Consider the following 57,671-nt stretch of genomic DNA (forward strand, 5'->3'; position numbering starts at 1 on the left):
ATGAAAGATATTAATAATATCTGGGAAGAGGCACTATCATATTTGTCCTTGGAGATAAGTAGACCTGGCTTTGAAACTTGGATTAAAACCTTAAAACCTCTTTATATAGAGGGAGAAAAAGTCATACTCCAAACACCCAACAAATTTTCAAAAGAATGGTTAGAAGAATACTACTTACCTCTTATCGAAGAGGTAATTAGGAAAGTAACCCAGAAAGATCTAAAAGTTGAAATATTAGCTGATGAAAAGGAAGAAACCATCCCAGAAGAAAAGAGAAACGAATATTTTTCTACATCATATAATAACTTAAATCCTAAGTATACTTTTGACACCTTTGTAGTAGGTGATAGCAATCGCTTTGCCCATGCAGCTGCGTTAGCTGTAAGTCAAAATCCAGGTAAAGCTTATAATCCCCTTCTTATCTATGGAGGCGTAGGTTTAGGAAAAACTCACTTAATCCATGCTATTGGTCACTTTATCCAAGAGAAGTTCCCTAAAACTCGAGTAGTTTATGCCTCTATGGAAAAATTTACAGTAGAGTTAATTGATGCCATCAAAGAAGACGGAATGACAAAATTTAGAAGTAGATATAGAAATATAGATGTCTTACTCATTGATGATATCCAATTCTTGGCTGGTAAGGAAAGAACTCAAGAAGAGTTCTTCTATACTTTTAACGCATTATATGAGGCTGGAAAACAAATTGTACTAACCAGCGATAGAGTCCCCAAAGAGATTCCTACTTTAGAGGATAGATTAAGATCAAGATTTGAATGGGGACTTATAGCAGATATTCAACCTCCTGATTTAGAAACCCGTATTGCTATATTGAAAAAGAAAGCAGAAGCCGAAAAAGCTAAGGTACCTGACGAGGTTATAGAATTTATTGCCTCTCAAATACAATCTAACATACGTGAATTGGAAGGAGCTTTAATAAGAACTATAGCCTTTGCCTCTCTAAATAATATGCCTATAAATTTAGAGTTAGCTAAAACTGTACTAAGAGACATTATTCAACCCCAAATAAAGAATATTACTATAGATAATATATTACAAACCGTAGCTGAATATTTTCACATAAGTATAGAACAATTAAAAGGAAAGGGAAGATCTCAAGAGATCGCTATACCAAGACAAATTGCTATGTATTTAGCAAGAACATTAACAGATCTCTCCCTGCCCAAAATTGGAGAAGAACTGGGAGGAAGAGACCATACCACAGTACTACATGCCTATGAAAAAATCCAAGAGCTCTATCAATCAGACCTCTCTATAAAAAAGGCTATACAAGATATTCAAAATAAACTTAGAAATTCCAATTCATAAATCATTTACTTCTTAAATATTTAAAAATCTCAGAATCTGGCGTGATAATAAGTACATTACCGGGAAGAGTCTTTTTATATATCTCAAGACTCTTTAAAAATTGATAAAATTCAGGATTAGAAGATAATGCTGATTGTAAAATTCTACTTGCCTCCGATTCTCCACTACCTTTTAACTCTTGAGCCTTTCTATAAGCTTCAGAAAGTATAACTACTTTTTTCTTTTCAGCCTCCGATTTTATTCTTTGTGCCTCTCTTTGACCTTCTGCTCTATAAAGAGCGGCCTGTCTTTCCCTTTCAGCAATCATGGAATCATATATCTTTCTTAAATTCTCCTCTGGAACAGACACCCTTTTCATTCTAACAGTACTTATCTCTATCCCCAACTCCTTTGCCTTTTCTTGAGATGACTTTGTTACTTCCTCAAATACCTCTTCTCTCTTTATAGAAACAATATCATCAAAATCGTATTGTCCTACTATTCTTCTCATTTCACTGTAGATAATATCATCAAGTCTAGCTTGAGCTCCAATCTCATTTCTTACAGTTTTTAAGAACAATACAGGATCAGCTATCCTAAATAAAGCAAAAGAATCAAGAATCATAGACTTCTTGTCTTTAGTTACCACTAAGGTAGGCTCTGAATCATATTCAAGAATTCTTTTCTCAAAAAATACTATTTGTTGGATAAATGGTTTTCTGAAATATAAACCAGGTTCCCTTATAACTCTTACTGGTTTACCAAATTCTAATATTACAGCTTGCTTAGTTATATCTACAGTAAAAGCAGAAAATAAAAAAATAACAAAAAATATTATCATTATTATAAAAAAAGTAATTCCCCACTTCATTTATTATCACCTTCCTGTCTAATAGTCATGGTTTGGGTGAATAAATCTCCAGGAAGATTAAATATCTTCATTCCACCCTTAGGATCATCTATGACTATAATCTTAACTTGAGGGAGTATCATCTCCATTGCTTCCATAAAAAGTTTTGTCTTTATAAGAGAAGGCGTTTTATTATATCTTTCAAGTAAAGCTTTAAATCTCTGAGCATCTCCTTTAGCTTTTTCTATTTGTTCTGTTCTATAAGCCTCTGCTTCTGCAATAATCTTTGCTGCTTGTCCTTCAGCCTCTGGAACAAGCTTATTATAATAAGCTTGAGCCTCTAATATTAACTTATCCTTTTCAGATTTAGCATTTATTACATCTTGAAAAGCAGGTTGTACTGGATCTGGAGGGATCACATCTTGTAATTGTACATTGAGAATCTTAATTCCAAAATTATTACTGTTAAGGATATTTTGTAATAAAATCTTTACATCATTTTGAATTTCTTCTTTTGAAACAGTCAAAATTTCATCAAAAAGATAACCCCCCACTACTTGTCTCATAGATGCTTGTGCCAAATCCCTCAAAAGTTTTTCTCCTTCTTTCACATAACTAATATATTTAACAGGCTCAGATATTTGATATTGAACTACGAAATCTAAATCCACAATTTTTCCATCTTTAGTTAGCAAAAGAGATTCTTCCTGAACATTTCTATATTGAGGAGGATTTAAAGTTATAGTTCTAAATCCTATCTCTAACCTTCTAATGGCCATTACATCCACTTTTATTGCCTGATCTATAAAGGGTAATTTCCAATGTAAACCAGGATCATGTACCGCTACAATCTTTCCAAATCTTTTGACTATTCCCACCTCTGCGGGTCCCACAAAGTAAAAACTTAATGATAAAGATACCAATATCAAAACAAATAAAATAATCCATACTATACTTTTTAAAGGCACTTTTTTCTTAAAAAAAGGAGGATAATCTTTAAAATTTTCCATATTTTAGACCCCCTTTATTTTCTTATAAAAAATGAAAGGATTCTCAAAATTAAAATCACTATTGAAATAAACTTAGATATTTCCATCTCCATATTTTCAATTTTATTGTTTTCAACATTCTTTGATAATATTTCCTCTATTTTTAAATCTAAATCCTTTGGTAAACTCGTTTCTTTTTGCTTCTTTCTTGTTTCTATACGCTCTTTTTGATATTCTTTATATCTCCTTAAAGATTGTATAGGTACCCACATTCCAAAACAGTTAACACAATAATAAATTAAAACATCCTTAGGAATTATAGGATCTCTCAAAAGTTTTAAAGATGTACCATCATTAGGACATTTAAGAGAATTACAATTTATATTATCCTTAAAATCTATATCTAAAGAATAAACATCATCAGGCTTCATAGATACCAATTCATATTTATCAAACCATATCCCCCCACAATGTTCACATTGATCTATCTCTAAATAAACACCATAGTGGGATGAAACTTTTTTAGGAATAAGAACATTTGAACAACATGGACAATTTTTCATTGAATTTTATTTATGTAGGGAGGACTAATGTCCTCCCCATAATTTTATCTCACCTCTACCACAATTTCTTTTATCCTAACATTAATCCCTGAATTTTCCAATAGCTGAATTGATATTAAATTCTCCTGATTTACATTAAACAAGTCTTTTATATTATACTTTAAGAGAATAAAATCTTTATCCTCAATAGATAATGGTAATGTTACCGTCTTTCCATTAACATAAATCACTAAGAATGGATCAATTTCTTCTTTTTTACTATTCTTTTCATCAAACATGAAATTTATTTTTAAAATCACATCTCTAAAAATAGATAATAGGGGTACTTTAACCTCAAATTTTCCTGTAGGACGAATAGCCAAAACATAATCTTTACCTTCCTTATCCATAAACACATTTTCCGCTTTTACCACAATAAGATTTCCATCATATCCACCTTTAGTAAAATTAATGTAATATCTTTTTACAGTCACTATTGGTGTAAGAGTGAAGAGATAACTGCTTTTTTCACCCCTTCTTACTAATATATCAGTATTCAAGTCCACATAGCCATCAAGGGATAATGTAAGTTTATATCTACCTTCTATAAGGGTTAAATTTAGAGGAGTTGTTCCCTTATATACACCATCAATAAATATCTTTGCCCCTTTAGGATTTGAATCCATATACACTTCTCCTAAATTCATGGGTTTTAATGTAACATTTATCCGTTTAAGATCTCCTGGAGCAAGATAGACTGTCTCATTATATTCTTCATATCCACTTAAAGAAATCTTCACATTATAGGTACCCGAAGAAAGATCAGTGAGGGATAAGGGTGTCTTTCCTTTATATACACCATTAATATAAACATCTGCTGAGGAAGGATTAGAGAATATATTTAATGTGGCGGGTAAAGGAACAAGAGTAAAGTTGTAAGTAGATACCTGACCTGCATATACGTCAACAAAACTCACATAGTCCTTATAACCACTTAGTCTCAGTTGTACCTGATATCTTCCAGGTGATACATTATTGATAACAATTGGCGTCTTTCCTCTATAAACTCCATTAAGATAAAGATCTGCCCCCTGTGGATAGGAATTGATATTTAGTGATCCATAATGAGGTACAAGACTATAAAATACATAGTTTGTTTGATTAGGTAATACTTTGACATTCTCTACTTTTTCTTGATAACCAGGATAGATTACCTTTAATTGATAAGTCTTATTGGCAGGTAAATTATATAATGTCAATGGAGTATACCCTTTAAAGGAACCATCTAAGTAGACACTTGCCCCTTTAGGCTCAGTGTCCACCCTCAAATTTCCATACACAGGTTTAAGATTAAAAGTATAATCTCTATCTCTACCCTCTTGAACTACTATATTTGTTGAATAATCTTCATAACCTTCCTTTTTTAGAGTTATCCTATAGTTCCCAGGATATAGCATTAAGGTAACAGGAGTATTTCCTTGTAATTGACCATCGAGATATACACGAGCTCCCGAAGGATTAGAATAGATATTTATCTTAGATTTAGATTGTACCTCTTGTTGTACATAAAAATATGTGACCTTTTGAGCCCATGTTTTTCCTTCTTCCTTCTTTAGAGACTTTTGAAGAGTTTCTAATGCTTTCTCTATACTTTTTTCTATAACACTTCCAGGAGCCATAGTTTCAAACTTCTTACCAGGAAAAAACTCAATAGGTTTTTTAGTTATAACTCCTACAATATATTCCTTACCAAACGGAGGAGTTACCTTAAATCTATAAGTCGGCTTATCAGGAAAAGTATATGTTCTATCTTTTTTTATAAAATTATCTTTTGAATAAGAATTAGGAAATATCAAAGTAAATTGACCATCTGGTGTTATATCAAAAATATAAAGATAAGCATCATCATTAGCCTTTGCATATATTATTAAATTTTCCCCAACCTTATATATGCTTCCTTCTGGTTTATTTAACCACAAATCAAGACTTAAAGATGTTTCAGGATTTGGTACTATTATAATTTTTTCCCATTCTTTTTCAGGTTGGATTTGTATTTTTTCCTGAGAATAAGAAATACCTATAGAAAGGATTAACAATAAAAGAAAAACAAACACACCTTTCCTCATACACTCTAACCTCCCTTTGAAGTTCTTTTTAGATGAGTATACAATAAGTTAGAAGTCTCTTTAAGTGATATAGCTCACTTTTATCAACCGTTAGTTAATGCTTTTTTCTTCTTTTTATTTTCATACATTAAAATATCCGCTTTATTAAGAAGCTCTTCAATAGATTTTTGTTCATCTGGGCTAAAGATGATACTTCCATAGCTCAAAGAAAGTCTATACATTCTATTTTCCATACTATTCTTCTCCTCAATCTTCTTGTTTAATCTTGTAATTAGTTCATCCTTATCCTCATCCTTTTCTATAATTCCTAGTACTACAAACTCATCTCCACCAACTCTTGCCAAAATATCATTTTCTCTAAATGTGCTTCTTAGAATTTCAGCAGTTTCTTTAAGAACCATATCTCCCACATTATGCCCCAAATTATCATTTATTACCTTCAAATTATCAAGATCAATAAATATGAGTACAAGCTTTTTCTTCAATCTCTTTGTCAAACTTATGGTATGTTCAGCCAATGTAATAAATCCCCTACGATTATATAGGGATGTTAGGGGATCGGTATTAGAGATCTGTTTTAACTCTTCTTCTAAGGCTTTTCTATAAGTAATATCCAAAAATGTATATAATACAGCCGGTTTACCCTTATATGTGGTATTTACAGCACAGACCTCAATGTGAACAGGCTTTCTATCTATGCTTCTTATGCACTTGAATTCATCAATAATATAACCAAGCTTTCTTTCAGTCAATTCCTTATACCTTAATAAGAATCTCTGCCTATTCTCAGAAACCACCGACTTTGCCAAATCATTAATATTGTTAAATTCTAAAGGATAACCCAAAATTTCTATAAGTTGAGGATTGACGTATACAATCTTCTCATCTTGAACAATACAGACCCCAATTAGGGATTGCTCCGAAAGAAGTCTAAACCTATCTTCTAACTCTTTATGAGTTTCCCATAGAAGATTTTCAAAAATCACATCTGCAAGTAAATTTGACCATATCAATAGATAGGATGTAAGTTTATCATCCAATGGATCTATCTTTTTAAACTCTAAAATGAGTATTCCCAAAATAGAATTATTCTTCCTTAAAGGAATTCCAATAGTGGATAACGATTTTAGTGTCATTGTCTTTATTTGGCTTTTTCTCACATCTGGAAAATACATTACTTTATCTTTATTTATTACATGATAATATGCATATCTATCAACATCTTTTTTAAATTCTCCTTCTAAGGATTCAGTAAAATGCCTAAATTTTAAATCTCCATTGTCCAAAAGTATTACACAACCAAATTTTGCTTCAAACATATGGATAATCTTATCAAATATGATTTTCTCATTATCCAAGTTGTTTTTTCTTCCTAATCCCTGAAAAACCTCTACCAAATTATTAAAATTTATTTCATCAATCTTATCCTCTATGGTTGTAACCGTTCCCATTATTTTCCCATCATTAGCCAATGGATAAATAGAAAACTCTTTATAACTCTCATATAAGTCAATTTTCTCACCATTCATAGCTCTCATGTAGTAAAGGGATTTATCCTTAAATTGAGGGACTACATCAAAAAGGTTTTTCCCTATAACCTTCTCATTACTTTTTAGAAAAGTTTGTTCAAAAGCCTTATTATAGAAGATTAATTTTAAATTTTCATCTGTAAAAAATACAGGATAATTTATATGGTTATATATGAATGTAGGTAAGAGATCTTTTAATTTCAGCCATTGCATTATAACCATATTTTTATACCTTCCCCCTCTTTAATCATTCGAATAATTTCTTTTAATTTATCACAAATTTTAAAAAAAATGCAATACCATTCAAATAATCTTCATGATAAAATTTTACTATGTTAAATCAAATCTCTAGAAAGGAGGAGAAAAATGAAAAAAATACTCTACATAGTTTTAGATGGACTGGGAGGCACTCCTGATCCAAAACTAAATGGAAAGACCGAATTAGAAGTAGCCAAAACTCCCAATATGGATGCATTAGCCAAAAAGGCAAAACTTGGGCTTATGGATCCTATTGGGCCTGGCATAGCTCCTGAATCAGATGCAGCAGTACTTAGTATCTTAAGTTATGATGTAGATAAATACTATACTGGAAGAGGTCCATTAGAGGCTCATGGTGCTGATATTGAAGTAAGAGATGGAGATTTGGCATGGAGAGCCAATTTTGCAACAGTAAATGAAGAAACTCTTGAAATATTAGACAGAAGAGCTGGAAGAAATTTATCAACTGAAGAAGCAAAAGCCTTAGCAGAAGAAGTAAATCAAAAGGTTAAATTAGATGGTGCTGATTTTATTTTTAAAGCGACAGTAGGGCACAGAGGAGTTCTGGTTATAAGAAAGAAGGATGGCAAACTTTCAGCTAATGTAGAAAATATAGATCCAGGGTATAAGAGACATGGACCTTATAGCATTGCTATTGCAAATCCATCTAAGGAAGTTCAAAAATGTGTGCCTCTTGATGATTCAGAAGAAGCAAAAGAATCTGCAAGACTTACTAATGAGTTTGTAATGAAAGCTTTTGAGGTATTAAAAAATTCTGAGATAAATAAAAAGAGAAAGGAAGAAGGTAAAAAACCAGCAAATATAATTCTCTTGAGAGATGCTGGTGATTCTCTACCGAAGGTTCCTACACTACAAAGTTTATATGGACTTAACTTTGGAAGTATTGTAGAAATGCCTGTAGAAAGAGGAATAGCTCTTCTTACAGGTATGAAAGAAGTACCCATAGAAGATTCCACTGATTATAAACTTTGGGCAGACAAAGTGTTATATGCATTAGAACATTATGATGGAGTTTATGCTCACCTAAAAGGACCAGATGTACCAGGACACGATGGACTATATGATAAAAAAATCGAAAGTATAGAGAAGATAGATTCTGTTTTCTTTGAAAATTTAATACCTAAATTGGATCTATCTAATGTAGTAATTGCTGTAACTGCTGACCATGCAACTCCTTGCTCCTTAAAATCCCATTCTGAAGATCCTGTACCATTAATGGTCATAACTTCGGGAATTACACCTGATGGCTTAGATTATTTTGGGGAGAGTGCTTGTGCAAAAGGAAGCATTGGAAGAATTAAAGGAACTGAATTAATGCCTCTACTTGTAAAAATTGCAAAGGAATAGGAAGTTGCTTTTAAAAAGAAATAAACTTATAATAAATATAAAAATATTTTAAGAGGGGAGTGAACAACATGGCATCAAAAGAACTGTTAGATCTTTTAAATGACGCTATAGCAAGAGAGCTTCAAGTATCCATTCAATATATTTGGCAGCATGTACAATGGAGAGGTCCTGAACATTTTGCTGTAAAAGATGAACTAAGAAAAATAGCAATTCAAGAAATGAAACATGCAGAAATTATAGCAGAAAGATTATTTTATCTTGGAGGAATTCCTACCACTAAACCATCTCCTATCTTCGTAGGAGAAAATTTGAAAGAGATGTTAGAACAAGATGTTAAAGATGAAGAAAATGCTATAAATCTTTATAAAAAGATTATTGAGAAGGCAAGATCGGAAGGAGATATCACTACAGCAAAGATCTTTGAAGAAATATTAAAAGATGAGGAAGAGCATCACGATACCTTTAGTTCTTTATTAGAGAAATAGCCTCTTGGGGAGGGGGATTTTATATCCCCCCTCCTTCTTTAGTATCCTTTCCATAATCCTATAATGAGCCCAAAACTCTTCTTTATCATTCAATTTAGGAAGATCAATTTCCATATTATACTTTCTTTCTAATGCTCTTTTTATAATATAATCGGCAAGATGAGGATTTTTTGAAAGAAGAGGTCCATGGAGATAAGTACCTATAAGATTTTTATAGATAATACCTTCAGTAAAATCCTTTCCATTATTCCCATATCCTTTAATAACTTTACCTAAGGACTTATAATTGTGATATGTTCTTCCACCATGGTTTTCAAATCCAACAAGAGTCTTTGGATATATAGGAAGATCTACTTCTATAAGTATATTTCCTATAAGTCTTCCTTTTTCAGCCTTTGTATAAAAATTTAATATAGACAATCCATCAATCTTATTCCCATAAGCATTCAAGTAATATTCGCCAAGAAGCTGATATCCTCCACATATAGCAAGAAATACTATGTTCTCCTCAATCAAATCCTTTAGTATATCCCTGAACTTAATTATATGAGAAAATAGAAGCTCTTGTTCCCTATCAGAGCCTCCACCTAAAAAAATAATATCTGCCTTCTCTATATCTTCTTCTCTATCTCTTGTAAAATTTAAAACCTCTACTTTTATCCCTCTCCATCTTGCCCTTCTCTCAAGGACTATAATATTTCCTCTATCCCCATAAAGATTTAAAAGATCAGGATACATGTGAAGAATCTTAAGTTCCATTCCTCAACCTCTTCATTATCAATTTTCTACTTTTAAAGAGAGCAGTATAGGTAGGAAGAATATATGTTTTAGCCTTAAAAGTTAATATTTTAAGAATAGCAGTATTAAGATTATTCTCTAAAATAATCTTATTAAGGGGTATTTCTGCATATTTTAATCTAACCAAAAGATCTTCAGCCCTTGTTCCCGAGCATATTACGGTAGAAATGTTATCATCTTTTATCTTCTCAAAATCTACATCCCATATCCAGGATACATCTCTACCATCTGCTATATTATCGTTTAGTATTAAAAGAAGTACTTTTTCATTAGGATCATCTTTAATAGTATCTAATACTTGATTATAACCAGCAGGATTTTTTACAAGTACAAGAATCCTCTCATATCCCTCTAAGTTAAATTTTTCCAATCTTCCTAATCTGAAAGAAAAGTTAGAAATTATATTTTTTAAAATTTCTTTATCAATACCTAAAACCCTACCAACAGAGTAAGCAGAGATTACATTATACAAATTATAGACACCAGGATATCTAAAGTTTAAAAAAACATCTTCATCCCCATCTTTTATATGAATAAGCCAATAATTTTCTTTATATTCTGCTGATAATATATAGTAATCATAATCGGGATTTTTAAAACCACATTCACAAAAGTATCTACCAAGTTGAGCATAATTAAAAAATTCATACTTAAGTATTTTTCCACACTTAGGACAATATATACTCTCTTTTATTTCTTCTGTATCCTTCTTCCTTACCTTATTTCCTATGCCATAATAAATTTTTCTATTAGGAAGGTCAGAAAACCTGGAAACAAAAGGATCATCAGCATTAAGTATTAATATATGTTCCTTACTATCTTTTATAGCCCCTTTAATTTTTTCAACAGTAGTATCTATCTCCCCATATCTATCCAATTGATCTCTAAAAAAATTAGTAATAACAACATAATGGGGTTTAAGATCTTTATAAACAAAAGGGAATATCCCTTCATCCACTTCAAAAACCCCAAAATCATAATAGGATGGATTTCTAATAAAAGCAGTAGCAATACCAGTTCTTAAATTTGCACCCTCCAGATTTCCTAAAGCCTTATAACCTGATTTTGTAATTATCTGAAAAATAAGATTATTAGTAGTAGTCTTACCATTCGTACCTGTAACAAGAATAATCTTCTTAAACCTATTTTTTATCTTTATTAAAAATTGGGGGTCTATCTTCAAAACTACTTTACCAGGAAAGGTTGTTGCATCCAACCCTAAGATTTTCATAAACAAATATACAAGTCTTCCTACAAATAATGCTAAAGAAAATTTAATTTTTTCTAAGTTCATTTCTTAAACTTTCTAATATCTTCTGATAATCTACCTCACCATTTTCTACTTTATCCATTAAACCTTCTAACTCACGTGTAAAATCTTCCTTGACAAACCTAAAACGATCTTCATTAGAAATAAGATAGTTATAAACCTTCTCACCCAGTGGTGTAGGAATCAAATATCCATTCTTCTCTATGACATATCCTCTCTCAAGAAGCCTACTTACAATGGTAGCATAAGTAGATGGTCTACCAAGACCTCTCTTTTTCATTTCTTCCACTAAGGATCCTTGAGTAAAAAGAGGTACCTTAGGTATGGTATAGAAGAATTTGTTATTTATCACGTCTACCTTACCTTCTGGAACTCTCACAACTTTTATAGGAACAACCTTATTAAAACCATCTTGTATTATCTCTTCAAATAATTCCATACTTTGTACCTTATCAAGAGCCTTTATTGTGATATCATAGCCTTTAAGTACAATATTTCTCATCTGAGATGCAATAAACCTCTTAAAGATAAGATCATAAATAGCTAAATGATCCTTAGTAAAACCTTCCAGTTCTCCCGAATATATCATAGATTTAATATCTTCCACATCAAGGACTCTTGTAGGCCTTATACATTCATGAGCTCCTCCCTCTCCCCATGTTCTACCTCTAAAATATTCTTCTCCAAATTGTTCAATTATATATTCTTTAGCTATATTTATTCCTGTATCGGATACCCTGGTAGAATCAGTTCTATGATAGGTGATAAATCCCCTTTCAAAAAGATCCTGTAAAACTTCCATAGTTCGAGAAACTGATAATTTATATCTATCAGAAGCATCTTTCAAGATTACATCCGTTGTATATGGAGGTAAAGGGGCCTTTTCTTCAATCTTTTCTTTCTCCTTTAATACCTCTACCTTAGTTAAAGAATTAAAGAACTTTTGGGCTTCTTCCTTATTTTCAAATTCAAATCTCAATTCCAACCCTTCTTTTCTAATAATTACCAAATATATCTTTTTGTTATGTTCCTTAGCCCTTTCTATTACCCAACCAAGAACTGGAGTCTGTACTCTTCCAGCAGATAAATAATTTCGAGAAAATACCTTTTGAATAAGCTGAGAAAGCTCAAATCCTACCCATCTGTCCGATATTCTCCTCACTACTTGAGCCTTAACCAAATTTTCATTTACATCTCTAAACTCTTTTAAAGAATTTAATATGGCTCTCTTTGTAACTTCATGAAATTCCATTCTCTTAATATCCTTAGCAAAAATAGCACAAAGATTTTTAAGATCCCACGATATTTTTTCTCCTTCGGTATCAGGATCGGTAGCTACAAGAATCTGATCAAATTCCTTACTGGCTTCCCTTAAGGCATTTACAATATTTTCCTTTCCCTCTATTGTTTCATAGACTGGAATAAATTTTCCATTTTCTAACACCCCAAAATATCCCACTTCCTTATTTAAATCGAAAATATGCCCAAAGGATGATGTAATAACCAAGTATTTATCTTCCGTAATAACCTCATAGAGCTCCTGACCATCTATATTTCTAGAAATAGGTTTCCCAAAAAAATTTGCTATAGTCCTTGCTTTATGAGGAGATTCCACAATTACCATTACAGGTTTTAGGAAGTCGTCTCTTCTTCCCTCTCTTCTTCTAACTCTTACTCTATCCTCATCTATCTCTTGTAGTATCTTATCTATGTCTACTGTATTTGCATTCTTAAAAACTATATCTGAACTAAACCACCAGCGTGCTTTTCTTATCAGGTTATTAAATACCTTTCTATCGTCCACGAGTATATAACTCAAACCTTTAGATATTCCCCCCACATATAATCTTGAAGTTCTACCTGATGCCTGCAAATATCCCGTAATATCAGCTACCACAAGAGACCACTTTCCATTTTCTTCTCTAATTGATATATCATCAGATGTATTTATCTTATGATATATCTCTCTCGATAGAATAAATCTTTTTATATTGTCTCTTAATTCATCAACTTTATCCTTTGGCGGATTTATCACATTGGAGAACCTATTTAAAGTTTTTAACCACCTATCAACTGTAGCTATGTATTTTTCAAGGTTTTTGTCTCTTGCTATAAGTGGTCTTAAAGAGGATAAAGCTAAAAGTAAATGCCTTACATTGCCTTCCAGATCAAGATTTACTGAAATTTTAGGTACACCATAAAAAATCGCATATCTAATAACTTCAGGAAGATCAAGTCCTCTTGCTAAAGGATTTCTATAAGAGGATATACCAATAAGAACTTGTATCTTCCCTTGTCTGTAATCCTCTAAGACCTCTTCCGTAAGATTATCATAAGATTCACAAGAAATACTATTTTGATTTAAAAGATTCTTTATTCTATCAATATGCTCCCTTCCATAATCCGATGATAAGAATACTAATCCACCCTTTCCAAATCTCTTTACTCTCTCAATAAGAATTTTATCTAAATCCTCCACCTCTTCATAAACATCTTCCACATTTCTCAAGTAAAATACAGGCCTACCCACATCAAAAGATAAAAGCTCTTTAAATAATCTAATTCTTTCAGATCTTGGATTACTAGTAGCAGAAGATACTACCATTACACCTTTTGCTTTTTTGCTTATCTTTCGTATCTCTTCATGAAGAGTTTTTATATCTTCTTGATTTTCTTCACTATAATTTCTTCTTAGTTTAATATACTTTAAAGTTTTCTCTATATCCTCCTCGGTAAAACCTAAAAGATATAAAGCCTTATCAATATTTTTTGCAGTTTTTAGAAAAGAGTCCACATCATCTACGAATATAAAAGAAAAATCTCGAGGAATTATATCCACATTTTTATAAAGAAACATGGAGGTTGTAATAAGAATTTTAAAATCCCCATTGATAAGCCTTTCCCTTTTTTCTTCCTTTTCCTTCTTAGTTTCATCAAGACCAAAAACCAAAAGGTCCTTTTCTCTCACTTTATCCTTCAATTTTTCATAACTTTGAAGTATTAAAAGTCTTGTAGGAAGAATAATATAAGACTTTTTGTTCTTCTTAGCAAAGTATATAGAAGATGCAAGCCCTAAGGATGTTTTACCTATACCTGTTGGAGCAAGAAGAGCAAAAGACCTACCAAGAAGGAGTTTTCTTGCCCAGAATTTCTGCAATTCCCATGGATAAAAACCGACAAAATTTCTAAATATTTCTTCCCACTTTTCATACTCATCCTTTAGCTTACAATAATCCCTAAGACCTTTAAGAGATATCAAACTACAAAGGGCTTCCCCGACCTTTTTATCAGGCATACAGTTTTCACAGGGAAGCCCTTCAAGAAGCCTTTCTGAAGATATATCTCCCCCACAGTTCGGGCAAAGATTTCTAAATATCGCTTCCATCATTCCTCCTCTAAGGTTAGGCCTATATTATGAGCTCCAAGAAGTGGTGATAAAGTAGCAATAATAACTTGTCCTGAAAGATTAGAAATAAATCTTTCCAATAAATGTGCATCTAAAACATTTACAGGCTCATCAAAAAGGAATACTGGCTCGTAATGCTTTGTCTTTTCTATTAAACTCTTAAAAGCAAGGACAATAGATAGATAGAATAATCTTTTTTGCCCTTCTGAAGCATAATGTTTAGCTTGGTTTCCTTTGTAATACAGAATATAATCATCCTGAGTGTGAGGACCCACAGTAGTAACACCTCTTGCTATATCTTCCTCAATATAATCTGCTATATTTTTACCTTTGAACTCACTCTTATATTCTATCCTAAATATGGGATCAAGATATTGAGATAATTCCTCTATCATCTTTTCCCTCTTCTCCACAATCTTTTCTGCCAATGGTTGCATCTCTTTTGCTAAGTATAACACATAATTTCTATCTATTTCATCCATTTTAAGATTTTCATTTCTCTCTTCTAAAAGTTTTTCATAATTTCTTAGTGTCTCATAATAATCTAAATCAATCAGAGAGAATATATCATCAAAGAAATCTCTCCTTTGAGTTGCATATCCATCAATCATAGAATAGTTTCTGAAGCTAAAAGGTATGGCGATAAAAATCTCTTGAATATCTCTGAACCTTTTAACTTTAAATCCATCAAGATAAGCTATCTTTTCTTTTTTACTTTCATCTTGCCAGTAGGTTATCTTTATTACATGTCTCTCATCTCCACTTAATACTTTACCTTCTACCTCAAAATAATTCTCTCCAATTTTTAAAATTTGAAAATCTCTCGCTCCTCTAAAAGATCTGGGATTCGAAAGATAGGAAATAGCCTCCAATATGGAGGTTTTTCCAGAACCGTTTGGACCATAAATTACGTTTACTCCATCTTTAAAATTTACAGAAAAATCAGAAAAATTTCTAAAATTTTTTAATTTTAATTCTTCAATAACCATTCTCTTCTTCTCCATAATATCCCCCCCTTCATATATATTAATTTTTACTATATATATTTTAGCTATTTATATAATTGAAATCAATAGGCTTTATATTCTCTTGACATTATTAATATAAATTATAAACTTATATATGGTTTAGCAGTCACCGTTAAAGAGTGCTAAAATTTAAAATAGAGGTGAAAGACATGGAGGAAAAAGAAATAGAAGTTAAAAAAGATGAGGTAGTCTCAGAGGCCCCCCAAGAGGTAGATTGGGAAATTAAATATGTAAGACTTCAAGCAGAATTTGAAAATTTCCGTCAAAGACTTAGGAGAGAAAAGGAAGAATGGCAAGAAATTGCCAATGCAAGACTTTTAAAAGAAATCGTAGATATAATGGATAATTTTCATTTGGCTTTAGAAAGTATGAAGCATACAAGAAAAAAAGATGCTATTATAGAGGGAGTTCAAATGATATATAAACAATTTGAAAATCTCCTTCAAAAAGAAGGAGTTACAAGGATTGATACTTTAGGAAAACCTTTTGACCCATCTCTTCATGAAGCAGTTGGTATAGAAGAGATTGAGGATGGAGAGGATAATTTAATAGTTAAAGAGATAGCACCTGGATATTTATTTAAAAATAAATTACTGAGACCTGCAAAAGTTATAGTATCAAAAAAAATAGAAAAAGGAGGTAGAGAATAATGGCTAAAATTGTAGGAATTGATTTAGGAACTACAAACTCTCTTATCGCCTATTTAGAAGGTGGTAGACCAGTTATTATTCCAAACGCAGAAGGGAGCAGACTTACCCCATCTGTTGTTGCTTTTACCAAAGATGGACAACTTTTAGTAGGAGAACCTGCAAAGAGACAGGCCATAGTAAATGCAGAAAGAACTATAAAATCAATCAAGAGACACATGGGAACCAATTATAAAGTAAAGATAGATGACAAAGAATATACTCCTCAAGAAATTTCTGCCATGATATTAAGAAAACTCAAAAAAGACGCAGAAGCCTACTTAGGTGAGCCTATAGAAAAGGCAGTAATAACATGTCCCGCTTATTTCTCTGACGCCCAAAGACAAGCCACAAAAGATGCAGGTGCCATTGCAGGATTAGAAGTAGTAAGAATTATAAATGAACCTACAGCAGCAGCTCTTGCCTATGGACTTGACAAAGAAGGACACCAAAAGATTCTTGTTTTCGATCTTGGCGGTGGTACTTTTGATGTATCCATTTTAGAGATTGGTGATGGAGTATTTGAAGTAATCGCAACAGCTGGGAACAATAGATTAGGAGGAGACGATTTTGACGAAAGAATTGTAAATTGGCTTATAGATAACTTCATGGAAGAACATGGAATTAATTTAAGAGAAGATAGAACCGCCCTTCAAAGATTATACGAAGCTGCAGAAAAAGCAAAAATAGAACTTTCTTCAAAATTATCTACAGAGATCAACCTTCCATTCATAGCCATGAAAGGAAATACTCCACTTCATCTTTCCTATACCCTTACAAGGGCAAAATTTGAAGAATTGACATATGATTTAGTAGAAAAAACCCAAGAACCTACAGAAAGGGCATTAAAAGACGCAGGACTCTCACCATCCCAGATTGATAAAATAATCCTTGTAGGTGGTTCTACAAGAATGCCAAGTATCCAAGAATGGATTAAGAAACATTTTGGTAAGGAACCTCAAAGAAATGTAAACCCAGACGAGGCTGTAGCTCTTGGAGCAGCAATACAAGCTGGTGTAATAGGAGGAGAGATAAGAGACATTGTTCTTGTAGATGTAACTCCTCTTTCCCTTGGAATTGAGACTCTTGGTGGAGTATTTACAAAAATTATTGAGAGAAACACTCCTATTCCTGTATCAAAAAGTCAAATCTTTACAACAGCTGCTGATTATCAGACAAGTGTAGAGATTCATGTTCTACAAGGAGAAAGAGCCCTTGCTAAGGATAATATCTCCCTTGGAAGATTTATATTGGATGGAATTCCACCTGCCCCTCGTGGTGTACCTCAAATAGAGGTAACCTTTGATATTGATGTAAATGGAATTGTCCATGTATCTGCAAGGGACAAGGCTACAGGAAAAGAACAAAGAATAACCATATCAAATGCTATTAGACTCTCAGAAGCAGAAATTAAAAGAATGACCGAAGAGGCAAAGAAATTTGAAGAAGAAGATAGAAAAAGAAGAGAAGAAATTGAAACCAAAAACCAAGCAGAACACCTTATTTATACTGCAAGAAAGACTATAAAAGATTATGGAGATAAAGTAAGTAAAGACTTGGTCCAAAAAGTAGAAGATAGAATTAGAAATCTAGAAGAATTAATAAAACCAGACAGAATAAATGTGGAACAAGTAAGAAAAGGAATAGAAGAATTAACTCAAGCTCTTGGTGAAATAGGTCAATTCATGTATCAGTCTACAGGAGCAACTGGAAATTTTCAAGGTCAAAATCCCAATGACAATCCAGGAGGAAAAACTATAGATGGAGAATACAAGGTGAACTAATATGCCCACCAAAAAAGATTATTATGAAATCCTGGGTGTGCCACGAAATGCCACCCAGGATGAAATAAAACAAGCTTACAGAAGGCTTGTTAGACAATACCATCCTGATCTAAATAAGGATCCTTCAGCTCAAGAAAAATTTAAAGAAATAAATGAAGCTTATCAAGTGCTCTCTGATCCACAAAAAAGGGCCCAGTATGATCAATTTGGAAGTGTAGGAGATTTTGCAGGATATGGAGATTTCCAACAAGGGTGGAACCCAGGTGATTTTGATTTTGGAAACTTTGGTAGAACTTTTGAAGACATATTCGAAAACTTCTTTGGAGACAGTATATTTGGGGATCTCTTTGGAAGAAGAGAAAGACAAAGAACTTCAAGAAAAGGAGCAGATTTAAGATATGATATTAACATTACATTAGAAGAGGCAGCATTTGGAGGAAAAAAGGAATTTTTTGTAACAAGATTGGAAACTTGCCCTACATGTAAAGGGTCAAGAGCAGAACCAGGCTCACAACCTATAACCTGTGATATGTGTAATGGTACAGGGCAGGTAAGAACTACAAGACGAACACCTTTTGGACAATTTGTTCAAATAACCACATGCCCAAAATGCCATGGGGAAGGAAAAATAATCACAAATCCATGTCATGAATGCCACGGTACAGGAAAAGTAAGAAAAAAGAGAAAGATTGAATTTAAAATACCAGCAGGTGTAGATGAAGGCTACGTAATAAGATTAGCAGGAGAAGGCGAACCAGGAGATAACGGTGGGCCAAATGGAGATCTTTATATCTATATACATATAGAACCTCATAAAATATTCAAGAGAGATGGAGAAGACATATGGATGGATCTTCCCGTAGATTTTATTACAGCCATTTTAGGAGGAGAAATAGAGATTCCTACCTTAGAAGGAAAGGAAAAGATAAAAATAAAACCAGGAACTCAAAGTAATGAGATAATAACTTTAAAAGGCAAAGGAATACCCAATTTAAATAACCCTGGAAAAAGAGGAGATCAAAAAATAAGAGTTTATATCACAGTACCTACCAATCTATCCCAGGAAGAAAAAGAACTCCTTCTTGAGCTTGCAAAAATAAGAGGAATAAAGATAGAAGAAAATAAAAACATCTTTGAACAAATTAGGGATGCATTTAAGAAGTAAATAAAAAAGCCCCCGAGAGAACTCGGGGGCTTTATGTTTTGAGTGGTTAGAATCCTATCATTAACTTGCTTTCTGCGTAAAGTTTGCCTTTTACATTGAAGCCCCAGAGATCATCTGCTCCTGTTAAATTACCTCTATTGAAACCATTACTGCTATAATCATCCCAATCAAATCCATAACCTACTAAGAGGTCATAAGATACACCACCACCGAGGGATACTGACCATTTACCAAATCCACCAAAGAGTGTATCTGGACCATTCGCTAAGGCTGCCCCAAGGGATAAGGATCCTACTGGTACTGGTAAGGAAGCAGAAACATAACCAAATAGTGTATATGTTTGTGCAGTATCGTATTCAACATATACCTTAGATACATTGGGAACTAAATTATCTCCGCTTACAGAGACTTTTACTTTTTGAGCTTGAACCTTGTAGTTTGCATCAACAGTTACTTTCTCACCAAGAGCTTTAACTGTTGCACCTACAAGTTGCTCTGGAGTATTTGCAGCCTCTCCATAAACAGTTAGGCTTACAGGTGTTGTAACAGGAGTCACAGAACCACCAACTGCCCAATCTGTTACGGTCATTGTTCCAGTTGCTTTATTTATTAACCCATATACTGAAAGTGCTATTGGTGCACTAACAGATACATCTGCCCTTGCTGTTACTGCAGCATTTAATGTGAAGTCGTCTAACATTCCACCAGTAGAAGGTACCCACCAATCATCATCTGGTGATACACCAACTGTAACTTTCACTGGAGCTACATCTGCTACAACACTTATACCATCACTACCTACTACACTACCTACAAGATTTGTTCCAGAAACACCTAATGTTCCCTTATGGAAGGACACAGATAATGGTGTATTAAACACTTTAGAGAATGTAATTGTTCCAGATACCCAATTATCAGTGAGTGATCCACCTGCTATATCGATTTTCACATTAGCATTTACACTGCCAAGATTTGAGCTTCCAGATAGTGAGTAGTTGATATTTCCAGAAGCCCAAGTTCCCCAAATTACATAGTATTGATTATTATATGGAACTAATCTAGTATGGAAACCTACACCAATCCAATTAGAAGTACTTAAATTAGCTGCAAATGCAGGAACTATAAGAAGAGCTAAAACCATCAACCAAACTAATTTCTTCATCTTTCATTGACCCCCTTAGGATTTAAATTTTTATATTTTTTATGACTACCTGGTAAGTATCGTTAACTTACCTTACCAGTTTGCTTCTCAAGAGTGGCAACCTAAAGGTCCCTTCTTCACCTCCTTTCTTGCCACTCAGAAAAGCTTTAACTGATTGTTATTTTACTAAAAATCTTTTTTATGTCAAGTACCTTGAAAAAAACTTATTTTATACAAAAAAGTTATGTTATAATATCATAAATTATGAGAGTTTACAAAACATATTTAAGCAAAAAACAAAAAGAAGTTTTAGAATTTGTAATAAGTTATTGGAAAAAAGAGAAAAGAATGCCTACTGTAAGAGAAGTAGCAAGAGCTCTTGGTTTAAAATCCTCAGGATCTTCCTATTTTCATTTAAAAGCTCTTGTAGATAAAGGCTATCTCGTACAAGATAAAAATGGAAGATTTCATTTAAGAAGTAATGATGGAGAAGAATATTGTATCTTACCCCTTGTAGGTACTATAAGAGCAGGAGTTCCTGTTGATTCTCCCGAAAATACTGAAGAGTATATACCAGTACCAAGGAGATTGGTTAAAAATCCTGATTTAAGCTTCCTATTAAGAGTAAAAGGAGATAGTATGATTGAAGCCCACATAATAGAAGGAGATCTTATTATTGTACAAAGACAACCTATAGCAGAAAAGGGAGACATCGTAGTAGCATTAAAAGATGGAGAATCCACCGTAAAATATCTATCTGAAGAATATGGAATACCGTGCTTAAGGCCTGCAAATAAAAGATATTCTGTAATCTATCCTCCCTTTACCATTATAGGGAAGGTTATTGGGCTTCTCAGGGTATTTTAAATAATTAATCTTTTATGCTATAATTATAAAAAATTAAATATAAAAAAAGGGCGAGGAGATAAGGAGAACCGCCCCACTTTGTAAGAAGTGTGGGCGGTTTTTGTTTTTATAAAAGGAGGGAAAAATGGAAGATGTAATTATAATTGGGGGAGGAATAATAGGAAGCTTAATTGCAAGAGAACTATCCTTTTATGAGATTTCTGTCCTTCTCTTAGATAAAGAGGAGGATATACCTATGGGATCAACAAAGGCAAATAGTGCTATTGTTCATGCTGGATATGATCCGCTACCTGGTACTTTAAAGGCTAAAACTAATGTGGAAGGAAACAGATTATACAAAGATCTATGTAATGAATTAAAAGTACCCTTTAAAAGAATAGGAGCCTATGTGCTCGCCTTTAATGATGAGGAACTAAAAATTCTTCTTGAGCTAAAAGAAAGAGGAAAAATTAATGGAGTATCAGAGATACAACTTTTAAAAAGAGAAGAGATTTTAAAAAGAGAACCTAACATAAATAGAGAAGTAAAATATGCCTTATTTTTTCCTACTTCTGGTATAACTAATCCTTTTCTTCTTACCATTCACGCCTTAGAAAATGCTATTGAAAATGGGGTACAAGTAAAACTTGGAGAAGAAGTAATAGGAATAGAGAAAAAGGACATGGTATATAAAGTAACAACAAATAAATCAAAGTATTATTGTAAATACATAATAAACTGTGCAGGAATATACGCTGATAAAATAATCCATTTATTAGATCCTGATTATCCTTTTGCAATTACCCCAAGAAAGGGAGAATATCTTGTTCTTGATAAAAAGGCTCAAAACTTTGTAAAAAGTACCATCTTCCATGTACCCACTCAAAAAGGAAAAGGAGTCCTTGTAACTCCAACAGTAGACGGTAACATCTTATTAGGCCCTACTGCAGAAAATATAGCGAACAAAGAAGATAAAAGCACTTCCATGGAAGGACTTTCTGAAATAAAGGAGAAAGTAAAAAAATTAACCCCTAATGTGCCCTTTACCCTTGTAATAAATATTTTTTCAGGAATAAGAGCATCAAGTACATACAAAGATTTCTTTGTACAAGAGATTCCAGAATTTAAAAATATTTTACATTTTGCAGGCATAGATTCACCAGGGCTTACCTCTGCTCCATCTCTTGCCAAAATGGCGGTAGAATGGCTCATGGAAAAAGAAAATATAAAAAGAAAGAGAAATATAAAAAATTTTGAAAAAATAGTAGCCTTTAAAGAATTAACTGAGGAAGAAAAGGAAAATCTTATAAAGGAAGATCCAAGATGGGGACATATAATTTGTAGGTGTGAATATGTTAGTGAGATGGAAGTAAGAAATGCAATTAATTCACCTCTTCCCGCTCGTAACTTAGAAGCTATTAAAAAAAGAACAAGGGCAGGTATGGGAAGATGCCAAGGTGCCTTCTGTAGTTATCACATTATGAAAATCCTCTCCGATGAATTAGAGATACCCATGAACATGATTACCTTAAGGGGTGGAAAATCTTTCTTACTTAATGGAGAAAATAAAGTGAGGTGGAAATATGCAAAAAGAAGTTGATATAGCAATAATAGGGGGAGGACCAGCAGGACTTTCAGCCAGTATTTCTTCAGCAGAAAGGGGAAAAAGCATATTAATCTTAGAAAGGAATGAAGAACTGGGAGGGGTTTTAAATCAATGCATACATCCCGGATTTGGCCTCATATATTTCAAAGAAGAACTCACAGGTCCAGAATATGCATATCGCTTTATAAAAGAAATTAAAAAATACCCTAATATAGAAGTGTGGCTCGAAACAATGGTGGTAGATATAACTGAAGAGAAAAAAATTACAGCTATAAATAGAGATGGCATCTGGGAAATTAAAACAAAAGCCATAATTTTTTCCACAGGATGTAGGGAAAGAACGAGAGGAAATTTGCAAATTCCTGGCGCAAGACCAGCAGGTATATATACAGCTGGTACTGCTCAAAGATTAGTAAATATAGAAGGATACCTTCCAGGAGAAAAAATACTTATTTTAGGATCTGGAGACATAGGACTTATTATGGCAAGAAGGTTAAAATGGGAAGGAGCAGAAGTTATAGGTGTGGTTGAAAAACTCCCTTATCCTGGAGGACTCACAAGGAATTTAGTACAGTGCTTAGAAGATTATAATATACCTCTTTATCTAAAACACACAGTAGTCGAGATTTTAGGAAAAGATAGAGTGGAAGGTGTATATATAGCTCCTGTAGATGATAATGGAAATCCTATTATAGAGGATAAAAAATTTATAGAATGTGATACCCTGCTCCTTTCTGCAGGTTTAATTCCAGAAAATGATTTATTAGAAAACATTAATATACCCTTAGATCCAAGGACCCAAGGACCTTATGTAGACCAATATCTCTCTACTTTAAAAGAAGGTATTTTCTCATGTGGAAACTCTTTGCTTGTGAATGACTTAGTAGACTATGTAACTTTACAAGGAATTTTAGCAGGAAAATCTGCAGCAAAATACATAAATAATGAAACAAATATAGAAAAAAGAGTACATATTGAGATTGACGGAAACTTAAGACTTGTAGCACCTCAATATTTAAGTTTTCCTATTTTAGAAGATATCACCTTTTACTTCAGAGTAAAAGAGCCTCAAAAATCAGCCATTTTAACACTAAAAGATAAAGATAAAAGAATAAAAGAATGGAGATTTCCAGTAGTAAAACCAGCAGAAATGATAGTTATAAAAGTAAAACCTGAATTTTTAAGAGATATTGAAAGTCCTAAATTCTACATGGAGGGATAACATGAAAAAAGAAATAACTTGTATAGTATGCCCCTTAGGTTGCAGTTTAGAGTTAGAAATAGGAGAAGATATTATGGTTAAAGGAAATAAATGTGAAAAAGGAAAAAATTACGCTATAGAGGAGTTTAAAAATCCTAAAAGAACTTTAACTACTACAGTAAAAATAAAAAATGGCAAATATAAAGTTGTACCAGTAAAAACCACATTTCCTATTCCTAAAGAATACATTTTCCCTCTACTTGAAAAATTATCGGAAATAGAGATTACTGCACCAGTTCCTATGGGCTATAAAGTATTAGAAAATATATTTCAGTTATCGGTAGATGTAATAACCACTCGCCCTATGGAAACAAAGGAAAATACAAGAAAGATAAAGGAGACAAAAAAGAGTACATAAAAACCCAAATATTTTATTATAGCCCCATTAAAAAGATGCATTAAAGAAGAAAAAGCCATCACTATAGTATTATTTACCGCCAAATATACAGGAAGATCTTCCTTAGGAGATACCCCTGTTATTATAAACCCAGAGGTAAGAATATTAGAGACAAAAGTTAAATTAACAAGAATACTACCCAAAATTGTACCAATTAAATTTCTAAATACAAAAACTACAATAAATCCAACTAAACCAAGAGCCATACCTAAGGATAATACTTTTTTGTATCCTAAATTTTTTGTTAACTCACCCAAAATAAAACTTCCCAAAACGCTGGAAAGAATATACCCAAAATTAAAGACTGTAACTATATTATTTAAAGCCCCAAAATTTTTATCAGCATAAACAATAAAATAGGGCAAAGAGGTAAGAGAAAGTCCTAAAAATAGAAGAGATACTACAACTTTCCTAAAGACAGGGTTAATTTTTAAAATAGAAAAAGCCCTCTTCATAAATTGGGAAAAGGATAAACTATCTTCAAAAATATCTCCCTCTTTTTCCTCCATAAAATAAAAAAACAGGGCATCTAAAAGGAGAATAAAGGTACCGGTAAGAAATATAAGAAAGAAATTATAAGGAAAAGAAATTCTACTTATATAAAAATTTAAAAGAAGGGTCATAAAAATAGCAATCAAATTTCCTAACGCACTACCTCTACCTACTACACGTCCCCTCTCTTCAAAGGGCAGTATTTTATCCAAAATGCTAAAATAAAAGGGTCCATAAGTTCCCACAAATAAGTTAAAGGCTCCGTAAAAAAGTAAGAATAAATAAATAGTAGCTGTTTTTCCAAAATATTTAAGAATAAAAGGAAATAAAAAGACAAAAATTAAGAAGCTAAATCTTTGAATAAGAAGAATTTTAGCAAAAACTTTGTTTTTTATCCTTAACCTCTGAACGTATCTTGCTATAAAAATAGAAGGCAAAAAACTACCAAGAACAGCCAAAAAATTGGCCAAGCTTATATGAAAAGTAGTACCCGAAAGAGCAATAATAAAATAAGGAATCACCGTATTAACATTCAAAAAGATCATCCCATTTATAAAAAAGACTGGATCCCAAAATGCCAAAATATAATTTCTCTTATTTCTCAAAAGTAAACCTCCTAAACTTTTTTAGATAATTATACCAAAGGCTGAAAAAAATACTAAATAAGTATGATATAATTACTCTAAGTTAGATAAAAGCTAATATGGAGGGAAAAAATGAAAATAGCAAATAATATATTAGAACTCATAGGAAACACTCCTTTAGTTAAATTAAATAAAATCACACAAGGATGCTTTGCGAATGTATTTGCAAAATTAGAATCTTTTAATCCAGGGGGAAGCATAAAAGATAGAATAGCTTTATCCATGATTGAAAAGGCAGAAAAGGAAAGCTTAATATCCAAGGAAAAAGTAATTATTGAACCCACTTCAGGAAATACAGGAATAGGTCTTGCCATGGTTTGCGCTATAAAGGGTTACAAATTAATACTTGTTATGCCAGAGAGTATGAGTCTTGAAAGAAGAGCTTTATTAAGAGCTTTTGGTGCAGAACTTATTCTTACTCCCAAAGAGAAGGGTATGAAAGGTGCCATTGAAAAAGTAGAAGAAATAGTAAGAGAAAAACCTGAAAAGTACTTTATACCTATGCAATTTGAAAATCCTGCAAATCCAGAGATTCACAGAAAAACCACTGCAGAAGAGATTTGGAGAGATACTGACGGAATGGTAGATATAATAGTTGGTGGAGTAGGTACAGGAGGAACTATAACAGGCATAGGAGAGGCTCTTAAAAGTAGAAAAAATAGTATAAAAATCATTGCAGTGGAGCCATCAAAATCTCCAGTACTATCTGGAGGCAATCCTTCTCCTCATAAAATTCAAGGTATAGGTGCTGGTTTCATACCAAAGGTGCTTAATTTAAATATCATAGATGAAATAATACAAGTTTCAGACGAAGATGCTATAGAAACAGCAAAAAAATTAATTAGAGAAGAAGGAATATTATGTGGTATTTCATCAGGAGCTGCCACTTATGCTGCACTAATAGTTGCAAAAAGAGAAGAGAATAAGGACAAAAATATAGTAGTAATACTACCTGATACTGGAGAAAGATATATTTCTACAGATCTCTTTGAAGAATATAGATTTTAGTATGTAAAAGAACTCCCTCCTATAAACTCTCTCAAAATAGAAGTCATAGGAACCTCTGTAGGAGACAAGGGCAGAAAATGAGAGAGAATATCAAGAAGCCTTTTTGCCTCAGGATATTCTGGATAATATGGAGGAATAGCTTTAAGCATTGGCTCAGCAAAAGTTTTTAGAATTGGAAACTCATAAACCAATGCAGAATTAAACATCACATCAGCCCTTTCCTGGGTTGGAAAAATATATAAATCTTCTGCCTTTCTTACAGAAGGCCATTGTCTTATAGAATCAATCACACCATATCCCCTAAAAATACTATCCCTTACAATTCTTCTTATCAAGCGAGAATCAGTTGTAGGTACCCTATTTTGATTATCTATATTAAGATGGGTCAAAGCACTTACAAAAATATGATACTTCATATGGCCAGGGATAAGATTTGTCATTTCTGGGTTTAAAGCATGAATTCCTTCCATCACTATAATACTTCTCTTATCTAATTTTACTATTTTTCCTGATTTTTCCCTTCTCTTCTTCTGGAAATTATACTTGGGAAGTTCCACTTCTCCCCCATTCATAATTATATTTAAATGCTCATTAAGAAGTTCTATATCTACAGCCTTAGGATTATCAAAATCATAATTTCCATATTCATCCCTTGATATATACTGGGGTGGTAAGAAATAGTCATCCATCTCTATGACGATAGGTCTTATACCATTCACCTTTAACTGAATTTGCAATCTCTTGCTAAAAGTAGTCTTACCTGCGGAAGAAGGTCCTGCTATCAACACCAGTCTTAAATCTGGAAGTTTTGAACAGATTTCATCAGCTATCTGAGCAATCTTTTTTTCATGTAAAGCCTCTGCCACTTTTATTACTTCCGAAACCTCTCCTCTTTCAATTGAATCATTTAAAGAAGAAGCATCTACAAGTCCCAATATCTCAAGCCAATTTTTATATTCATAAAAAGCTTGGAATAACTTAACTATCTCCTTAAATTCACTGAGCTTTTCCATATCCTTATCATCTGGAAGAATCAATATAAAACCAGGTTGATAAAGCTTTAAATCAAAAGTTTTTAAATAAGAAGTAGAAGGTACTAAAGGTAAAAAAGAATATTCATAATGGTCATCTACATGATATATGGGAATCTTTGAAAAAGGTATGTATTTTATAAGTCTAATTTTATCTTCCTCATTTTTCTCTTTAAACAATAAAAGGGCTTCTTCCTTTTCCACATACTTTTTTTGGATATCTATATCTTTCTCCGAAAGCTCCCTCATTTTTTCTTTTATTTTTTCTATATCCTCCCACTTAGGTGTATAATTCTTAAATCTACCATAAAGACTCTTATGGTATGAATGCTCTACTAAAACCTTTTGATCAGGAAAAACCTTGGACACTGCTAAGTTTAAAAGAAATATAAAACTTCTTTCTAATATTCTCCTACCCAAATTAGATCTACTACCAATAACATCCAGCCTAACATCATCAGTAACCATAAAATTAAGATCTTCTATTTCTCCATTTACCCTCACTCCAATAGGAATCTCCCCTTCGTTTAAAAGCTTAGAAGCTATCTCTTTATTGTTATTCAAAATTTCTATAACTCTTTGAGGATTTTCTATCTCTAATCTTATTGCCCCTCTAAATTCCACATTTATCATGATAAGAACCTCCCAGATATTTAAGTTCTTATTTAAAAAATTTTTAATTTAGTTTATAATATTTCCAAGAAGATTTAAAGGAAGGAGTTGAAATTTTTCTTATGAAGAAGCTTATTATTTCCCTCCTAATCTCCATTTTTTTTGTTTTTAGTTTATCCTATGCACAAGAAAATCCCAATAGTATAAAACTAATAGGTGTAGCAATAGCTTCAAGTATAGAAGAAGACGAATATGGTCTTACTTTAATTGACGGAATATTTAGTATAATTAATTTTGATAGTCTCCCTCAAACAGATACTTTTTCACTATATTCTCGGTGGATGGGGAATGGAAAATACGACATAGAAATAAATCTATTAAACCCAAGTAAAGAGAAAATATTAGGCACTATCGATGATAGTTTTGAATTGACAAGAGAAAATGAAGTATTTTATTTTTGGGGAAACTTTGAAGATATAGCCTTTGATGAACCAGGAGTTTATTGGATACAAGTGAAAGCAGACGGGAAACTTCTCAAGGAAATACCATTATTCGTTTTAGAAAATGATGAAGATATAGATATTCCAGAAAATTTAACACAAAAACCTATTTTAGCCTTTACTCTTCCTGCTCTTGAGATTTACGAAAATGATTATGGTCTTACATCCTTAAAAGGAATTTACGAATATTACGCCACTGATGAACTACCATTCACAGATTCATTTATTATTGCAAATGGTTGGATGTCTGGTGAAAGTGAATACAACCAACATATAGAAATTTTCTCACCTGACAAAAAATTATTATATAAATCAGAACCTCAAAGCTTTGAAACAAATGCTGGATCTATTATTACTTTATTTGATGAGATATCCAATTTTTCATTTGAGAAAGAGGGAGATTACTTAGTTAAAGTTTTCCTTGACGATGAAGAAGTTAATTCCTTTGTACTAAAAGTGATCAAAGAATAAGGAATAAGGGGAGGGGCAGAAATGCCCCTTATTCTTCTATTTTTGCAAGAATATCTCCTTTACTCAATATAAGATAATCTTCATCATCAACCTTTATTTCTGTTCCGGAGTATTTTGCAAAGATAATTTTATCTCCTTTTTTCACCTTTATAGTTTCGTCATCTCCTACCTCAATCACTTCAGCAATTTGAGGCTTCTCTTTTGCTACATCAGGAAGAATTATACCTGTAGGCGTCTTTTCTTCTTCCTTTATAACCTTAACAAGTACCCTATCCTCTAATGGGATTACTCTTTTCACGTCTTTCACCTCCTTATATTTTTCACTTAAGACCTAATAACCTATCTATTTTAGCTCTATCAAATCCTACAATAATATGTCCATTTATATCTATAACAGGAACCCCCATTTGCCCTGATTTTCTTACCATCTCCTCTGCTGCTTTTTTATCTTTAGAGACATCTACATCATAGAATCTAATACCCCTCTCCCGTAAATATCTTTTAGCTGCATTACACCAAGGACAAGAGGAAGTTGAGTATACTATTACTCTTGGCATATTCATTATTACTTCACCTCCTAATATATACTATATGGGGTATATTATAAAAACATATACCTATTAAGTCAATTTAAAATTTTTTTAAAGTTTTCTTATAAAAGATCATGCTATACTACTTAAAATTCCTAAAATTTTAAGGAGGTATAAAAATGCCTTTAGTAAACCCTAAAGAATTATTCCAAAAATGCTATGGTAAATATGCAATAGGAGCCTTTAACGTAAATAATATGGAAATTTTGCAAGGAGTAATTGAAGCAGCAAAAGAAGAAAGATCACCATTAATTCTTCAAATATCAAAAGGTGCAAGAAATTATGCAAAACTTGTATACCTGATGAAGTTAATTGAAGCAGCAGTACAAGATGCTCCTGATATACCAATAGCAGTGCATTTAGATCATGGTGATAGTGTAGAACTCTGTAAAGAAGTTATTGATGCTGGTTTCACATCTGTAATGATTGATGGATCTCATCTTCCCTTTGAGGAGAATGTGAGAATCACAAAAGAAGTTGTTGATTATGCACACCCAAGAGGAGTAGCAGTAGAAGGAGAACTTGGAAGATTGGTTGGTGTTGAAGAACATGTAGTAGTTTCTGAAAGAGAAGCATCCTATACTGATCCGGATAAAGCAGTAGAATTTGTTGAGAGAACTGGAGTAGATTCCCTTGCTATAGCTATTGGTACAAGCCATGGTGCCTATAAGTTTAAAGGTGAACCTAAATTAGACTTTGACAGATTAAGAGAAATTGCTAAAAGACTTCCAGGATTTCCATTAGTCTTACATGGAGCATCTTCCGTACTCCCTGAATATGTAGAAAAGGCAAATAAATATGGAGCCAAATTAGGGGGAGCAAAAGGTGTACCAGAAGAAATGATAAGAGAAGCTACTAAAATGGGAATTTGTAAGGTAAATATAGATACTGATTTAAGACTTGCTGTTACTGCTACTATTAGAGAAATTTTTTCATTACATCCAGAGGAATTTGACCCAAGAAAATATCTTGGGCCAGCAAGAGACGAAGTCAAAAAATTAGTAAAACATAAATTAAGAAACGTACTTGGCTCAAGCGGACAGATATAATATAAAATAAAAAGGGAGAGAGATTATCTCTCTCCCTTTAAATATTGTATACTTCTTTTTAAATTCTCATGTTTTTCCTTTAAAGAGTTAATTTCTAAAATAATAGACCCCTTAAAATTTCTGATAAAATCTAAATATTCTTCAAACTGAATTTTCCCTTTTCCTAAGGAAAGATGCTCATCTTTTGTTCCATCATTATCATGTATATGAATATGGGTAATATATGGCCTTAATATTTCAAAAGATTTATTAACTCCTTGAGATGAAATATTTGCATGCCCAAAATCAAAGCAAACCTTTAATCTTTCTCTAAATGTATCAATAAATTTTTTAAACTCTTCTACATTTTCAAACAAATCATTATCATCAAAGTATGTATTTTCAAAGGTAATCTCTATACCATATTTATCCGCTTTATCCATTATTATTTCTAAAGATTTTTTCAGCCTTTTCTTTGCGAGATATTTTAGAAGGAAAATTCTTAAAGGGACTTGCCCAGGATGTATCACTGCCCTTTTAACACCTATCTTATATGCATAATCCAAAGCTTTCAAGACACTGTCTATACTACTCTTCCATATAAGGTCATTAAAGGAGCCTAAATTAATATCTATATAAGGAAGATGCATAGTAAGAAAGAAATTTTTATTTTCTGCATATTCTCTTATTCTTTCTGGTTTCTCTAACAGTCTTCCATTAAAAAATAAGACAAGATCTCCAAAAAGCTCTAAAGTATTACCTCCTAAATTTTGAGTAATGTCAATAGCTCTTCTTACTGAATAAGTTTTTAAAGATAAAAAAGAAAATCCTATTTTCATATTAGAAATATTATACTATAATTTATTAGGAGATATAACATTATGAAGAAAATACTTTTACTATTTATAGCTTTATATCTTTCTATATTTAGTTCCTCTTTTGCACAAGAGGATCTTACACTTTTTGATGCTAAATCAGCAGGTTTAGGATTTACTTTTGTAACCCTTAATAGTGAGGGAGAGACATACTTTTTTAGTCCCGCCACTTTATCTCTAAAAAAATTCTCCTATCTTTCCTTTTCTATAGATTCTACAAATAACCAAACTATAAAAATATCATACTTTTATCCATCTACTACTTTTTACGCCTTAAGTGTTGACTTATCCTTTGATCCCAATACCCAACAATATACTTTTAAAAATATAAGAGGAGCTATATCCTTTCCTCTCACCAATTACCTTTATTTTGGAACATCAGCAAATTATGTGGAAGAACAAAAATTGATAAAAGGTAATTTAGGTATACTTTTAAAAGTTGGGAACATAAAAACAGGTGTAGTAGGAGAAGGAATTACCATAGAAAAATTATCTGAAAATGAATATAAAGTAACTACATTCTTAAAATATAGCTTAGGTTTAAATCTTTCTCTATTTAATGATACAACTAACCTTTATTTAGATGTGGTAGATGTGGAAAAATTTTCAAATACAAAAGATTTGAATCTTTTAAGATTTGGTCTTGAACAAAATCTAGGAAATATATTGGTAATAAGATTGGGAAGCTCTGGAAATATTACAAATATACAAAACTATACCTTAGGCATAGGTTTAAATCTCAATATATTAAATCTTAATTTTAGCACTTTTCTTGATAAGGAAGACTCATCAAATTCAAAATTAAAATACAAGCTCACAGGAACATTAAGATTTTAATAATCAATACCCCATCTTGCTTTAATTCCTTTTTGGTATGGATGTTTTATCTCTTTCATTTCTGTAACTAAATCCGCTTTTTCTTTTATACTTTCAGGCATATACCTTCCAGTTAATATTACTTCAAGATATCCGGGTTTTTTATTTAGAAAATCTATTACTTCCTCTTCCTTTATTAACCCATAATATATGGCAAGACTGATTTCATCTAACACCAATAGATCATACTTGTTGAAATTATTTAACACCTTTTGCCATCCCCCTCTCACCACTTCTAAATCCTTATCTGTAGGCCCATCCTTTCCTATAAAGCATTCCCCACAACCATAACATTCAATAATATTCTCTCTTATGCCCGAAGAATAAATACAATCTCTTCCAAACTGCCAAAAATCTAAATTTTCTACTTTCTGTGCAAAAAGGAACTCTCCAGTAAAACTATTACCCTTTACAAACTGCACAAAAAGTACCTTTAATCCATGTCCTAAAGCCCTTACAGCTTGCCCTAAAGCAGCAGTCGTTTTTCCTTTCCCATCACCCGTATATACCTGTATTAATCCATGTATCCTATTAGATGCAGACATAATATACGTCAATGATATTTTCTAATCTTTTTATTTTATTTAATACTTCTTCGCTTACAGGATTATCAATTACAAGTACCATTACTGCATCTTTACCTATCTCTTTTCTTCCTACTTGCATTGCAGCAATATTGATTTGATTTTCACCTAAAATAGTACCTACTTGACCAATAATACCTGGTTTGTCAATATGAAATGCGATTAAAAGATAAGGGGCAAGAGCAAGATCTAAATAATAGTCTTGTATCTTCAAAAGTCTCTCTTGACCTCTACTTACAGTTCCAGAAAGTTCTATAAACCCCTTCTCCGTTTTCAATCTCAATTTTAATGAAGTTCTGTATGTATCTGTTTCTTCTGTCCTTACTTCCTTAATCTTTAATTTTCTATCTTTTGCCATAGGAAGAGCATTTATTAGATTTACCTCTTCACCTAATATAGGTTCCAAAAATCCCTTAACTACTGCAGACGCAAGAGAAGTCTCTATTTTATTAGCCAATTCTCCACATATTTGTATCTCTAATTCTTCTGGATTGGCATTAACAACTTGAGCCAATAATTTTCCAAGTTTTTCTCCAAGCCTTATAAAGGGTAAAATCTCTGGAGAAACTTGAATTGGTAAGTTAACAGCATGGGTAACAACTTCTCCTTTAAAGAATCTTATTATATCTTCAGCCACAATAAGAGCAACCTTTTCTTGAGCCTCCTGAGTAGAAGCACCTAAATGGGGCGTAAGCACTACATTATCTAAGGTTAGGAGAGGATTATCAGGCTCTATAGGTTCACTCTTGAATACATCTAAGGCTGCACCAGCTATTTTTTTATCCTTCAATACCTCATAAAGAGCTGATTCATCTACAAGTCCACCTCTTGCACAATTAATAAGATAAGCAGTAGGTTTCATGCTTTCCAATTCTTTTTTTCCAATAAGGTTTTTCGTCTCTTGAGTCAATGGTAAATGTAATGAGACATAATCCGCTTCTCTTAGAAGATAATAAAGATCATCGGTAAGCTCAACTTCAAGTTCTTTTGCCTTCTCTAAGGAAATAAAAGGATCATAAGCAATAATTCTCATTCTAAAGGATTTTGCTCTCTTTGCTACCTCAGATCCAATTCTTCCAAGTCCAACCAAACCTAATGTTTTCCCATAAAGTTCATTACCTATAAAACTTTTTCTTTCCCATTTTCCTTGTTTTAAAAGCCAAAATGCGTGAGGAATTTTACGAGAAATAGCTAACATTAATCCAATAGTATGTTCACAAGCAGCTATAGTATTACCTTCAGGTGCATTTATTACAAGAATTCCCTTTCTTGTTGCTTCTTCTACATCAATATTATCAACTCCTACCCCTGCTCTACCAATAACTTTTAAGTTTTTAGCTCTTTCTATAACCTCTTTTGTAACTTTTGTCTCGGATCTAACCACTAAAGCAACATAATCCCCAATTATATTGAGAAGCTCCTCTTTAGGAAGCCCCGGCTTATAATCTACATCAAAATATTCTCTTAATTTATTTAAGCCAGCTTCAGCTAATGGATCAGAAACTAATACTTTATACCTTTCCATTCTTCCCCCTCCTAATTAAAATTTTGGGCAAAAATTTCTTCCGCTACTTGTACTCCTTTACCTTTTATTCCCTTATATCCTACATTTTCTAAGGATATTTCTATTGCAGATAATGCTACTAATATATCTGTAGGTTCCACATAGCCTACATGTCCTATTCTAAATATCTTACCCTTTAAATTGCCTTGTCCTCCTGCCAAAACAATCCCAAACTTACTTCTTATATATTTTCTCAAATCATCGGGATTTACACCATCAGGGGGAATTACAGGTGTAACTGCATCAGAAGCCCATCTTTCATCTGCAAGAAGTTTAGTTACACCAATAGCTTTTATAGCTTCTCTTACAGCCTTACCTAATAAACTATGTCTCTTAAAGTTATTTTCAAGACCTCTATTTAAAATATTTTCAAGTGACTTTTTTAAGGCAAAGAAAATAGAAACAGCTGGAGTAAAAGGAGTAGCCCCTTCTTCTAAAAATTTCTTTGCTTGTCTTAAATCAAAATAAAATCTTGGTAAATTTGCCTTCTCGTTAAACTTCCAAGCCAATTCACTTACCGATACCATAGCAAGACCAGGAGGGGTCTCTAAAGCTTTTTGAGAAGCAGTAACCACCACATCTATCTTGAGCTCATCTGTGGGTAAATCTATAGCTCCTAAAGAACTCACTGCATCTACAATTAAAAGTCTTTCAGGATTTTCTTTTACAATAGGTGCGAGCTCTTTTAAATTATTTGTAACTCCAGTGGAAGTTTCATTATGGGTCAAAAATACAGCTTTAACATTAGGATTTTCCTTTAAAGCTTTTTCAAGTACATCTGGTTCTATCCCTTTTCCAGGTTCGGTAACTATAGTTTTAACATTTAATCCATAAGCCTTACATATCTTTGCAAATCTCTCACCAAAAACTCCACAAATTCCTACTAAAACCTCATCTCCCTGAGAAAAGAAATTGGCAACTGCAGCCTCCATACCACCAGTACCAGAAGCTGTTAATATCAGTACATCATTCTCTGTTTTAAATACTTTCTTTAAAAGATCTGTGTTAGTTTTTAAAATGTTGGCAAACTCTGAGCCACGATGATTAATCATTTCTCTTGCCATCTCTAAGAGTACATCTTGTGGTACCGGAGTTGGACCTGGAATCAGTAGAAAGTTTTTAGGCATGAATCCTCACCTCCAATATTTTTTACTTAAATCATAATATAACTCCGCATTCTTCCTAATACTTTTAACTTCCTCCTCTGTGACACTACGTACAACTTTACCAGGTACTCCCAAAACAACAGAATAAGGAGGAATTTCTTTGCCTTGAGGTACTAATGATCCTGCGCCTATAATGGAATTTTCACCTATAATAGCTCCATCAAGAATAATTGCTCCCATACCAACAAGAGTATTATCACCAATTTTACATCCATGTAAAACTGCAGAGTGCCCTACAGTAACATATTTACCTATATATACAGGTTTTTCTTCATCCACATGAATAATAACATTCTCCTGTATATTTGAAAACTCATCAATAAAAATAGAATCAAGATCACCCCTAATTACAGCAAAATCCCAGATATTAACCCCCTTCTTAAGTGTGACTTTACCAATAACGACAGCCCTATCAGAAATAAAAACCTCATCCCCTATTACGGGATAAAAACCATCAAAAGACTTTAACATAACTTAATACTCCTCAACAAAAAAGGGGAACCTCCTACGAGAATTCCCCTTTTCATCATTGAAAAGTTCTTGGTTTATATTCTAATATAAACTAATTTAAGGTGACAATAGAGTAAAGATTAAAATTTAATTAAGATGATAAATTTATATCAAAAAACTCAGATATTTTATCCTCTTCCAAAATTTCAGTTTTACCAAGCAACACTCCACCCTCTTCTACCGATATTTTCCCTCCCAGTTTCAAGTCCCCCTTAAATTTTCCTGTAGAAAGAATTTCTAAAGAACCTCTACAGATTATATTGCCAACCACTTCACCTATAATTATCACCTTATTAGCCTTTATATTACCATCAACAAATCCTGTCTTTCCTACAATGACTGCTTCCTTAGCCTCTATATCTCCTTTAAATCTACCATCAATTCTTAAAGAAGCTTTAGAAACAAGTTTACCTTCAAACTCTGACTGTCCCCCTATAACTGTATCCATAACTTCAGGCTTTTCTTTTCTCCCTAACATTATCTTCCTCCTTCCCTAAACTAATATAATTTACCAATTTTAATAATATCCACCGAAAGGTATGCGGATGGATTTACCGGATTACCCCCTCTTCTTACCTCATAATGCAAATGAGGTCCTATACTAGTTCCAGTACTTCCAACTCTACCTATAAATTGTCCTTTCTTCACATATTGGCCAACTCTTACAGCATAAGATGAGAGGTGAGCATAGTAAGTAGTAATACCTCTTCCATGGTTTATTTTTATAACTTTTCCATATCCACTTTCCCATCCCACATATGAAACTATCCCATCTGCAGTAGCATATACAGGAGCCCCCCAAAAAGTCACAATATCTATACCCGTATGAAATCTAGTCCTCCTAAATATGGGATGAAATCTCCAACCAAATCCTGAAGATATAAATCCAAAGGTAGGCCAACGGGAAGGTGTTACAGCAAGAAGACTCTTTCGGCGTTGTATCTCGTTTTCTACTCGTGCCAATTCTCTCTGTTTTTCATCAATTAATGTTTTTACTTCTATTATCTTTCTTTGAAAATCATATGTATCAATATCAGGTGCATAATCAATACCTAAGGAAACCACTTTTTTATCCTTGGGAGGAGGAAGACTTCCTTTTATACCAAGAATACTCTTAAGTTTTTTCTCTGTTTCCTCCAGTTCTTTTAATTTCTCTCTTAATATTTCTATCTCTTTAATTTGAGCCTTTTGTTTTTCCGTAACTTCTTCTAATATTTCCAAATGCTTAACTCTACTGAATTTGTTTGATGCAATCCTATATAGAGTTAAAGATGTACTAATTATACCAACAATGGCAAATATGACTAAGAGAATTATACTGAGATGAACCCTTCGTGTTTTTGCAGTAGAAGCATCATGGGGAATTATCATTATAGTAAAAAATTTTCTTTTCCACCACTTACTTTTTTTAGCCATATTTACCTCATATAGTTAAAAATTAAAGTTAACAAAGCAAATATTAAAATTTTGTAAAAAATTATACCAAAGAATACAAGATGTGTCAAGAAATAAGATTTTATCTTATTTACCTCATATTTACTCATGAAACAAAAAGAGTATAATTTATTAAAATAAGGTATCTATTACAGGAGGAACAAAAAATGACTTTGTTAAAGAACCTTGCAAACACGTTAACAATAACCAGATTTTTTATAGGATTTATCATATCGTATTTAGGGGTTTTAAAAAAGAAAGCTGGTTTAAAATATGCTGTAACTTGGCTAATAATTGCCTGGATAACAGATGTTCTTGATGGTTTCTTAGCAAGAAAGTCAAAAGCCCCAAAGGATTGGATTGGAGAACATGATCTCTATGCAGATATGACAGTATCGGCAGGAGTTCTTTTTTACCTTACTTCCTCAGGCTTTATATCCATAACCTTTTCTTTATCCTTTCTTATCATCTCTATAATTCTACTTACTTGGCTTAAGGCAAAAGCAATAGCAGATGGTATCCAAGCGGTACCATACGGATTGATGATTTATACTTCTATTAAAAATGATTTAACTTTAGGAATCTCTATTGTAATATATTTAATTCTACTTATAATTATTACATGGCCTCGGTTTCCAAAAGAAAAGGTACCAGAGTTTATTGAAGGAATAAAGAAAATATTCAAAAATGAAAAAAAATAGTAAAAGCCTCTTACATCTATCTTGGGAAACAGCTTTCTTTTGGGAATGCTGTCCTTTATGCTTTTTAGTACAAAAATCTTTAAGAAGTTATATAGAAAATATATTATATGAAAGCGTTAATGATCCATCTCTGAGAGGAAAGATAAGAGAAAAAGGTGGATTTTGTGAGGAGCACTCTTTGCAACTAATTACCTTTAATGACCTCTTAGGTATAAGTATCATCTACGAAGATATAATAAAAAATTACACCTTACCAAATCTAAAAAAGAAAATAATAGCTAATAATATCTCTTGTATATTTTGCGAAAAGGAAAAGGAATACGAAAGACTATATATTCTTGCTTTAGAAGATGTACTTAGAAATAAGGATAGTTTTGAATTATGGAAAGAGAATGCCTATGACTTTTGCCAACCTCATAAAGAGATTATTAAAAATATAGCTCCAAATTTATATGCAAAGATAGAACCTTTCTCAAACACAAAAAGAAAAAAATACCCAGAACATATTTATAAAGCTTTCACATGGGATAGAGATTATGCAGAGCTTTTCTTAAAAAAACTTCAAATGATAAGGTATAACAAAGCAAAATGAAAGAATGCCCCATATGTAAAAAAATAAAAGAGGAAAAAGAAAAATTCTATAAATCTTTAAATAAACCCATTTATCTATGTAAAGAACATTTAAAAGAAGCCCTATTATTAAATCCCAGATTGTACCAAGACAAAGAAATTCAAAAAGAGGATATATGCCCAATATGCGAATTAGAAAAAAAGATTATTTCATACTATAATGGTGATTTCTCAGATCTTTGCCTTTACCATCTAAAAATTTTTGAAGATAAAATTCCAGAAAATACCTGGAAGATACTAATAAAAGAATGGGAAGATTATTTAAAACATATACATAATGTCATTGAAAGCTACAGTTATAACCAAACTCCATTAAAAGAAAATTATGTAATGGAAATATTAGATCTTCTTTTGGGAACGGGCAGAAAGATTAGATAATATTTTCTTAGCATAATCTTTCATCTCATTTAAATAATTTCTTTTCTCTTCTTCAGAAAGAGGAGCAAATTTCAAAGCATAATACAGACCAGCAAATTTTATACCATCTTCTCCCAAAGGGCGCATCATCTCATATAAACTTATATTATCCTTTATTAAACCTTTCTTTTTAAGCTTCTTTATAACTCTTCTAAAAATCCTATCCTCTTGAATAAGCCTAATCCTATCCATTAAATATTGGAAAAACCATATAATGAACAGAATAGATAAAGCAAATACAACATATCTATACTCTAAGGTTATCTTATATAAGAGGACAAATAAACCCTCAATTACCTTACCCATAGACGCAAAAAGTACACTTAATAGATTGACAGAGAGGGACTTATCTCTTTCTTCTATTAAGGGAGTGAAAGGTGTAGGATCAATAGGAATCCAACCTACTGGCTCTAAATAAACCTCTACCCAAGCATGTGCATTTTTTACCTTCACCTCAAACATTCCAGTCCAAGGATTCAAATCTCCAGGACCATAACCAGTAATAAATCTTGATGGAATCCCAATAATTCTTGCCATAACAGCAAAAGCGGAAGCAAATTGTTCACAATATCCCTTCTTTGTAACAAAAAGAAAATCATCCACTGCATCCATATCATCTGGAAGGGGAGGTATATTAAGAGAATACTCATATCTTTCTAAATACTTTTTTATTGCCATCAATTTATCCCATGGCTTTTCGTAACTCTTTGTAATTTCAAAGGTTAAATCATATATTCTTCTGGGAAGATTTGGTAACTGAAGATATCTTCTAAACTTATACTTGTCTGGAATTTTAGCATTTAGTAGATCCTTAGCTAACGGATAGATATCCTTATAAAAACTTGTATATATAAGACCCTTCGGTAAATCAAAAGGCGCTCTATATCCCTCTTCACCATCTATAAATATCAGGGGAGACGGGAAATAAAGTCTTTGACTATTATGGGGTAAAAATACTATATTACTTGGTATATCCTTTTCAATAAAATATGTAGCTCTATTTAACATACTTTCAGGGGGAGGATTATTCTTTAAAAGAAATGGCTGAGACATAGTAGTCACATCTTTTATTTCCTCTTCACTCTGATACCATCCAAAGCCATTGTATGTATCAAAAGCAATTCCTCGATGATATACCTCCCAGGAAGTTAGTACTCTAAATACTAATGTGGAGGATAACATTCCTCTTTGTCTTAAATCTACAAAAGGTGCAAACCCATAATATTCTTCTTTATCAAAAGGTAAAGGAGGGATTTTTCTTCCCTCAGGCAATTTATAGAGATTTGTATTTTGCATACTATAAGGTGAAGATAATTCTCCTTGAATATTTGTAATTCGTGTAATTAATTGAGACATTATATCTTGTCTAAAACCTATATGAATATTCTTAGGCAAGATGGGAAAAAGTAGAAAACCTATAAGTAATACGATAAAAAATGAGATTGCTACTCTTGAAAATGATGGCTTGTAATTATTTAGTAAAAATAAGGTAATTACAAAACCCAAGAGATAAAATAATATAAAGACTATAAAAAGGCTTTCACGGGCAAAAATTCCTGAAATAACCATCAAAATTAAACTTATAAAGAAGGAAAAAGACAAATCAAGTCTTGTTGGTAAATCGAGGAGGCTATGGAGAGTATTAAGATTTATAAGAAAAACTCCTAATGGTAACCTGGGATCAAAAGGATTTTTAATGAGTTCCACAAAAAACTGCCTTAAAAGATAAAGCATACCAATAGTCATAAATATTTTTAGAATTACATTATTCTTTCTCCTTCGAAGATAACTAAAAATATAACCAAAAGCTGTAAATAAAAGAATACCCCCAATATATACTGCAGAAAGATTTAAGAAATACCAAACCGAAAGGATAGACATAAAAACAAGGTAAAAGATCGCCAGTCTTATTGCAATAGAGTCTTCAATTCTATTATCTCTAACATCTATTCTCTTCCTTTCCATAACCTTAATGATTTTACTTCACTCCAATAAGTTTTTTCAAGCTTGTGTAATAAACAAAAACCTATTTAAAAATTCCTGAGGATCTTCTTTTAATGTATAGATCATAAAATTCTTGCTAAAAATATTCTCTTCATGAAATTCAACCCCTATAAAGTTTTTATGGCTAATTTTCCCATCCCAGAATAAGTAATCCAGTGAGAAAACCAAATCTACCTTATTATGATCATATGAACAATCTTCTTTTGAATTCTCCTTAAGATCCATTTCTGCCAGATAAATCCTTAGATCTTCTATATTTTTTAGATTAATATATTCTTTATCTGTCAAAGCCCTTATGAATAGTTTGGTATTTAAGAAAAAAGATAATAATGCAATAGAATGTACAAATCTTAAAAGCTCATCAAATTCTTTTTCTGCCACTTTATCCTTCTTACCTATTTTATTATCTATTAAAATATAAATTTCTTTTCTCGTTAACTTTTCAAAACTTTTAGAAAGAAGCTTTCCCTTTTTAGCAGAAGCCTTCCAAGCTATTACTTTTAGAGGATCTTGAGGTTGATAATCTCTCAAAGAATGGAATTCTTCTCCTTGTACAGAAGGGATAGAAAAAGAAGTTTTTGTACCCCCTTCACCAATAAGATAGAGATCCTTAGACAATGGATAATATAAAGGATAAACATATGAAATACCATTTACTCCATATTTCTTGTAAAGATATAAAAGTCCTAAGGATCCTGTAAATTTGACTCTCAATTTATTAAAGGATGTAACTCCCCTTTTCTCAAAATTGTACATCAAAGAAATTTCCTTTTTTTCTTTTCTACTTAATCCTCCCACAAAAACCTTATCTTTCCCTAAAAGAACATAAATCTGACTTTTAGGAATATTACCTTTATTCTCGATAAATACGCATATGTTTTCTGAAGTTCCTTCCATTACAAGTTTTGGAGTTTTAATCTCCAACGTCAAAAAAAGAGGTTGTAATATCAATTCTAAAAGATTCCATAGGAAAAGGCTAAAAATGAAAGAAGACATTAGAATTACTGGTACAGAATAAACATTAATACTCACCAATAGAATGATTACATCTAAAAAAAAGAGTAAAAATCCTAATGGTGTGAAATTAATATAAATCACAATACCCTTACCTTTGGTATCTTTACCTTCTTTAAAATATCTTTCACAAGCTCTTCTCTACGAGATCTGGTTGTATTATCTCCTTCCGCTGGCACTATTCTATGCACAAGTACAGGAATAACCATTTTAATTACATCCTCTGGTATCACATATTCCCTTCCATCAAGTAGAGCAAAAGCTTGAGATCCCCTCATCAAAGCAATAGAGGCCCTTGGCCCTGCCCCAAGGGAAAAATTAGAATCTTTCCTTGTAGCATCAGTTATATTTACAATATATTTAAGAATATCCCTATCAATATAAACCTCTTTCACTATATCTTGAGCCTTCAAGAGATCTTCCTTCTTCCATACCGGTTCTATTTTTTCAAGAGGATGGTAAAGTTTTTGATTTTCCAACATTTCCACTTCCTTTTCCAAAGGTAAATATCCTATAGAAAGGGAAATAAAAAATCTATCTAACTGGGATTCGGGCAAAGGATAAGTTCCAAAATGCTCTCTTGGGTTCTGCGTAGCAATAACCATAAAGGGTTTAGGTAAGAAATATAAAACACCGTCAATAGTTACTTTTCCTTCATCCATAGCCTCTAAGAGACCTGCTTGAGTCCTCGGAGATGTTCTATTAATTTCATCAGCCAAAAGTATATTAGTAAAAATAGGTCCTGGCTTAAATTCAAATTCTAAGGTTTTAGGATTAAAAACATTTACTCCTATAATGTCAGAAGGCATAGTATCAGGTGTGAACTGAATCCTCTTAAAATCTAATTCAATACTTTCTGCCAAAGCCTTAGCAAGTACAGTTTTACCAACTCCCGGCACATCTTCCAAAAGTACATTTCCCTTACTAATCAACGCTACAATCATATAATCAATTATTTCATCTTTTCCTATAATAACCCTCTTAACATTCTCTCTTAAAACCTTTATTTTTTCTATTATCTCATTTAAAATAGTACTCTTCATAATAACTATTATCCTCTCCTTAACCTATTAATCATGTGTCTTATAACTGCTATGATACCACCAACAGTCATGACAAAATTAAAAATGTTTAGATAAAATTCAAATGGGAAAAACCATTTAGAGATATAATGAATAAAAACCACTATCTCTAAAATAAGCCCCATAAAGAGGATAACTAATATTCCTCTATAAAATTCCATTCCATAACCTCCTTAAATATTTTCACAATTAAATTTTACACCAAAATCTTAACTTATTTACAGCCCTCTTTTTATAAACCTTTACACTACTCGGAGAAAGCCCTAAAATCTTTGCAGTCTTTCTTATGCTTAATTTATTGAAATAAACTAACATTACTATCTCCTTTTCTCTTTTCGATAAACAAGAAAAATCAATTATCTTTTCCTCTTGTACTTCTTCTTTGTAAACCTCAATTTCCCCTAATTCCTCCACATATTCTTCCTCATATCTTAATCTTGTCCTTATTCTTAAAAGAGCATAATACAGAGACTTTTTTAAGTAAGAAGATAACTCTCCCTTTTGAGGGTCATACCTTTTTAGGAGCTCTAATAATGCTAATTCACCTTCCTGTTTAAAATCCTCAAAATCTATATCCTTTGTAAAAAGAAGCCCTAAATATTTGTAAAGCAATGGTTTATAAGCCAAGAATAATATTTCTACATTCATTTTTCCCTTCCTCCCATAAAATTTTCTATATTATATTTACTATTTGTAAAATTATCAAGTTCTTTTTTATCTAATAGTAAATTTCAAAAATTGAAACTAAACAATAGTTGATCTAATAAAAAGTGATATAATAATTAGTTAAAAGAGAAGAAGGGAGGGCAAATCTTGATATTAAGCGATAGAGATATAAAAAAATATCTAAGAGAAGGAAAACTAAACATACATCCCTTAGATGACCCAGAAAAACAGATTCAACCATCTTCTGTAGATTTAAGATTGGGAAATATCTTCCTCCACTTTAAAGTTGAAGGTAGAGCATATATAGATCCTTCTCAAGATAAACCCCAAGATTTAATGGAAAAAATAGAGGTAGAAAATGGAAAACCCTTTTTCTTAAGACCTGGTGAATTTGTTCTTGGTACTACTATTGAGACAGTTAAACTGCCTGATGATTTAGTGGCAAGGGTAGATGGTAGATCAAGCCTGGGAAGACTTGGAATTATCGTACATGCAACGGCAGGATATGTGGATCCAGGTTTCTGTGGACAAATCACCTTAGAGCTTTCAAATATAAATCGGGTACCTGTTGCACTATATCCAGGCATGAGAATATGCCAAATATCTTTTTATACCCTCACATCACCCTCCGAGATTCCATATTATAAAAAAGAGGGAAGTAAATACCAAAATCAAAAAGGGCCAACTGCCAGTAGGCTTGATATAGATTTTTGCAAAAAGGAGGAAAAATAAAATGGAGTGGAGAAAAGTATCTTTTGGAAAAAGAGAGGTTTGTTATGAAATTACATTAAATAACTTAAAAATGATTGTTACTGCAGATGTAGGACCAAGGATACTCTTTTTTGGTTTTAAGGATGGCGAAAACGTTCTATTTCATGATGTAGAAGAAAAACTATCCATTGGCGAAATGAAACTTTACGGAGGACATCGTTTTTGGATATCCCCAGAATCTAAGGATACCTATAATCCTGATAATAGCCCCTGTAAAGTAGTAGAAGAAGAGGATAAAATAAGCTTCATTTCCTTTGACCCTATCACCCAAATGGAAAAGAAATTAAGCATTTTAGAGAAAAATGGTAATTTTATTGTAAGACATATCCTAACAAACAAAAGTAAAACTCTATATCCTGGAGCCATATGGGCTTTAACCTGTATTCCCCCTAAAAAGGGCATTATCTTTTTCCCATGGGGCACAAGAGGAGATTGGCAGCTTAAAAAGATTATTTATTGGCAAAAATGGGGTGAATCAAGTAGTACAAATATAAAAAGTAGTCAATTTGTACCAGAAGAAGATCTCTTTCTCATTTATCCTTCAGGAGAAGAAGGAAAAGTAGGTACCGCTGGTTACGAGGGTTTCGTTGGAGTTACAACAGATAATTATACTTTTATAAAGAAGTTTAATTATATAGAAGGAGCTCTTTATCCAGATGATAACTGTGCTATAGAAGTTTATACATCATCCAATTTTTGTGAATTGGAGACTTTAAGTCCCATGTATACTCTAATTCCAAATGCTGAGGTCATGCATGATGAAGAATGGATTCTACTTCCTTATAAAGTAGATCCCCAAAATGGGTATGAGGTGAGAAAAATCTTGAGGTGACCTAAATGGAAAAGAAATTTATAATAGTTATCTTTGGCGGATTAGGAGATCTAGCAAGGAATAAAATATATCCTGTACTTTATAGTCTTTATAAGAAGTATAGGCTTATAAATTGCACAAAAATTATAAGTACAGGAAGAAGACCTAATATAAATAAGGAAGAATTTTATAAGATATTAAAGGAATCTATAAAATCAGAAGATAATAATTTTTCAGCCCTTTTCGATTTTGTTAAATTAGATCTAGAAAAACCAGAAGATTATATTAACCTCAAAACCGTCATATCTAATTATAAAGATGATGAATATATCTTTTATCTTGCTACTCCTCCTTTTACCTTTGAAAATATAATTAAAAATTTAGGTGAGTTTCTAAAAGATTATCCAAATAAGAAAAAAATTGTTATTGAAAAACCTTTTGGATACGATCTTGAATCAGCAATAAAACTAAATAAACTTTTAAAGAATTATTTCAAAGAGGATGAGATATATAGAATAGATCATTTTCTCGGTAAGGAAACAGTACAGAACATCTTTGGCTTAAGATTCTCCAACATAATATTTGAAGGTATATGGAACAGAAACTTTATAGATCATATTCAAATCTCCGCCTTAGAAGACATAGGAGTTGAAGGAAGGCTCGGATATTATGATAAAGTAGGAGCTTTAAGAGATATGATACAAAATCATTTAATACAAATTTTATCTCTCATAGCTATGGAACCTCCATGCTGTATAGATGAAAAGGCAATAAGAGATGAAAAAGTAAAAGTTTTAAAAAGTATTAGAGAGATAAAATATGAAGAAGTACCAAACTTTGCAGTAAGAGGCCAATACAAAGGATATCTAATAGATGAAAATCCTAATAAATCAAACACGGAAACATATGCGGTAGTAAAATTTTATATTGAGAATATAAGATGGGATGGCATACCTTTTTATTTAAGAACAGGTAAAAAATTAAAGAAAAAAGAAACCTCTGTAATCATAGTATTTAGAAAAATCCCAGGCTTATTTTCTAAAATTTTAGATTGCATTCCCCAAGAAAATATTATTGGTTTTAAAATAGCACCTGAAAATAAAATAGTTTTAAATTTCCAACTTCGTCCCTTAGGAGGGAGTATACTCTCTTGCCCTATGCCTACATCTATGGAATGGAGCGGACCTAACATTGAAGCATATGAAACCCTATTTTTAGATATCATAGAAGGAGATCAAACTCTCTTTATAAGAGAAGATGAGATAGAAAAATCTTGGGAGATTGTACAACCAATATTGGATTTCTGGAAAAATGATCCCAATATCCCTATATATGAACCATACACTTACGGACCTAAAGAGGCGGAAGAGTTTATAAGAAAAGATGGCAGGGAATGGAGGTATCTTTAATATTTGGGAATAATAAAATCTATTAAATTTAAGAAAAATAGTTTTGAATATATCAAACCCTTTAGCATATCAGTAGGAACATCTGTCAGTACTCATAATATAGAAGTAATTTTAGAAACAGAAGAAGGATACACGGGATTTGGTGAAGCGTCTCCATCTTTTAGAGTCACTGGAGAAAGGGTAGAGTCATTATTAAGCTTAGAAAAGGCAATAAATGACGCTTTAAAAGGAGAAAATACCAGGAAATATAAAAGAATCTTTGCAAAAACAGACAAATTCTTTTCCCATCCAAGTTTAAAAACAAGCATACAATATGCTGTCCTTGATGCTCTATGCGAAGAACTTGGAATACATGTTTGCGAATTTCTTGGAGGAATGAAAGATATTATTGAAACAGATAAAACTATAGGTATAGCATCCATAGAAGAAAGAATTACAGAAGCAGAAAAAGCCTACAAAGAAGGCTTTAGAATACTAAAGATAAAAAATTGGAAAGAACCTTCATGAAGATTTAGAAGTTATGGAAGAGATATACAAAAGAACAAAAGGTGCTACATATATTTTAGACGCTAATACTTCCTATACCCCTAAGTTAGCCATTCTATATACCCAAAAACTTTTCCAAAAAGGAATTGACATAGCTTTATTAGAACAGCCTGTTCCTATCCACGATAAGGAAGGTTTAAGGTTAGTAAGATTTAATTCTCCCTATCCAATAGGAGCTGATGAAAGTGCAAAAAATAAATACGACGTATTGGATTTAATAAAAAATGAGGCAGTAGATTACATAAATATTAAACTCATGAAATGTGGGATATCTGATGCTTTGAACATAGTTGAAATAGCTCAAGCCTCGCATATAGGCTTAATGCTAGGATGCATGGGAGAATCAAGTCTTGGGATTAATCAAAGTATTCATTTTGCTCTTGGAACAGGAGCCTTTACCTTTCACGACTTAGATAGTGCTTTCATGCTAAAAGAAGATAAATTTAGGGGTAAATATAAAGTAAAGATACCATATTACGGGGTTAATTAACCATATATATTATGTTATAATATATATGCATTTTATCCATCAATAAATCATAAAAGGGGGTGTAACAGTGAAGGCTGTAATACTTGCAGGAGGAAAAGGTACAAGACTTTGGCCACTTTCTCGTGAAAGATTTTCAAAACAATTTATTAAATTAATCTCTGACAAATCATTATTAGAACTAACTTATGAAAGAATTTTAGATCTAGTACAACCTCAGGATATAGTAACTATAACAAACAAAGAATATTTCTATTTTATAAAAAGTATAACAGATAAATTCTCCAGATATATGTCAAAAAATATAATATTGGAGCCTATTGGGAGAAATACTGCTCCAGCTATTGCTTTAGCTTGTAAATATATATTAGAAATACTACATAATGACACAGATGATGAGGTATTTGTCTTTCCCTCTGACCATTTAATAGAGCCAAAGGAAAAATTTATTGAATATATGAAAAGTGGCCTTTCTGCAGTAAGGGATGGATATATAGTAACCTTTGGAATTAAACCTACAAAACCAGAAACAGGCTACGGATATATAAAAGCAGGAGAAAACTTAGGTAAATACACAAAAGTAGAAAGATTTGTTGAAAAACCATCCTTAGAAACAGCAGAAAAATATTTAAAGGAAGGCTCCTATTATTGGAATGCTGGAATTTTTGCTTTTAAAATTTCCACCATCTTAGAAGAATTTAAAAAGCATTCTCCTGAAATTTATTCGAATCTTTCTAAGAGTTATAAAGAAATTATTGAAAACTTTGATTCAATGCCCAATATCTCTATTGATTATGCAATCATGGAAAAAAGTGATAAAGTAGCTTTGATCCCCATGGAAATAATATGGAGTGACTTAGGCTCTTGGGATTCATTCTATGAAGTAAAAGAAAAAGACGAATATGGAAATGTAGTTTTAGGAGATGTTTATACCTTAGACACTAAAAATTCTCTAATATTTAGTAATAAAAGATTAGTAAGCGTTATAGGGATCGAAGATGCAATAATTATTGAAACAGATGACGCCATACTTATTAGCAAAAGGGGTAAAGGACAAGAAGTTAAAAAGCTTCTTGAAAAGCTTGAAGGAGAAAAAAGAAACGAAATTATATTCCATACTGAGGTATATAGACCGTGGGGAATGTACAAAATTCTTGAAAAAAATAAAGGCTATATTATAAGAAAGTTAACTATTAACAAAGGAGCATCCCTAACTTATCATCTTCACAGAAATAGGTCAGAACACTGGATAATTATAAAAGGTACTGCAGAAGTAATAATAGATGATAGAAAATATTTTATATACGAAGGAGAAAGTATATTTGTACCAAAAGAGAGAAAGCACCAACTTATAAACGCAGAAGACACCCCTTTAGAAATAATTGAGATACAAAGTGGAGATATCTTATCCGATGAAGATATTGAAATATTTACCAGAGATGAAGAAGAATTAGAAGAAAAATTAAGGTAGGAACCGTCTGGTTCCTACCTTTTTATTATTTTTATCTCAAAATTACTTTTTCTCTTTTTACTCGATTCACTTCATAAAACTCTTGTGCAATATTTACACAATGATCACTAATCCTTTCTAAATCTATCAATAAATCGCTAAATATTATTCCTGCTATAGGATTACAAATACCCTTTTTAATTCTCTCAATATGGTTTTCTTTTGATTGCCTTACTTTATAGTCAATTCTTTCCTCCCTTAATAAAACCTCATCCAAATAAGATACAGTACTATCCTTTATCATACTGTAAGAATCTCTTATATTTTCATATAACAATTCTCTTAACTCTGATAAATCTTTCCATGCAAATTCTGTAAATTCTACTCTCTCTGAATTTTTCACCTCCACCTTTTCCATTACATTGGTAAGATGATCTGCAATTCTTTCCACATCGTCTACTGCCCTTAAAATTGCATTAAGCTCTTTAGCTTCCCCTTCAGATAAAGAGTCTGTAGAAAGCTGAGTCAGATAGTTTATAAGAGAAGCTTTTAAACCATCCGTGATATCCTCCATAATAAGCACATCCTTATAGTTTTGTGTGGAATTTTTAAAGAGTGCATCCATTGTAAGATTATACATGTCTTCAACTATTTCTGCCATTCTCACGAGTTCGTTTTTAGCTGCTTCTAATGCAGCAGATGGTGTATCTAAAAGTTGTGGCTTAAGAAAAGAAGCTTCTTTTTTATATACTCTCTCTTCTCCTGGTAGGATTTTCCTTATTATTCCTGCATATTGTTTAGTAAAGAAGATCCATATAAAAGCCCAAATCCCATTAAATATGGTATGAGCATTAGCTACTTGTCGTGCTACATCTGAAGAAGTCACAGATACCACTTTTTCAAAGAAATTCAAAAATGGAAAAATTAATAAAACTCCTATTACATTAAAAAAAAGATGAGCAAGGGCAGTTCTTTTTGCAGAAATATTAGTCCCTACAGATGCTAAAAGAGCAGTAACACATGTACCAATATTGGCGCCTAAAATTATAGGTACTGCTGAGGAAAAATCCATAGCTCCTTTTGCTGCAAGAGCTACTACTATACTTGTTGTAACACTACTGCTTTGTATTATTGCTGTTATTCCCGCACCAGTTAAGATACCAAATATAGGATATCTTCCCATGGCTATTATTGCATTGTGAAAAGGACTCCATGATCTTAATGCATGAAGAGATGACTCCATAAGAGAAAGTCCCATAAAAATCATACCAAAACCTAAAATAGCCTCTCCTATATTTCTTACATACTTTCTACGTCCTAAAAATAAAGTCAAGAATCCAATAAAGAGAAAATAAGGAGCTGCTGTAGTAAGTTTAAAGGCTACTAATTGAGCAGTAATAGTAGTACCAATGTTAGCCCCAAAAATTATCCCCAAAGCTCCCTCTAAGGTTAAAAGTCCAGCATTAACAAATGTAACAGTTAAAACAGTAACCGCACTACTACTTTGCACAATAGCGGTAACTAAAGCTCCGATAAAAAGTCCTCTAAAGGGTGAAGAATTAAGTCTTTCAAAAATACTTCTGAGGCGGGGTCCAACAGCTTTTTCAAGGCCTGAGCTCATTTGGAGGATTCCATAAAGGAAGAGGCTAAAACCACCTAAAAGAAGCCCTACTTCTCTGTAAGACAAAGGAAATCCTTCCATAGACATCTTTCTCCTTTATGTAAAAATTATATGACCATTCGTATTATACCATTAATAAATCACCTACCTTGATTTTTAATATATTTTTAATCATCTTTAAAGAAACTTTTACAATTTGTATCCTTCCCAGATAACTCTTAAGCTTATTGGCCTCTTCTTATAATATGGAGATTTTTTAAGTAATAAATATCTTATCGTTGGCCTAAAAAGTTTTATAAAAAACAATCTAAATCCTAGACTTTTCTTTACATCTTCCACATAATCATCTATGGTTCTCCTCTGATAATGTAAAAGTTCCTCACTTTCTTTAGTATCCATCCAATCAGTAGCAAAAGGAACATTAGAAAATGCTTCCTCTGGAAGCATTCCTACTCCTATTCCTTCCAATACTTTTTCTACTATCTCCCTATAATAATATTGGCATCTTGGGCCTCCTCCAATAAGTAACACTTTTCTCCATACATTTTCACTTCTAACACCTTTAGCAATTGCATACCCCACATCTTTTGTATGCACATACTCCATTCTGTTATTAAGAGGTACATCAAACATACCCACATCAAGCTTTAAATTAATAGGAAGAGAAGCTGCAAGTCTATATATACACCACTCTAAATTAGATTTTTTAATCATATTCTCACATTCAACCTTATGCCTTGAATAATGCTCAGGTGGATTTACAGGATCATCGGCTTTTCTTGGAGGATTAAGATGTTGAGTGAAACCATACACGTGTACAGAAGAGGTAAAGATTAACTTCTTGGGATAAGGTAATTCCTCCATTGCAGTGATTATATTTTTGGTACCTAAGACATTAATCTGATAAGCAATATCAGGTACCTTCTCAGATTCCATTCCTGTTGCAGAAAGTTTCGGAATAATAAAAGCAAGATGTACTACCACATCCTGTCCTTCTATACCCCTTTTTACCTCATCTTTATTTCTTATATCTCCCCAATATACCTCAATACTATCTCCATATTTCTTTTTCAAATTTTTAAAGATCCTCTCATTTCTCCTATTTTTTAAATCAAAACACCTTACCTTATCTCCCTGTTTGATCATCTCCTCAATAGCACTTAAACCTATGTTCCCAAAGGCACCAGTTATAAAAACCTTCATAACTTTGATTCCTCCTTTCTTATACTTGAAATTATCAAATTCACACCTTCTCTACTTATCCTTCCCCAATCGGAATCCCTATCAAAAATCTGCTGTAATATAATACCTATTGAATAAGAAATTATAAGTGATGAGAATACTTCTGAATCTATATCTTTAAAGCTTCCTTCCCTTTTCCCCCTCTCTATTAAAAGAGAAAAATACTCTTTATATTTTCTAAAATAGTCTCCAAGCTTATTAAGAATCCTTTCATCGTTAATTCCTTTTCTAAGAAATTCCAAAAAGAGATAAAATTTTTCCTTAGATTCTTTAAATATATCCTCAAAAATAATCGTGGTCCTTAATAACCCATTTATAACTTTGTCCTGCTCTTTAAAATAACTCTCAATTCTTTGTGAAAGATCTGAAAGCCATCTATCAAGAATCTCTAAAAAAAACTCCTCCTTAGTAGAGAAATAATGGAAAAAAGCCCCTTTACTAACTCCTGCCCTTTCACATATAAGAGAAACACTTGTAGCATCATAACCTCTCTGAGAAAACAATTCTTCTCCAGCCATAATGATCCTTTCTCTTGTATCCATTTTTTAATATCCTCCTTCATACCAACCAGTCGGTATTATATTATAACATAAAACACAAAATAGTTTAATACAAATTTAACTTATCTTTCTTGTTTTTCATACTTAATATCGTTATAATGATTAGTATGAAAAATATGATAAATAAAGGAGGTAAAACAGATTGAAAAGAAAAATATTCGGAATAGCTACTCTTAGTGAAAGAGGACAGATTGTAATTCCTCAAGAAGCTCGTGAAGAATTTAATCTAAAGCCTGGTGATAAATTAATCATAATGAGCTTTGGACCAAAAGCAGGACTAATGATAATAAAAGCAGAAGAATTATTGGAAATTTTCTCAGAAATTAGTAAGGATCTTTCAGAAATTGAAAAGTTTATCTCCATATTAAAGGAGGGAAAAAAAGATGAAGGTGATTGAAGTAAAAGACTTAGCAAAAACTTACTATTCTCCCTTTGGAAATATAGAAGCAGTTAAGGGTATATCTTTTGAAGTAGAAGAAGGAGAAATCTTTGGATTCTTAGGACCAAACGGGGCAGGAAAAAGCACTACAATAATGATGCTTACAACTCTACTAAAGCCTACACGTGGTACTGCTAAAATATTGGGATATGATATAGTTCATCAACCAAACCAAGTTAGACAACTAATAGGATATGTATCCCAGGATCTCACAGTAGATGACACCCTTACAGGATGGGAAAACATGTATCTTCAGGGTAGGTTCTATCATCTACCTAAAGAGGTAATAAAAGAGAGAGCTGAAGAGTTATTAAAACTACTTAAAATTTATGATAGGGCCAAGGACAAAGCAGAAACATATTCTGGAGGAATGAGAAAAAAATTAGATATAGCTATGGGACTAATTCATAGACCCAAGATCCTTTTTTTAGACGAACCCACATTAGGTCTTGATGTTCAGACACGACAAGATATATGGGAATATGTACAAAAAATAAGAAAGGAAAACAAAATGACCATATTTCTTACTACCCATTACATGGAAGAGGCTGACTCTTTATGCGATAGAATAGCTATTATTGATAAGGGAGAAATAAAGGCATTAGATACTCCTAAAAATCTAAAAAACTCTATTGGAGGAGATCTCATATTTTTAACCATTGAAGATAATTCAACAGAAAAATTAGAAAGATTTATAAAAAGGATAAAAAGTTTAGACCCTGTCAAAAATGTCAGTTCAAAAGACAGCAAATGCAATATAGTCGCTTCTAATGCAGAGAGCTTAATTCCAGTTATTTTCTCAATTGCTTTTGAGATAGATATTAACATAACATCAATAACCATGAAAAAACCATCCTTAGATGATGTATATTTAGCATATACTGGAAGAGAATTTAGAGATGAAGATGGTTCAAGAGAAGACTCTATGAGAATGAGAAGATTATTAAGGAGGACAAGATAATATGAAGAAATTAATCTACGATACTTATTCTGTAATGTGGAGAGAACTTAAACATTGGCTTGATCAAAAAGTAAGAATCTTAGTAACCATATTCCAACCATTAATTTGGCTTGCCTTAATGGGAAATGTTATGTCTAAATTAACTGATAATCCATTTAGTAGACAAGCTTTTGGAGGTGCAAACTATCTATCCTTTATGACTCCAGGCATTATAGTTATGACCTCTCTTTTTGGGGGAATATTTGGAGGTATTTCCGTGGTATGGGATAGAAGATGGGGATATCTTCATAAAATGTTAGCATCTCCCATATCAAGGACTGCTATACCACTTGGTAAAATGCTTGCTACCGCCATACAAGGAACCTTTCAATCATTAATAATAATTATCATAGCAACTTTATTTGGAGTAGAATTCTCAACAGGAATTCCAGGAATAATAACCATAATACTTCTTGCTGCATGTTTTAACTTCACAATGGCAGGACTATCTATAGCTATTGCTTCAAGAATTAAAACCATGGAAGTTTTAACTGCAGTTATCAATTTCCTCACTATGCCTCTTATGTTCTCCAGTAGTGCCATGTTTCCAATACAAGTTATGCCAGACTGGCTTGCTACTATAGCCAGATTTAATCCTATAACCTATGTAGTAAACCCATTAAGAACTCTTGTAATTTCAGGATGGGAGATGGGAGATTTAATAAAAGGGTTCTTATATATAACATTTTTAGCATTATCAATGTTATTTATTGCAAGACATGAATTTAATAGAAGTATAGCTTAAATTTAAAAAAGAGGGGAAAGTAAGTTTCCCCTCTTTAAAATCTATTCTATATATTATAAATCTCAATCATTTTCTTAAGTTCCTCTTTTATAGAATCTCTTAAGGATTTAGGTTCTAAAACTTCAGCATGTACCCCATAACCTATAACCCACCTTTTTATCTCTTCTTCATTAGCTGTAACCTCATATATGATACTTCCATCATTAAGTTCTTCAATTTTTTGTGACTCATGCCATATTCTTTCCCTAATCCATCTTGCTTGATAAGAGTCAAATTTTATTTTTATAGTAGTTGCGTTTCCTTTATATATTCTAAAAGCAGATTTAATATACTCATAAAAATTAAAATCCTTAGGCATCTCAAACTTCTCTTTTAAAATTTTTACACTTTCAATTCTATCTAAAGCAAAATCCCTAATCTCATTTCTTAAATGGCAAAATCCACAAAAATACCATATCCCCTCATAATTGTATATATGATAAGGATCTACTTTTCTTTCTTTTACCTCATCAGAAGAAATAGTATGATATTTTATTAATATTCTATTTTTCTGTGTAATTGCTCTAAAAATCTTCTCAAAAGTATCTTTAATATCAACTTTTGGCTTAATAAAGTTAAAAGGTATAGAAAGAGCCATTCGCAATCTTTCTGAAGATATAACTACCTTATCAGTTAATATGGCTTCTAATTTCTTTTGTAGGCTTTCAAAATCTTTTTCAAGAGGAGTATTTTTAAACTGGTTAATTAAATTGGCTGTAATAATAAGCGTAAAAATTTCACCTTCAGTTAATTTGGGAAAGAAAAATTCAGGTTTCTTTTCAAAATAATATCCATCCTTTTTTCTACTATAAAGAATCTTAAAACCTAAATCTTCTCTTAAAGTACGAATATCTCTCTTTATTGTTCTATCACTTACAGACAATTCTAAGTCTTCTTTTAACCTTCTTTTTATATCTTTCAAGCTTATATTATCACGTTCAGATAAGTATTTTAGAATAAGACTTATTCTTGCAAAAACTTTTCGAGAACTTATTTTTAAAGTCCTTTTCATTAAATTTATCTCTCCTATATATTACCTATTCAAATAATACAAAGAATAATTTAATATGGTTGCAAAAGATAACCACAATAAATATGGAATAAAAAGCAACCCTGCCCAACGATCTATCTTATAGAATTCTATAGTTGTGATTATAGCAAAAACAAGCAATAATAAGATTACAAAAAGGGCTAACAATCTTTTTTCATAAACGAAGAAGATTGGTGACCAGATAAAATTCAAAAACAATTGAATACTGAAAAATATTAATGCTAATCTAACATTTTGTCCAACTTTTAAAACTCTATATAAAGAAACTCCCATCAAGAAATATAAAATTGTCCAAATAGGGCCAAAAAGCCAAGGTGGAGGAGCAAAACTTGGTTTAACCAATTTATCAAATATTTCTTTTGCATTTCTGGAAAAAAATCCAGATATACCACCAACTATTAAAGGTATGGCTATACTCACAACTAATTTAGGAATATCCATAATATTACCCCCCAAAAATATATTATTTTACGAATTTAAAATATGCCTCCTTAAAAAATCTAATGCATTTATAGTAGTATATAATCTAATTCTATTTCTATCACCAGAAAGTTTCAACTCTTTATAATCCTCTGCTCCATTCATGTAGAGTCCCAAATAAACAAGCCCTACAGGTTTATTAGAAGTTCCACCCTCTGGCCCAGCAATCCCAGTAGCAGAAAGACCTATATCTGCTCCTGAGATCAAAGCCACATTTCTTGCCATCTCTAATGCACACTCTTTACTAACAGCCCCATATTTTCTCAAAGTCTCTTCCGAAA

Annotated in this window: 56 protein-coding genes and 1 pseudogene (1 of these 57 running past the window's edge); 25 read left to right on the forward strand and 32 right to left on the reverse strand. The window is 32.1% G+C overall.

Features of this window, described 5'->3' with window-relative positions:
* Entirely contained in the window at window positions 1-1,326 is a 1,326-nt protein-coding gene (gene dnaA / locus ACY3IT_RS00005; protein WP_463082742.1) for a chromosomal replication initiator protein DnaA, read from the forward strand.
* 1 nt (window position 1,327) lies between these two features.
* Here dnaA and hflC read toward each other — a convergent pair whose 3' ends face one another.
* The 5 genes from hflC to ACY3IT_RS00030 all read right to left on the reverse strand — a co-directional run bounded on the left by hflC (window position 1,328) and on the right by ACY3IT_RS00030 (window position 7,563).
* A complete protein-coding gene (hflC, locus tag ACY3IT_RS00010; RefSeq protein ID WP_463082743.1) occupies window positions 1,328-2,176 on the reverse strand; it encodes a protease modulator HflC in 849 nt (282 codons plus the stop codon).
* A complete protein-coding gene (gene hflK, locus ACY3IT_RS00015) occupies window positions 2,173-3,165 on the reverse strand; it encodes an FtsH protease activity modulator HflK (protein WP_463082744.1) in 993 nt (330 codons plus the stop codon). Before hflK ends, hflC begins: the two co-directional genes overlap by 4 nt.
* A 14-nt stretch (window positions 3,166-3,179) precedes the next feature.
* Window positions 3,180-3,707 carry a TFIIB-type zinc ribbon-containing protein gene (locus ACY3IT_RS00020; RefSeq protein ID WP_463082745.1) on the reverse strand — a complete coding sequence of 176 codons (528 nt, stop codon included), beginning with the start codon at window positions 3,705-3,707 and terminating at the stop codon, window positions 3,180-3,182.
* A 44-nt stretch (window positions 3,708-3,751) separates the two neighbouring features.
* On the reverse strand, window positions 3,752-5,812 hold the full coding sequence (locus tag ACY3IT_RS00025; RefSeq protein WP_463082746.1) for a PEGA domain-containing protein: 2,061 nt from the start codon (window positions 5,810-5,812) through the stop codon (window positions 3,752-3,754).
* A gap of 83 nt (window positions 5,813-5,895) precedes the next feature.
* The gene (locus ACY3IT_RS00030) at window positions 5,896-7,563 is read right to left on the reverse strand and encodes a sensor domain-containing diguanylate cyclase (RefSeq protein WP_463082747.1); all 1,668 of its coding nucleotides are present in this window, start codon (window positions 7,561-7,563) and stop codon (window positions 5,896-5,898) included.
* Window positions 7,564-7,707: 144 nt separating this feature from the next.
* Between ACY3IT_RS00030 and ACY3IT_RS00035 the strand changes: the two genes are divergently transcribed.
* Both ACY3IT_RS00035 and ACY3IT_RS00040 read left to right on the forward strand, forming a co-directional pair.
* Window positions 7,708-8,967 (forward strand): alkaline phosphatase family protein, encoded by a 1,260-nt coding sequence (locus ACY3IT_RS00035; RefSeq protein WP_463082748.1) that lies wholly within the window; start codon window positions 7,708-7,710, stop codon window positions 8,965-8,967.
* Window positions 8,968-9,035: 68 nt separating this feature from the next.
* A complete protein-coding gene (locus tag ACY3IT_RS00040) occupies window positions 9,036-9,452 on the forward strand; it encodes a ferritin-like domain-containing protein (protein WP_463082749.1) in 417 nt (138 codons plus the stop codon).
* Here ACY3IT_RS00040 and ACY3IT_RS00045 read toward each other — a convergent pair.
* The 4 genes from ACY3IT_RS00045 to recF are packed head-to-tail and all read right to left on the reverse strand — an operon-like array spanning window position 9,441 to window position 15,930.
* Window positions 9,441-10,211: a type 1 glutamine amidotransferase gene (locus ACY3IT_RS00045; RefSeq protein WP_463082750.1), complete on the reverse strand. Its 771-nt coding sequence runs from the start codon at window positions 10,209-10,211 to the stop codon at window positions 9,441-9,443. The two genes, ACY3IT_RS00040 and ACY3IT_RS00045, sit on opposite strands and share 12 nt — an antisense overlap.
* Window positions 10,201-11,544, reverse strand: coding sequence for a MurT ligase domain-containing protein (locus ACY3IT_RS00050; protein WP_463082751.1), 1,344 nt, complete (start codon window positions 11,542-11,544; stop codon window positions 10,201-10,203). Before ACY3IT_RS00050 ends, ACY3IT_RS00045 begins: the two co-directional genes overlap by 11 nt.
* Window positions 11,525-14,908 (reverse strand): reverse gyrase, encoded by a 3,384-nt coding sequence (gene rgy / locus ACY3IT_RS00055; RefSeq protein ID WP_463082752.1) that lies wholly within the window; start codon window positions 14,906-14,908, stop codon window positions 11,525-11,527. The genes ACY3IT_RS00050 and rgy overlap by 20 nt, the downstream gene beginning before the upstream one ends.
* Window positions 14,905-15,930: a DNA replication/repair protein RecF gene (gene recF, locus ACY3IT_RS00060; protein WP_463082753.1), complete on the reverse strand. Its 1,026-nt coding sequence runs from the start codon at window positions 15,928-15,930 to the stop codon at window positions 14,905-14,907. The genes rgy and recF overlap by 4 nt, the downstream gene beginning before the upstream one ends.
* 173 nt (window positions 15,931-16,103) lie before the next feature.
* Between recF and ACY3IT_RS00065 the strand changes: the two genes are divergently transcribed.
* The 3 genes from ACY3IT_RS00065 to dnaJ are packed head-to-tail and all read left to right on the forward strand — an operon-like array spanning window position 16,104 to window position 19,589.
* On the forward strand, window positions 16,104-16,604 hold the full coding sequence (locus tag ACY3IT_RS00065) for a nucleotide exchange factor GrpE (protein ID WP_463083651.1): 501 nt from the start codon (window positions 16,104-16,106) through the stop codon (window positions 16,602-16,604).
* A complete protein-coding gene (gene dnaK / locus ACY3IT_RS00070; RefSeq protein WP_463082754.1) occupies window positions 16,604-18,424 on the forward strand; it encodes a molecular chaperone DnaK in 1,821 nt (606 codons plus the stop codon). Before ACY3IT_RS00065 ends, dnaK begins: the two co-directional genes overlap by 1 nt.
* Before the next feature lies 1 nt (window position 18,425).
* Window positions 18,426-19,589, forward strand: a complete 1,164-nt coding sequence (gene dnaJ, locus ACY3IT_RS00075; RefSeq protein ID WP_463082755.1) for a molecular chaperone DnaJ — start codon at window positions 18,426-18,428, stop codon at window positions 19,587-19,589.
* 46 nt (window positions 19,590-19,635) lie between these two features.
* Here the strand turns inward: dnaJ and ACY3IT_RS00080 are convergent, their stop codons facing one another.
* Complete coding sequence (locus ACY3IT_RS00080; protein WP_463082756.1) at window positions 19,636-20,751, reverse strand: hypothetical protein; 1,116 nt, start codon at window positions 20,749-20,751, stop codon at window positions 19,636-19,638.
* A 243-nt stretch (window positions 20,752-20,994) separates the two neighbouring features.
* On the opposite strand from ACY3IT_RS00080, the gene lexA reads away from it, so the two are divergent.
* The 4 genes from lexA to ACY3IT_RS00100 all read left to right on the forward strand — a co-directional run bounded on the left by lexA (window position 20,995) and on the right by ACY3IT_RS00100 (window position 24,801).
* Window positions 20,995-21,597, forward strand: coding sequence for a transcriptional repressor LexA (lexA, locus tag ACY3IT_RS00085; RefSeq protein ID WP_463082757.1), 603 nt, complete (start codon window positions 20,995-20,997; stop codon window positions 21,595-21,597).
* 124 nt (window positions 21,598-21,721) lie between these two features.
* Window positions 21,722-23,176, forward strand: a complete 1,455-nt coding sequence (locus ACY3IT_RS00090; RefSeq protein WP_463082758.1) for an FAD-dependent oxidoreductase — start codon at window positions 21,722-21,724, stop codon at window positions 23,174-23,176.
* Window positions 23,160-24,404: an NAD(P)/FAD-dependent oxidoreductase gene (locus ACY3IT_RS00095; RefSeq protein WP_463082759.1), complete on the forward strand. Its 1,245-nt coding sequence runs from the start codon at window positions 23,160-23,162 to the stop codon at window positions 24,402-24,404. The genes ACY3IT_RS00090 and ACY3IT_RS00095 overlap by 17 nt, the downstream gene beginning before the upstream one ends.
* Window position 24,405: 1 nt before the next feature.
* Entirely contained in the window at window positions 24,406-24,801 is a 396-nt protein-coding gene (locus tag ACY3IT_RS00100; protein WP_463082760.1) for a DUF1667 domain-containing protein, read from the forward strand.
* On the opposite strand, the gene ACY3IT_RS00105 is transcribed toward ACY3IT_RS00100, so the two are convergent.
* Window positions 24,714-25,937 carry a hypothetical protein gene (locus ACY3IT_RS00105; RefSeq protein WP_463082761.1) on the reverse strand — a complete coding sequence of 408 codons (1,224 nt, stop codon included), beginning with the start codon at window positions 25,935-25,937 and terminating at the stop codon, window positions 24,714-24,716. The genes ACY3IT_RS00100 and ACY3IT_RS00105 overlap by 88 nt on opposite strands.
* A 111-nt stretch (window positions 25,938-26,048) precedes the next feature.
* Between ACY3IT_RS00105 and cysK the strand changes: the two genes are divergently transcribed.
* Window positions 26,049-26,984, forward strand: coding sequence for a cysteine synthase A (cysK, locus tag ACY3IT_RS00110; RefSeq protein ID WP_463082762.1), 936 nt, complete (start codon window positions 26,049-26,051; stop codon window positions 26,982-26,984).
* Here cysK and ACY3IT_RS00115 read toward each other — a convergent pair.
* A complete protein-coding gene (locus tag ACY3IT_RS00115) occupies window positions 26,981-28,648 on the reverse strand; it encodes a uridine kinase family protein (protein WP_463082763.1) in 1,668 nt (555 codons plus the stop codon). The two genes, cysK and ACY3IT_RS00115, sit on opposite strands and share 4 nt — an antisense overlap.
* A gap of 101 nt (window positions 28,649-28,749) precedes the next feature.
* On the opposite strand from ACY3IT_RS00115, the gene ACY3IT_RS00120 reads away from it, so the two are divergent.
* The gene (locus ACY3IT_RS00120) at window positions 28,750-29,598 is read left to right on the forward strand and encodes a DUF6941 family protein (RefSeq protein WP_463082764.1); all 849 of its coding nucleotides are present in this window, start codon (window positions 28,750-28,752) and stop codon (window positions 29,596-29,598) included.
* 28 nt (window positions 29,599-29,626) lie between these two features.
* Here ACY3IT_RS00120 and ACY3IT_RS00125 read toward each other — a convergent pair whose 3' ends face one another.
* Together ACY3IT_RS00125 and ACY3IT_RS00130 are read right to left on the reverse strand one after the other, a co-directional pair.
* The gene (locus tag ACY3IT_RS00125; protein WP_463082765.1) at window positions 29,627-29,896 is read right to left on the reverse strand and encodes a co-chaperone GroES; all 270 of its coding nucleotides are present in this window, start codon (window positions 29,894-29,896) and stop codon (window positions 29,627-29,629) included.
* Between the two features lie 22 nt (window positions 29,897-29,918).
* Entirely contained in the window at window positions 29,919-30,161 is a 243-nt protein-coding gene (locus ACY3IT_RS00130; protein ID WP_463082766.1) for a glutaredoxin family protein, read from the reverse strand.
* A gap of 146 nt (window positions 30,162-30,307) precedes the next feature.
* Between ACY3IT_RS00130 and fba the strand changes: the two genes are divergently transcribed.
* Window positions 30,308-31,237 (forward strand): class II fructose-1,6-bisphosphate aldolase, encoded by a 930-nt coding sequence (fba, locus tag ACY3IT_RS00135; RefSeq protein WP_463082767.1) that lies wholly within the window; start codon window positions 30,308-30,310, stop codon window positions 31,235-31,237.
* A 23-nt stretch (window positions 31,238-31,260) separates the two neighbouring features.
* Here the strand turns inward: fba and ACY3IT_RS00140 are convergent, their stop codons facing one another.
* Entirely contained in the window at window positions 31,261-32,055 is a 795-nt protein-coding gene (locus tag ACY3IT_RS00140; protein ID WP_463082768.1) for a sugar phosphate isomerase/epimerase family protein, read from the reverse strand.
* A 42-nt stretch (window positions 32,056-32,097) separates the two neighbouring features.
* Between ACY3IT_RS00140 and ACY3IT_RS00145 the strand changes: the two genes are divergently transcribed.
* Window positions 32,098-32,928, forward strand: coding sequence for a hypothetical protein (locus tag ACY3IT_RS00145; RefSeq protein WP_463082769.1), 831 nt, complete (start codon window positions 32,098-32,100; stop codon window positions 32,926-32,928).
* Here ACY3IT_RS00145 and ACY3IT_RS00150 read toward each other — a convergent pair.
* The 6 genes from ACY3IT_RS00150 to ACY3IT_RS00175 form a co-directional block, all read right to left on the reverse strand.
* The gene (locus ACY3IT_RS00150; RefSeq protein ID WP_463082770.1) at window positions 32,925-33,512 is read right to left on the reverse strand and encodes a cob(I)yrinic acid a,c-diamide adenosyltransferase; all 588 of its coding nucleotides are present in this window, start codon (window positions 33,510-33,512) and stop codon (window positions 32,925-32,927) included. The genes ACY3IT_RS00145 and ACY3IT_RS00150 overlap by 4 nt on opposite strands.
* Entirely contained in the window at window positions 33,499-35,076 is a 1,578-nt protein-coding gene (gene serA, locus ACY3IT_RS00155) for a phosphoglycerate dehydrogenase (RefSeq protein ID WP_463082771.1), read from the reverse strand. Before serA ends, ACY3IT_RS00150 begins: the two co-directional genes overlap by 14 nt.
* Before the next feature lie 11 nt (window positions 35,077-35,087).
* A complete protein-coding gene (locus ACY3IT_RS00160) occupies window positions 35,088-36,242 on the reverse strand; it encodes a pyridoxal-phosphate-dependent aminotransferase family protein (RefSeq protein WP_463082772.1) in 1,155 nt (384 codons plus the stop codon).
* A gap of 6 nt (window positions 36,243-36,248) precedes the next feature.
* Complete coding sequence (locus ACY3IT_RS00165; protein WP_463082773.1) at window positions 36,249-36,752, reverse strand: gamma carbonic anhydrase family protein; 504 nt, start codon at window positions 36,750-36,752, stop codon at window positions 36,249-36,251.
* A 130-nt stretch (window positions 36,753-36,882) separates the two neighbouring features.
* Window positions 36,883-37,269: a bactofilin family protein gene (locus ACY3IT_RS00170; RefSeq protein ID WP_463082774.1), complete on the reverse strand. Its 387-nt coding sequence runs from the start codon at window positions 37,267-37,269 to the stop codon at window positions 36,883-36,885.
* A gap of 20 nt (window positions 37,270-37,289) precedes the next feature.
* The gene (locus tag ACY3IT_RS00175) at window positions 37,290-38,207 is read right to left on the reverse strand and encodes a peptidoglycan DD-metalloendopeptidase family protein (protein WP_463082775.1); all 918 of its coding nucleotides are present in this window, start codon (window positions 38,205-38,207) and stop codon (window positions 37,290-37,292) included.
* A 185-nt stretch (window positions 38,208-38,392) separates the two neighbouring features.
* Here ACY3IT_RS00175 and ACY3IT_RS00180 point away from each other — a divergent pair, with 185 nt between their 5' ends.
* Genes ACY3IT_RS00180 through ACY3IT_RS00190 form a run of 3 tightly spaced genes read left to right on the forward strand, consistent with a single transcriptional unit; the run spans window position 38,393 to window position 39,934 of the window.
* Entirely contained in the window at window positions 38,393-38,926 is a 534-nt protein-coding gene (locus tag ACY3IT_RS00180; protein WP_463082776.1) for a CDP-alcohol phosphatidyltransferase family protein, read from the forward strand.
* On the forward strand, window positions 38,913-39,518 hold the full coding sequence (locus ACY3IT_RS00185) for a DUF6062 family protein (RefSeq protein ID WP_463082777.1): 606 nt from the start codon (window positions 38,913-38,915) through the stop codon (window positions 39,516-39,518). The genes ACY3IT_RS00180 and ACY3IT_RS00185 overlap by 14 nt, the downstream gene beginning before the upstream one ends.
* Window positions 39,515-39,934 carry a hypothetical protein gene (locus ACY3IT_RS00190; RefSeq protein WP_463082778.1) on the forward strand — a complete coding sequence of 140 codons (420 nt, stop codon included), beginning with the start codon at window positions 39,515-39,517 and terminating at the stop codon, window positions 39,932-39,934. The genes ACY3IT_RS00185 and ACY3IT_RS00190 overlap by 4 nt, the downstream gene beginning before the upstream one ends.
* Here ACY3IT_RS00190 and ACY3IT_RS00195 read toward each other — a convergent pair.
* The 5 genes from ACY3IT_RS00195 to ACY3IT_RS00215 all read right to left on the reverse strand — a co-directional run bounded on the left by ACY3IT_RS00195 (window position 39,896) and on the right by ACY3IT_RS00215 (window position 44,721).
* On the reverse strand, window positions 39,896-41,938 hold the full coding sequence (locus ACY3IT_RS00195; protein ID WP_463082779.1) for a transglutaminase TgpA family protein: 2,043 nt from the start codon (window positions 41,936-41,938) through the stop codon (window positions 39,896-39,898). The genes ACY3IT_RS00190 and ACY3IT_RS00195 overlap by 39 nt on opposite strands.
* 36 nt (window positions 41,939-41,974) lie before the next feature.
* Window positions 41,975-43,009 (reverse strand): DUF58 domain-containing protein, encoded by a 1,035-nt coding sequence (locus ACY3IT_RS00200; protein WP_463082780.1) that lies wholly within the window; start codon window positions 43,007-43,009, stop codon window positions 41,975-41,977.
* 62 nt (window positions 43,010-43,071) lie between these two features.
* On the reverse strand, window positions 43,072-44,034 hold the full coding sequence (locus ACY3IT_RS00205; RefSeq protein WP_463082781.1) for an AAA family ATPase: 963 nt from the start codon (window positions 44,032-44,034) through the stop codon (window positions 43,072-43,074).
* Window positions 44,035-44,042: 8 nt separating this feature from the next.
* The gene (locus ACY3IT_RS00210) at window positions 44,043-44,234 is read right to left on the reverse strand and encodes a hypothetical protein (protein WP_463082782.1); all 192 of its coding nucleotides are present in this window, start codon (window positions 44,232-44,234) and stop codon (window positions 44,043-44,045) included.
* A gap of 28 nt (window positions 44,235-44,262) precedes the next feature.
* Window positions 44,263-44,721, reverse strand: coding sequence for a sigma-70 family RNA polymerase sigma factor (locus ACY3IT_RS00215; protein ID WP_463082783.1), 459 nt, complete (start codon window positions 44,719-44,721; stop codon window positions 44,263-44,265).
* A gap of 165 nt (window positions 44,722-44,886) precedes the next feature.
* On the opposite strand from ACY3IT_RS00215, the gene dcd reads away from it, so the two are divergent.
* The 5 genes and pseudogenes from dcd to ACY3IT_RS00240 all read left to right on the forward strand — a co-directional run bounded on the left by dcd (window position 44,887) and on the right by ACY3IT_RS00240 (window position 50,234).
* Window positions 44,887-45,471, forward strand: coding sequence for a dCTP deaminase (dcd, locus tag ACY3IT_RS00220; protein WP_463082784.1), 585 nt, complete (start codon window positions 44,887-44,889; stop codon window positions 45,469-45,471).
* A gap of 1 nt (window position 45,472) precedes the next feature.
* The gene (locus ACY3IT_RS00225) at window positions 45,473-46,342 is read left to right on the forward strand and encodes a hypothetical protein (protein WP_463082785.1); all 870 of its coding nucleotides are present in this window, start codon (window positions 45,473-45,475) and stop codon (window positions 46,340-46,342) included.
* A 5-nt stretch (window positions 46,343-46,347) separates the two neighbouring features.
* Window positions 46,348-47,730, forward strand: coding sequence for a glucose-6-phosphate dehydrogenase (zwf, locus tag ACY3IT_RS00230; RefSeq protein WP_463082786.1), 1,383 nt, complete (start codon window positions 46,348-46,350; stop codon window positions 47,728-47,730).
* Between the two features lie 3 nt (window positions 47,731-47,733).
* A pseudogene (locus ACY3IT_RS00235) lies at window positions 47,734-48,766 on the forward strand (L-Ala-D/L-Glu epimerase).
* Window positions 48,767-48,833: 67 nt separating this feature from the next.
* Window positions 48,834-50,234: a mannose-1-phosphate guanylyltransferase/mannose-6-phosphate isomerase gene (locus tag ACY3IT_RS00240; protein ID WP_463082787.1), complete on the forward strand. Its 1,401-nt coding sequence runs from the start codon at window positions 48,834-48,836 to the stop codon at window positions 50,232-50,234.
* 31 nt (window positions 50,235-50,265) lie between these two features.
* On the opposite strand, the gene ACY3IT_RS00245 is transcribed toward ACY3IT_RS00240, so the two are convergent.
* From ACY3IT_RS00245 to ACY3IT_RS00255, 3 genes are all read right to left on the reverse strand, one after another.
* Complete coding sequence (locus ACY3IT_RS00245; RefSeq protein WP_463082788.1) at window positions 50,266-51,915, reverse strand: Na/Pi cotransporter family protein; 1,650 nt, start codon at window positions 51,913-51,915, stop codon at window positions 50,266-50,268.
* Window positions 51,916-52,023: 108 nt separating this feature from the next.
* Window positions 52,024-53,037: an NAD-dependent epimerase/dehydratase family protein gene (locus tag ACY3IT_RS00250; RefSeq protein WP_463082789.1), complete on the reverse strand. Its 1,014-nt coding sequence runs from the start codon at window positions 53,035-53,037 to the stop codon at window positions 52,024-52,026.
* Entirely contained in the window at window positions 53,034-53,618 is a 585-nt protein-coding gene (locus ACY3IT_RS00255; RefSeq protein ID WP_463082790.1) for a TetR/AcrR family transcriptional regulator, read from the reverse strand. Before ACY3IT_RS00255 ends, ACY3IT_RS00250 begins: the two co-directional genes overlap by 4 nt.
* A gap of 160 nt (window positions 53,619-53,778) precedes the next feature.
* On the opposite strand from ACY3IT_RS00255, the gene ACY3IT_RS00260 reads away from it, so the two are divergent.
* Genes ACY3IT_RS00260 through ACY3IT_RS00270 form a run of 3 tightly spaced genes read left to right on the forward strand, consistent with a single transcriptional unit; the run spans window position 53,779 to window position 55,820 of the window.
* The gene (locus ACY3IT_RS00260) at window positions 53,779-54,033 is read left to right on the forward strand and encodes an AbrB/MazE/SpoVT family DNA-binding domain-containing protein (RefSeq protein WP_463082791.1); all 255 of its coding nucleotides are present in this window, start codon (window positions 53,779-53,781) and stop codon (window positions 54,031-54,033) included.
* Window positions 54,020-55,036 carry an ATP-binding cassette domain-containing protein gene (locus ACY3IT_RS00265; protein ID WP_463082792.1) on the forward strand — a complete coding sequence of 339 codons (1,017 nt, stop codon included), beginning with the start codon at window positions 54,020-54,022 and terminating at the stop codon, window positions 55,034-55,036. Before ACY3IT_RS00260 ends, ACY3IT_RS00265 begins: the two co-directional genes overlap by 14 nt.
* A gap of 1 nt (window position 55,037) precedes the next feature.
* Window positions 55,038-55,820, forward strand: coding sequence for an ABC transporter permease (locus ACY3IT_RS00270; RefSeq protein WP_463082793.1), 783 nt, complete (start codon window positions 55,038-55,040; stop codon window positions 55,818-55,820).
* A gap of 46 nt (window positions 55,821-55,866) precedes the next feature.
* On the opposite strand, the gene ACY3IT_RS00275 is transcribed toward ACY3IT_RS00270, so the two are convergent.
* The 3 genes in view from ACY3IT_RS00275 to ACY3IT_RS00285 are tightly spaced (at most 27 nt apart) and all read right to left on the reverse strand, a layout consistent with a single transcriptional unit that may run on beyond the window.
* Window positions 55,867-56,871 carry a helix-turn-helix transcriptional regulator gene (locus ACY3IT_RS00275; protein ID WP_463082794.1) on the reverse strand — a complete coding sequence of 335 codons (1,005 nt, stop codon included), beginning with the start codon at window positions 56,869-56,871 and terminating at the stop codon, window positions 55,867-55,869.
* Between the two features lie 21 nt (window positions 56,872-56,892).
* Window positions 56,893-57,351 carry a TspO/MBR family protein gene (locus tag ACY3IT_RS00280; RefSeq protein WP_463082795.1) on the reverse strand — a complete coding sequence of 153 codons (459 nt, stop codon included), beginning with the start codon at window positions 57,349-57,351 and terminating at the stop codon, window positions 56,893-56,895.
* A gap of 27 nt (window positions 57,352-57,378) precedes the next feature.
* On the reverse strand, window positions 57,379-57,671 hold the final stretch of the coding sequence (locus tag ACY3IT_RS00285; RefSeq protein WP_463082796.1) for a competence/damage-inducible protein A. The gene runs 943 nt beyond the window's last position; only the last 293 of its 1,236 coding nucleotides appear in the window; its start codon lies beyond the right edge, outside the window; it ends in the stop codon at window positions 57,379-57,381.

The organism is Dictyoglomus sp. GBS (assembly GCF_055179815.1).

Bases quoted from the DNA above. Each gene is read 5' to 3' on its own strand.
- ACY3IT_RS00265 (WP_463082792.1), top strand. From the start codon at position 54,020: ATGAAGGTGATTGAAGTAAAAGACTTAGCAAAAACTTACTATTCTCCC.
- ACY3IT_RS00145 (WP_463082769.1), top strand. From the start codon at position 32,098: ATGAAGAAAATACTTTTACTATTTATAGCTTTATATCTTTCTATATTT.
- fba (WP_463082767.1), top strand. From the start codon at position 30,308: ATGCCTTTAGTAAACCCTAAAGAATTATTCCAAAAATGCTATGGTAAA.
- dnaK (WP_463082754.1), top strand. From the start codon at position 16,604: ATGGCTAAAATTGTAGGAATTGATTTAGGAACTACAAACTCTCTTATC.
- ACY3IT_RS00160 (WP_463082772.1), bottom strand. From the start codon at position 36,242: ATGCCTAAAAACTTTCTACTGATTCCAGGTCCAACTCCGGTACCACAA.
- ACY3IT_RS00090 (WP_463082758.1), top strand. From the start codon at position 21,722: ATGGAAGATGTAATTATAATTGGGGGAGGAATAATAGGAAGCTTAATT.
- ACY3IT_RS00245 (WP_463082788.1), bottom strand. From the start codon at position 51,915: ATGGAAGGATTTCCTTTGTCTTACAGAGAAGTAGGGCTTCTTTTAGGT.
- ACY3IT_RS00180 (WP_463082776.1), top strand. From the start codon at position 38,393: ATGACTTTGTTAAAGAACCTTGCAAACACGTTAACAATAACCAGATTT.
- ACY3IT_RS00045 (WP_463082750.1), bottom strand. From the start codon at position 10,211: ATGGAACTTAAGATTCTTCACATGTATCCTGATCTTTTAAATCTTTAT.
- ACY3IT_RS00255 (WP_463082790.1), bottom strand. From the start codon at position 53,618: ATGGATACAAGAGAAAGGATCATTATGGCTGGAGAAGAATTGTTTTCT.
- ACY3IT_RS00175 (WP_463082775.1), bottom strand. From the start codon at position 38,207: ATGGCTAAAAAAAGTAAGTGGTGGAAAAGAAAATTTTTTACTATAATG.
- ACY3IT_RS00165 (WP_463082773.1), bottom strand. From the start codon at position 36,752: ATGTTAAAGTCTTTTGATGGTTTTTATCCCGTAATAGGGGATGAGGTT.
- ACY3IT_RS00215 (WP_463082783.1), bottom strand. From the start codon at position 44,721: ATGAATGTAGAAATATTATTCTTGGCTTATAAACCATTGCTTTACAAA.
- ACY3IT_RS00280 (WP_463082795.1), bottom strand. From the start codon at position 57,351: ATGGATATTCCTAAATTAGTTGTGAGTATAGCCATACCTTTAATAGTT.
- ACY3IT_RS00250 (WP_463082789.1), bottom strand. From the start codon at position 53,037: ATGAAGGTTTTTATAACTGGTGCCTTTGGGAACATAGGTTTAAGTGCT.
- ACY3IT_RS00195 (WP_463082779.1), bottom strand. From the start codon at position 41,938: ATGGAAAGGAAGAGAATAGATGTTAGAGATAATAGAATTGAAGACTCT.
- cysK (WP_463082762.1), top strand. From the start codon at position 26,049: ATGAAAATAGCAAATAATATATTAGAACTCATAGGAAACACTCCTTTA.
- rgy (WP_463082752.1), bottom strand. From the start codon at position 14,908: ATGATGGAAGCGATATTTAGAAATCTTTGCCCGAACTGTGGGGGAGAT.
- ACY3IT_RS00040 (WP_463082749.1), top strand. From the start codon at position 9,036: ATGGCATCAAAAGAACTGTTAGATCTTTTAAATGACGCTATAGCAAGA.
- ACY3IT_RS00225 (WP_463082785.1), top strand. From the start codon at position 45,473: ATGGAGTGGAGAAAAGTATCTTTTGGAAAAAGAGAGGTTTGTTATGAA.
- recF (WP_463082753.1), bottom strand. From the start codon at position 15,930: ATGGAGAAGAAGAGAATGGTTATTGAAGAATTAAAATTAAAAAATTTT.
- ACY3IT_RS00150 (WP_463082770.1), bottom strand. From the start codon at position 33,512: ATGTCTGCATCTAATAGGATACATGGATTAATACAGGTATATACGGGT.
- ACY3IT_RS00130 (WP_463082766.1), bottom strand. From the start codon at position 30,161: ATGAATATGCCAAGAGTAATAGTATACTCAACTTCCTCTTGTCCTTGG.
- ACY3IT_RS00030 (WP_463082747.1), bottom strand. From the start codon at position 7,563: ATGGTTATAATGCAATGGCTGAAATTAAAAGATCTCTTACCTACATTC.
- ACY3IT_RS00190 (WP_463082778.1), top strand. From the start codon at position 39,515: ATGAAAGAATGCCCCATATGTAAAAAAATAAAAGAGGAAAAAGAAAAA.
- dnaA (WP_463082742.1), top strand. From the start codon at position 1: ATGAAAGATATTAATAATATCTGGGAAGAGGCACTATCATATTTGTCC.
- ACY3IT_RS00020 (WP_463082745.1), bottom strand. From the start codon at position 3,707: ATGAAAAATTGTCCATGTTGTTCAAATGTTCTTATTCCTAAAAAAGTT.
- serA (WP_463082771.1), bottom strand. From the start codon at position 35,076: ATGGAAAGGTATAAAGTATTAGTTTCTGATCCATTAGCTGAAGCTGGC.
- ACY3IT_RS00025 (WP_463082746.1), bottom strand. From the start codon at position 5,812: ATGAGGAAAGGTGTGTTTGTTTTTCTTTTATTGTTAATCCTTTCTATA.
- ACY3IT_RS00065 (WP_463083651.1), top strand. From the start codon at position 16,104: ATGGAGGAAAAAGAAATAGAAGTTAAAAAAGATGAGGTAGTCTCAGAG.
- ACY3IT_RS00270 (WP_463082793.1), top strand. From the start codon at position 55,038: ATGAAGAAATTAATCTACGATACTTATTCTGTAATGTGGAGAGAACTT.
- ACY3IT_RS00185 (WP_463082777.1), top strand. From the start codon at position 38,913: ATGAAAAAAAATAGTAAAAGCCTCTTACATCTATCTTGGGAAACAGCT.
- ACY3IT_RS00095 (WP_463082759.1), top strand. From the start codon at position 23,160: ATGCAAAAAGAAGTTGATATAGCAATAATAGGGGGAGGACCAGCAGGA.
- ACY3IT_RS00120 (WP_463082764.1), top strand. From the start codon at position 28,750: ATGAAGAAGCTTATTATTTCCCTCCTAATCTCCATTTTTTTTGTTTTT.
- ACY3IT_RS00035 (WP_463082748.1), top strand. From the start codon at position 7,708: ATGAAAAAAATACTCTACATAGTTTTAGATGGACTGGGAGGCACTCCT.
- ACY3IT_RS00210 (WP_463082782.1), bottom strand. From the start codon at position 44,234: ATGGAATTTTATAGAGGAATATTAGTTATCCTCTTTATGGGGCTTATT.
- ACY3IT_RS00100 (WP_463082760.1), top strand. From the start codon at position 24,406: ATGAAAAAAGAAATAACTTGTATAGTATGCCCCTTAGGTTGCAGTTTA.
- ACY3IT_RS00080 (WP_463082756.1), bottom strand. From the start codon at position 20,751: ATGAAGAAATTAGTTTGGTTGATGGTTTTAGCTCTTCTTATAGTTCCT.
- lexA (WP_463082757.1), top strand. From the start codon at position 20,995: ATGAGAGTTTACAAAACATATTTAAGCAAAAAACAAAAAGAAGTTTTA.
- ACY3IT_RS00205 (WP_463082781.1), bottom strand. From the start codon at position 44,034: ATGAAGAGTACTATTTTAAATGAGATAATAGAAAAAATAAAGGTTTTA.
- ACY3IT_RS00115 (WP_463082763.1), bottom strand. From the start codon at position 28,648: ATGATAAATGTGGAATTTAGAGGGGCAATAAGATTAGAGATAGAAAAT.
- hflK (WP_463082744.1), bottom strand. From the start codon at position 3,165: ATGGAAAATTTTAAAGATTATCCTCCTTTTTTTAAGAAAAAAGTGCCT.
- ACY3IT_RS00140 (WP_463082768.1), bottom strand. From the start codon at position 32,055: ATGAAAATAGGATTTTCTTTTTTATCTTTAAAAACTTATTCAGTAAGA.
- zwf (WP_463082786.1), top strand. From the start codon at position 46,348: ATGGAAAAGAAATTTATAATAGTTATCTTTGGCGGATTAGGAGATCTA.
- hflC (WP_463082743.1), bottom strand. From the start codon at position 2,176: ATGAAGTGGGGAATTACTTTTTTTATAATAATGATAATATTTTTTGTT.
- dnaJ (WP_463082755.1), top strand. From the start codon at position 18,426: ATGCCCACCAAAAAAGATTATTATGAAATCCTGGGTGTGCCACGAAAT.
- ACY3IT_RS00275 (WP_463082794.1), bottom strand. From the start codon at position 56,871: ATGAAAAGGACTTTAAAAATAAGTTCTCGAAAAGTTTTTGCAAGAATA.
- ACY3IT_RS00170 (WP_463082774.1), bottom strand. From the start codon at position 37,269: ATGTTAGGGAGAAAAGAAAAGCCTGAAGTTATGGATACAGTTATAGGG.
- ACY3IT_RS00050 (WP_463082751.1), bottom strand. From the start codon at position 11,544: ATGAACTTAGAAAAAATTAAATTTTCTTTAGCATTATTTGTAGGAAGA.